The following is a 57,671-nucleotide window of genomic DNA, read 5'->3' on the forward strand; positions in this document are numbered from 1 at the left end:
AATGTACTGTCAATGCTAGTTCGTCGTCAATAACTGCTACCGCTAATGAGTTTGCCTGCGCAAACAAATGATGTCCACGTGCGATGCCATTGCGCTGAAAAACATGTTCTTCTTTTACATCAAAAATAGATAATGCACGATTATCCAATTCAATATCAATTATTTCTCCGATCACTTCATCAATCGGTAGAGATTTCACTTCATTTTCATAGGTTTTCGAAGCAACATCTTTAATTCGTTCTCGTAATTCTGGAATCGCTAATTCCATACGATCTAAACGAATTGTTTGGACACTAACCTGAAACTGTGTTGCTAGCTGTTCATCTGTGACGAATGGATTATCAGCTATCGTTTCGGATAATAGTCGCTGTCGCTCTTTTTTCGTTCGTCTCAACATCATTCGCCACCTTTTTAGTTGTTATTAGCACTTGGTACTAATATCAGTATATAGAGTATAAAAAAAGAATGCAAGACTTGTTTTAAAAACAAGTGCTCACATTCCTAATTGAGCATCAAATATTCAGTTAATCGAAGCGTTCCCCTTGTAAAACACCTGAATTTTCAAGCATTTCACGTAAATATTTATACTCATCATCATGCCAAAAAGCATCAGTCTTAAGCATATCCGTCGCATCTTTTCTCGCAGTTTCAAGTATTCGATAATCATGCACTAAATCCGCTACTTTAAAATCAGGCAAACCACTTTGTTTGCGCCCAAAGAAATCACCCGGTCCACGTAGTTCCAAATCCTTTTCAGCAAGGCGGAAGCCATCATTCGTTTCCGTCATCGACTGCATTCGCTCTTTACCTTCATCCGATTTAGGATCGGCTAACAACACACAATATGACTGATGTTCACCCCGCCCAACACGCCCACGTAGCTGATGCAACTGAGCTAAGCCGAAGCGTTCAGCATCATAAATAATCATAAAAGTTGCATTCGGTACGTTAACCCCAACCTCGACAACTGTTGTAGACACGAGCACGTGAATAGTTCCCTCACTAAAAGCTCGCATGACAGCGTCTTTTTCATCCGCGGATAGGCGACCATGCATTAATCCGACATTGTAACGTCCATTAAAATATGCTGCCAGCTGCTCATAGATTTCTACAGCATTTTGTACATCCAGCTTGTCGGATTCCTCGATCAGTGGACAAATAGCATAAGCCTGTCTACCAGCAGCAAGCTCTAATTCTAGCTTTGACATAACAGAGCCAAATTGCTCTTTTTTCATCCAATGTGTTTCAATTTGCTTACGCCCTGCTGGCATTTCATCAATCATTGAAACATCCATTTCTCCAAATGCTGTAATTGCCAGTGTACGTGGTATTGGTGTAGCCGTCATAAAGAGAACATCTGGATTTTCTCCTTTATCACGCAATATTCTACGCTGCTCTACACCAAAACGATGCTGTTCATCTGTTATAACAAAACCAAGCTTGTAAAAAACGACATCAGGCTGAATGAGCGCATGTGTACCAATTAAAATATCTATGTTTCCGTTTGCCAGTTCTTCTAACAGTAAACGACGCTCCTTTGCTTTTGTCGAGCCAGATAGTAAAGCAACACGTACGCCAAATGGCTCAAACCATTCCATCAAATTTTCAGCATGCTGCTCAGCTAAAATTTCCGTCGGCGCCATTAAGGCCCCCTGAAAACCAGCAGTTACAGCTGCGTATAAACATATTGCCGCAACAACGGTTTTCCCCGACCCTACATCACCTTGAAGTAAGCGATTCATACGATGCGGCTCTTTCAAATCTTTGCAAATTTCATTAACGACGCGTTTTTGTGCACCTGTTAATTCATAGGGTAACGATGTAATAAAGGCACGTAACTTTTGCAAATCAAACTGTATAACTGTACCGTGCTCACTGTCCTTTCGGATTTTACGTAACGCTTGAATACGTAGTTGAAAGTTTAGTAACTCTTCATAGGCAAAGCGTCTTCTAGCCTGTTTAGCATGTCCTGCATCAACAGGGAAATGAATTCCCTCAAGCCCATCTCGCATTGAAGCAAGCTTATAATCCGCCTGTAAATGCTGCGGAACAGCATCTGGTATCTCTGTACCTAACTCATCTAACACCTGGCGCATATATTTACGAAAACGCTTTTGCGGAATCAAACCTTTTAAACTGTAAACCGGTTCAAAGTCGACCTGATCTGTCTTAGGACCAAACGTTACAGACGTTCCATTGATTACTTGTCTACCCCTGTCCCATTTCCCTGTAACGGTAATAATAGCTCCTGGTACAAGCTTCTGCTTCAAATAGCCTTGGTTAAAAAAAACAACCTTAACTAAATGACGACCCGCTAGCACCGTGACTTGTAATCGTGATTTATTGCGACCTAAAAACAAAACTGTCGGCTCACGTTCAACTTTACACTCAACAGTGACACGTTCATTATGTGGTGTTTGTGTCAAATCCTTTAAACGAAAATCCTCATGTCGATGCGGAAACGTCCATAACAAATCCGCGATTGTCTCGATGCCTAATGCCTCTAAATGTCCTGCTGTTTCTTTCCCGATTCCCTTTAATTTAGTAACGGGGCTCGTTAAATCAGTCACCTTGCACGACAGCTCCTCCAAATTTTTTCACCACAAGTACTTTACCTACAATCATTCGTTTAACCATACTATTTTTCAGCATTTGAGTTTTCCCCTTTCTTACGATTACTCTTAGCTTTCATAATATTGTTGTTTGCGTTTAACATTTTTGAACAATAGATGCTACGCATTTATATAGATTCAATTATCATTATATAACTTTTCATTTATATTGCCTCAAAAAAAACACGCCTTCCACTTAGGAAAAGCGTGTTAAATATTTTTATTTTTGCAGTGATTTGATACTTTCTAAATTGCCATTATCAAAGATGGCTTTGCTAATAGCTTTACCTGTTGGCGTTGCAGCAAGGCCTCCACGTGCAGTTTCTTTTAAATTCGGACTCATAGATTGTCCAATTCGATACATCGCACCAATCACTTCGTCACATGGGATGCGACTTGTGACCCCTGCAAGTGCCATATCCGCTGCCACAAGGGAATTTGCCGCTCCCATAGCATTTCGCTTAACACAAGGAACCTCCACTAATCCCGCTACTGGGTCACAAACAAGCCCCAGCATATTTTTCAGTGTAATGGCAAATGCTTCTGAACATTGCTGTGGCGTACCACCAGCCATCTCTACAATCGCTGCCGCCGCCATACCAGCAGCTGAGCCAACCTCTGCTTGACAGCCACCAGCAGCACCTGAAATCGAAGCATTATTGGCAACAACGAAGCCGAAAGCACCCGATGTAAATAAATAACGAATCATTTGCTCACGTGTCGGATTTAGTTTGTTCTTCACTGCAAACAGTGTCCCTGGTACAACACCAGCCGAGCCTGCAGTTGGTGTAGCACAAATTGTACCCATAGCCGCGTTAACTTCATTTGTTGCAACCGCTTTACTTACTGCGTCTAATAATAAATCCCCCGACAGCGACTTGCCTTGCGCAATGTAATTTTGAAGTAATACTGCGTCACCGCCTGTTAAGCCCGTTACAGATTTTACACCCTTCAAGCCTCTTTCAACAGCTTCTTCCATCACCGTTAAATTATTGTCCATTTGCTGTATAATTTCTTCTCTTGTGCGTCCAGTTATTAACATTTCTTGCTCAATCATAATTTCAGAAATTAGCTTTCCTTCTTGCTCCGCTCGTTCAACTAGTTCACGAACATTATGAAACAATACGTCCATATTCGTGCACCTCCTTAGTTATTAATTTTAGAAACCTTCGAAATATGTGGTATTAAAGAAATTTGTTGTAATACTTTATCCTCAATGTTTTGATCGATTTCTATCACCATAAGGGCCGTTAAACCACGTTCTATACGTGAAACCTCCATATGGCCAATGTTGACTGCATGCATCGCTAAGCAATTTGCCACATTGGCAATACAGCCAGCACGATCATCATGAACAACAAGGATTGCTGGCATGCCACCTGTTAGACGTAGCTTGAAGCCATTAACTTCACTCACTTCAATTTTACCGCCACCGATAGAAATACCAACGACAGACATCTCTCCTTCATCATCGCCAATCACAAGGCGAGCTGTATTCGGATGCTCCATATTTGCTGTTTCTGGGATAAACTCATAATCTAAGCCTGCTTTTTCCGCATCGGCAAAAGCTGTTTTGATCCGTTCATCAAATGTATCGTAATTTAATAGGCCCCCTACCAAAGCTACATCTGTTCCATGTCCTTTATACGTTTCAGCAAACGAACCATATAAGTGGATTTTCGCCCACTTTGGTTGTCTTCCAAATAAATCTCTAGCAACGCGTCCAATTCGTGCCGCACCTGCCGTATGAGAAGAAGAAGGCCCAATCATCACTGGTCCAATAATATCAAATACTGAAGTAAACTTCATAATAACACCCCTCTATTCTATCCATATAATAATATCGATTTTTTATTTATATCATGCTTGATAGTTACTATAAAAGTAAAGCACTTCTTTATCAACTTTCAGAAAATTTACACGACTATAATTTACACAGTGTAAATATTGATTTACTTTTGTCTACTCCGTATAAACAGCGATTTAAAAATGCTGATATTCCATTATTTCCAAGTTCGTTGTCCTCTGGAAACATACATCGAATCATTTATTCTTAGCTGATTTTATAGTTTTTCATTCCCTATTCTCCTTGTACCATAAACAAAAGCAGTACACGTCTTGTGCACTGCTTTGTCTACTTATGCGCAAAGTAGATTGAATTATTCTACTGAAATAATATACGGATATAATCCTTGTTTACCATTAAATAACTCTACTTCAACCTCTGGATAATTCTCTTCAATAAATTTCACTAATTCTGAGGCGTTTTCTTTCGTTGTATCCTCACCATAGATGACTGTTACAATTTCTGCATCTTCATCCACTAAATCAGTAATTACCTTCTCAGCAGCATCTTTTAAAGCTGGAGTAGATAATACAATTTTCCCTTCCGCAAGAGCCATGAAATCATCCTTATGAATTTCTACACCATCTATAGATGTATCTCGAACTGCATAAGTTACTTGGCCTGTTTTAACATTTGCAAAGGCTTCTGTCATTGTTGCTTGGTTCATTTCAACTGCCGCCTCTGGATTAAACGATAAAATCGCTGCCATACCTTGAGGGATTGTTTTCGTTGGCACTACAGCAGCTTCTATATCTAAAAGCTCTACTGCTTGTTCTGCTGCCATCACGATATTTTTGTTATTTGGTAAAATCAATACTTTTTCAGCACCAATTTCTTGTACTGCCTTCACAATGTCTTCAGTTGAAGGGTTCATTGTTTGACCGCCTTCAATAACATAAGAGGCACCGATTGAACGAAGTAATTCTGCAACTCCCTCGCCCATTGCAATCGTTACAATTGCATATGGATGCTTTTCTGCTTTTTTAGCTGAAGAAGGTGCTTTATGATCCTCACCAACAATGGCAGAATGTTGTTCACGCATATTGTCGACTTTAATTTTAATGAGACTACCATATTTTTGACCCATTGCTAAAACAGCGCCTGGTTGTTCAGAATGAATATGCACTTTTGCAATTTCTTCATCTGAAATAACGAGTAAAGAATCACCCAGAGGGTTTAATTCATTGCGGAATTGTTCTTCGCTGAATGGCTCTTTTCCTTCTTCAAAACGTACCATGATTTCTGTACAATAACCAAATTCAATATCCACAGTATTCATGAAATCTTGTGCTCTATGATGTTCTGCATTAATTAAATCATCTAAAGTTGCTTCATTTTTCACCGGTAATGGCTCGCCCTTTAAGGATGCTAAAAATCCTTCATACACAAATAAAAGACCCTGACCGCCACTATCTACAACACCTACTTCTTTTAGAACAGGTAGAAGTTCAGGTGTACGTTGCAACGAAGCTTGTGCTTCAGCAGTAAATGCTTCCATCACCGCAATGATATCGGTTTCAGTTTCTGCCACTTCTACACCTTTTTTCGCCGCTTCACGTGCAACTGTTAAAATCGTTCCTTCAACTGGTTTCATTACTGCTTTATAAGCAGTTTCTACGCCTGCTTGGAAGGCACCGGCAAAGCCTTTGGCATCAATTGTCGCTTCTTTTTCGATAGATTTACCAAAGCCACGGAATAACTGCGATAAAATAACGCCTGAATTTCCGCGTGCTCCCATAAGTAAACCTTTTGATAAAGCTTGAGCTGTTTTGCCGATATGTTCTGACGCATACTGCTCTGTTTCCTTTGCCCCAGATGTCATCGATAAGTTCATATTCGTTCCTGTATCACCATCTGGTACTGGAAATACATTTAATGAATCAACATAATTTGCATTTTGGAATAGGTGATGGGCACCCATTTGCACCATTTCTGCAAACTTTATTCCGTCTAAAGACTGCATTAGAATTAGTTCCTCCTCTTAATCATTCGCTACACGAACGCCCTGCACAAAGATATTGACAGATTTCACGCTCATACCCAATGTTTTATCCACTGTATATTTCACTTTCGATTGTACTTGATAAGCAACTTCCGAAATTTTTGTCCCGTAACTAACAATAATGTACATATCAATATGTAAATCGTCGTCCTGTTTTCGAATAACAACACCTTTTGCAAAATTTTCTTTACGTAAAATATCAGTTAGACCATCACGAATTTGATGTTTAGATGCCATGCCAACAATACCGTAGCATTCTACAGCAGCGCCACCAGCTATTTGTGCAAGTACATCTGTTGAAATATCAATTTGGCCGAATTCATTGTTTAATTCAATTGACATAGAAATGCCCCCTTGGCTCTTTTTGACTAAATGATATTGTAACACTTTCGTTATGCATTAAGCAACCTTAGAAGGCATGAAAGCGCATTGTATCAACGTTTTACTGACATTAAAGAGGTAAACATACATCTTCATCGAAATTTCCACTTTTACTGTAAAAGTTGTTACGACCGTTTTGTTTTGCTGTGTATAGTGCTTGATCAGCTAATTCACAGCATGTTTTCAATTGCTCGTTATTGGAGATTTTGGCATGACACATCCCGATGCTGACTGTTACAATATCAGCTACTTTTGAATGCTCATGACGTATATTTAAGTGGCGTACATCCTCTAAAATTTCCTCACACACATGCTCTGAAAATTTAGCAGCATGCTGACTAACGATTACGAACTCTTCGCCTCCCCAACGTGCTGCGAATGCATTATACTTTTCTGCAATTTCATCTAATAGAGCTGCCACTTTTATTAAAGCTTCGTCACCTTGTAAATGACCATAATAATCATTTAAGTTTTTAAAGAAATCAATATCAATCATCATGACAGATAAAGATTTTGGTTTACTAAGTTGTTGCCCTATTTGTATCAATTTATTATTAAAAGCTCTTCGATTAGGCAAATTAGTCAATGTGTCCCGAAATGCTTGCTCCGATAGTTCATTATTTTTCTCAGCTAATAATTTTTACAAATTCTTGGATTTTTTCATTTCTTCTTGCAATAAAATATGTTGTTTCATAAATTGTCTTTGCACTTTATAAATATATCGCTGAATAATTAGTCCTATGGGAATAATAAGGGCCATCGGTAAAAATATTTTAATACTTTCACCTGATATCCCAACACTCAAATATGTACTTATTATAATTGGTGGTACTGTTATGAACGTAATCCAAAAAAATTTCAGGAAAGGGATAGAAAAAACAGTACAAATCAATAAAAACAACACCTCATAAAGAGCCGCATGTTTAAAGAAATAAACGTCCATTAACGTTATTACAGTAATTAATACCAATATAGTATAAATATATGCAAGTAAGATATATTCGTATTTTCGTAAATTAAGAGATGTAACCTTAATTTTCTTTTCTCTTACAAATAATAACACCGCTAAATCTAGATAAAACAGTATAATGTGGATGACAATATAAGCTGGCACCATCGCTCTTTCTGTTTTTGAAAAAAAGACCTCACCGTAATGAATAATTGTAATGATGGCTGATATATACATCATTGCCCACGCCACTGTTCGCATACGTTTTAAATTAAATTGAATCATTTCTTTTTGTATAGAGAGAGCTAGCTTTTCTTGATTTTCCATAACGTCCGCTCCTAATGACAATCTTTCAAATAATATGTCCTATTTGTATCCCTAAATAAGGGAAAATACAAGTAGTCTTTGCAAAATTGTTGAAAAATGACGAATTAACTCCACCTTCTAATAAAAGCTCAAAAAACAGATTTTCGTATTATGCAATAGCAAGCATTCTGCTTTCACTGTAAAAGCATTTTCGAAAAAAATAAAAAAGCTGATGCTTTATCATAACACCAACTTTTTTAATAACAGTGATTCGATTGTACTTACTGCAGCTTTGTTTTAGTAAATAAAAGCATCTGTTGCTGTCGCTTCGCTTTCGCACAAAAAACATCTGTTGCTGTCGCTTCGCTTTCGCACAAAAAACATCTGTTGCCCCGACGCCCCCAATAGTTTTTCAAAACATGAAAGCCGATACTTTTTTCATAGTATCAGCTTTTACATTTTTTTCTTTATAGAACAACAATAAGACGGGTTTCTTTATTCATTTGAATCACTTTATCCATGAAATTAATATAGGCTTTTTATAAGCGTGTCAAGCATCACTGGCATTTCCTTAAAAGCGCTATCTACATGTAATCTTTCCGTCTTTTGATGGGCATCCTTGCCAAAAGGTCCTACGTTTAAAACTGGACCCTGTAATGCAGACATTGCTTCAAATGGAATACTGTACGTGTCTCCCCAAACAGGTGTGTTGCGCTCGAATGCTGTCCATTCATTTGAGTCATCGGAATAATTGACATAGCTCAAATCACAAATACCATTAAAATAATGAATTTGCTCTACTTCAATATCAAATGTTTTGGCTGTCTTCTTCATTAATTCTATCGATTGAACGACTAAGGGATGATCGGATGAATTAATCGCAGGATAGTAAGGTGGCGCATATAACAACACTGTCGCTGGTGCTAGTTCCTGGCAACGAATCATTAACTGATCCACGATGCGAATAGACTTCTCTCGATCATCCCATGCACTATTTTCAAGAACCTGTTTTTTTATTAAACTTACTTCCTCAGTTCCTAATTTCTTGACCGCATACTCTAAAAGTGCCTCAAAACGAAGTACCTTTACTTCACCTACGCCATGTACCTTTTCCCGCTCACAAATTCGTTTATATTGTTCATTACAAGCTGACATTGCTTCTAATGCAACTTGTTCAAAAATATCCATTACTTCCGATGCCGTGCGCTTTAATAAAAACACATTATAAAGGGCTGCTGCACGATAAGGTGTTTGTGTAGAATACTCCCTTTTCAAATCTTTTAATTGTAAGGATACAGGTAATGGTGTACTTTCACCTAGATCTGATTCACGGAAAATTGGATTCCACTCCATATGCTGCGTCATGTATGAGGCAATAAAATTTGCTGTCATTCCTTTTAATGGCTCCCCCACATGAGTCTCTTTTCCATAAAATAAGGCAGCAGGCATAATTTTACCGATAGTTCCTGAATAAATATATTCATTGATATCAGCTGGGCCTTGTGAAAAAGAAGGCTCACTATTTAAAAATAGTTTATAAGAGAGTCCATGCTGTTCACGAAGCCTGACAAGTTCTACAACTGCTGCACGCATCCCAGCAGAATTCACTTCTTCATCTGGCACAGCCGTTAAAATAAGATTAATTGGCCATTTTTCGATGCTTGCCTTTTCAATCAACTGCATATGCAAAGCAAGCCCCATTTTCATATCCATCGTCCCACGACCGAATAAGTAGTTGCCTGATTCCAAATCAATTCTTGCGGCTTCCGGTAAATCTTTTTTGTATTTAGGTTCCATTAGCTTTTTTGTAAGCTCTTCAGGGTAGAAGGCTAATGGTTCCAGCTCACCATATTCTTCGGTATGGACAGTATCAAAATGACTTATTAACACAACCGTTTCTGTTGCATATGGATGCTTATACAAGGCAGTCACAGCATTACGTTCAAGACCCGCATCATGTAATTCAATAAATTCCGGGTTTTTCTGAAAATAAGAAAGCGTTTGCAATTTATTTTTTAATTTATAGGCAAATTCATGTTCACCTTTTGTTAATGTCCTACTTTCCCAACTGACAATTTCACATAATAACGCGCGTAGCTTTTCAGGTGTATTCCAAAGATAAACATTCATAAAAATTCTCCTTTATCCGATCTTCTCAACACTGAATACATATCAATGTATATCAAGTGATTCCTCATTTTTTATTTCTAACTCAGAAGAAACTGTATTTGTTTTACTCAATTTTAATTTATAGAAAATCATGCAAGCGATAAAGAATCCAATCCCATATAGTAAACCAACTCTTTGTGTAGGATCGAATGCTAAAAAGACAAGAATTAGCGTACAAAAAATAATACAAAACACTGGAATCAATGGATAAAATGGAGTTTTAAATTTTAATTCAGATACATCTCCTCCTGCTTTCACATAACGATATCGGAACATCAATTGAGATGCGCATATTCCCATCCATGAAATTGTTACAGAAATCCCTGCAATAGACATGAGTAAAACAAATACTGCATCTGCTTCCATTACGCTCGTTAATAAAGAAAGCAGCGAGAAAAGCATCGTGAAAATAAGTGCATTTAATGGCACTTTATTTTTCGTTAGTCGTCCAAATAATTTAGGAGCCATTCCCTCTTTTGACATCGACCATAATAAACGTGTTGAAGCATATAAACATGAGTTACCTACTGATAATATCGCTGTTAGAATAACAAAGTTCATAATGCCAGCAGCATATGGAACGCCAGCTAAATTCATCAATGTGACAAAAGGACTTTCCAGTAGTCCAAGCTCCGATGAAGGGAATATGGCAGATAAAACAATAATCGAAGCAATATAGAAAACTACAATTCTAAAAAGTATTGTTTTTATTGCCCGAGGAATATTTTTTTCTGGATTTTCAGTTTCTCCTGCTGCAATACCGACAAGTTCAGAACCTTGATAAGAAAAGATAACATTCATCATCGTGACAAATATGATTGTAATACCTGCTGGGAATAAACCAGACGGTGCTAAATTCGTAAAATTTGGTGTTGGACGATCAGCTAGTGGAATCAATCCAAAGATTGCAGCAACTCCTATAATGATAAATGCAATCACCGCAATGACTTTAATGCTTGCAAACCAAAACTCTGCCTCTGCAAAGCCTCTAGTTGTTAATGCATTTAAAGTAAATAACAGTACCATAAATACCGCGCACCATAGCCAAACTGGGACATTCGGGAACCAATGTTGCATCAAAATTCCCGCTGCAGTAAATTCTACCCCTGCTGTGGCAGCTGACCCGACAAAATACATCCATCCTAAAGAAAATCCTGCTGAAGGACTGATAAAGCGTGTTGCATAGGTTTGGAAAGAACCAGTTACAGGCATGTAAACAGCTAATTCTCCAAGACAATTCATTACCATGTACAATATTAAGCCACCAAATAAATAACCAATTAATGCTCCTCCTGGACCTGCCTGATTAATTGTGTAGCCAACATTTAAAAATAGTCCTGTTCCAATAACTCCACCGAGCGAAAGCATTAATAAATGACGACTTTTCATTGAACGATTTAATTGAATATCTTGCCGTTGTTCCCCTTTATTCAACATCCATCCCTACTCTCTAGTTGCTATTAATATATCGAATATTCTGATATCAATTCTACTAAAGTACCCAATCAATTTATATCCTAAATTGATTGGGTATTGAATTAAAAACGTAATGACAAGCAGCTTAGCCCACCATCATGTTTTCTAAATTCAGACATTTCAAGCTCAATTGTTTGGTAGCCTAAATCATTTAATTTACGATTTGTTTCTGGATAGCCTGCTGGAATAATGACATAATCATTTACTTGAATACAGTTCGCTGAATACTCATCCTCTTTTGGAATAATTATTTTTTCATAGGATTCGAATGCAGGATGGTCGATGAACTCTCCTGCTAGTACCATACGATTTTCACCAACATATGCGATGCCCGTTTTTAAATGGAAAAATTCCTTTAACGGAATAATCGTTGCCTCATAGCCTTCTTTTTCAACGATTTCTTTAAATTGTCGAGCTCCTTCTTCATTCGTACGATCAGAGATGCCAACATAAAATTTCTTTTCTGCCTGCAATACATCTCCGCCATCAAGTGTTCCTGAGCCTTCGATATAATATAAATTTTCATAGAACTTTTTAACAGCTGGTTCGATTTCTTCAATCTCCCGATTACGAGCTTCTGCCCCTGGATTTGAAATAATGGCAAATTCATGTGTTAAAACAGCTGTATCCTCTACGAATGTTGAATCTGGGAAGGCTTCATTTGCTGGAAGCTGTGTAACCTCAACGCCACATTTCTTTAAAGCTTCAACATATTTTTCATGCTGCTTAAATAATTCTTCTAAAATCGGTTTTCCTAAGTCACTAGTCGTTAAACCTTTTACATAGCTATTTCCTGGATTTTTTACAATAACATTTTTAAACATTTCACTTCATCTCCTTTTATCCTCTTACTACTGGGCAAGTTAGACATGTTGGTCCACCTGTTCCTTTTAGTGAAATTTCATTTCCTTTATATTCATAAACTGTTGCGCCTGCATTAAGTAATTGTTGCTTTGTAATTGGATTTCCATTCGGAACCATACATACTCTAGGTGCAAGTGCTAAAACGTTACAGCCTAGCGCATCATACTCTTCTTTCGGAACTTCAATTAATTGAATACCTCGTTCGATTAAAAGCTGACGGAAAAAAACTGGCATTAATCGAGAATGCACAACCGCTAAATCCTTGTCCACCATACTAATAAAGGACATTAGGTGTAAACATTCCGCTTCACCTAAATCATGCGGTAGCTGCACAACAATGAATTCGTCGACAATATCCTCCGTCATGTCCTTTAGCTGACGAATAGCTTCATCATTCGTTCGATAGCCTCGACCTACAACAAGCGTGCGATCATCAAGCCAAACGATATCACCACCATCCGATACAGCCTCTCCAGTCAATTCTCCGATAACTGGAATGCCCTTTTCCTGTAAAAATGCTTTATAAACAGCTGCCTCTGGCTGTCTTAATGTTTTGCCAGATTTCAAGATAATGGCGCCATTTGGTGTGAACTTTACAGGATCATGCGCATACAGCGAGTCCAACCCCACTTCATCTGATTCTGATAAAAAATCAATTTTTTTAACATACTTTTCTAGAATACTCATAAATTCAGCATATTCTTTTTGAGCCTCATCATAGTTAGGCTCTGATAAGTAGTTAAATGTTTTCCATTCATCACTAAGATGCTCTTGGCTTCGGAAAGCATCTTTTGGATGTTTTACTATTACGTGTTTCAAAGGTGCATACATTGACGAACAATAATGCATTCCCTTCACCCCTTTTCCGTGTAGTGGAAAACGTTTCCGTCAAGAGGAAAGTTTATATGAAAAATATATGTGTTTTAAGGTATACTGTCAATATATTTAGAAAAATTTCTATATTCATTCTTTTTAGACCAGAAGCATAACGAAATAGATATTAACGATTATGTAGCTAGACGTAGACAAGGATTAAAAATAAAATAAATGAAGGAGAGGTGGATCTTGAATGCAATTATTAGAACGAGCTATGACAATCGCTAAAGTTTTGGCTTCTGAAGCAAGTGAAAACAGCTTGTCCATTTCAGAGCTTTCGACAAAATGCAATTTACCACTTAGTACACTACATAGAATTTTAAAATCGATGATCAAGGAAGGAATGATTGAACAAGACGATCAAACTAAACAATATCGACTTGGTACAATATGGATGGAACTTGGCTTACAAGTGTATGATACGATGGACTATATTAGTAAAATTAGGCCTGAATTAGAGCGTTTAGCAAGAGAAGTCGAGGAAAGTGTCTATTTAAGTAAGCCCGCTGGTTTAGATACAATTATTATCGAAAGAATAGACAGTGCAGCTAATCCCATTCGTATTTACGATCAGCTAGGTATTCGTATTCCGATGCATATTGGAGCTGCAAATAAAGCAATTTTAGCCACAATGCCCGTTTCTCAAGCAAGGGCAATTATTGAACAGCTTATTCCTCATGAAGAAATCACTGAATTAGAGGCACAGCTTGAACGAATAAGACTACAAGGATTTGCCATTAGTCATGGGGAAAGAACTGCAGGAACATCCTCCATTGCAGTATCTATTTTAAATGGTTTCAATGAAGTAATCGGTGCAGTGAGTATAGGTTTTGTTAGCTTTAACGTTTCAGCAGAACATATTAATATCCTTACAGAGCGTTTAATGGAAACTGGTAAACGAGTTTCTATGAAGCTTGGCTACCGTGGAAAATAAAGTGAAACTTTAATCAATAGGGTTTTCTTCAGAGTTATTTGGACAGCCAATGTAAAGGAACCATATCTGAATTCATCTCACCACCTTTAGAGGTAGGAGCCTTCTACTGAATAAAGATAAACGGCATACGTTTTAGCAAATGTCATATCCATAACTTTTGATGATGAGCCAATTAATACCACTTTTTTAACAAGTATTTTTTGTCTGTAAAGGTTTTTTTCTTGAAAGGTTATGTGAAAACTATTGCACTGAACGTCATGGTATGTTAAATTATTATGGTATGTGAAATACCGAACTGAAATAATAATCTTTCAGCATTAACAGTAAGGAGGGAATACAACATGCCAAAACAATGTGTAATCACTGGGCGTAAAGCTCGTACTGGTAACAACCGTTCCCACGCTATGAACGCTAGCAAACGTTCTTGGGGTGCTAACCTTCAAAAAGTTCGTATCTTAGTAGACGGTAAACCAAAACGTGTATGGGTTTCTACTCGTGCATTAAAATCAGGTAAAATCGAGCGCGTTTAATCGTCGCTTCCAAAAAATCGATTTCGCATTTGGCGCAAATCGATTTTTTTCTGTCTCAATAACTAGGCAAACTAACCGCCTTTGTGAGTAATTATAGAAAATGACTAAGCCGCTAGGAATTACATCTCATAGTAATTCCTAGCGGCTTTCATTACATATAGCAGCACAACAAAACGCCTATGCAGAATGGCAGTTACGTATAATTCTTTAGCAAAGCTAGGGGTTGATTTCCGTTCCGACTGAGCGCTTTCCTGGGGGCGTCCGATGAGCCGCTTCACTCGCGTTGCTCGCTCCAGGGTCTCATCTGTGACGCTGATCCCCAAGGAGTCGCCCAGTCTCCACTCCAATCAACCACTTCTCATAGTATGTACCCTCTCGCGAAAGCGTAGTGTTAACGTAGCGTCAGCAAGATCAGGTGTACAATAGCATTATTGTTATAAGTTTCTTCTGTTTGATTATGTTGAGTAGCCATAGCGTTCTTTAACAAAAGTTCTACGCTATCGCTGATTGGAGTGGAAGGCTACTCGACTCCCGTGGGAAAGCGAGACAGGCGAGACCCTGCACGGAGAGCAGCGGCTCGACGCTCGCCCACAGGAAGCTCTGCTCTGCGCGAAAGCGAAGCGTCAGCGACAAAGCGAGTAGCCTGGAACGGAAATCACCCACCACAATATTTACAAAGAATTCCTTGACCATTTTGTTTTTCAACACCATAAAAAAATCCGACTAGTGTTAGTCGGATTTTTTTACTTTCTTTTCTTTTTTAAAAATGTTGATACATGTACGCGTAATACTACTTACAAATTTCGGTAGTTGAAATGTATATACTTTCAGGACTCTCTCCCCCTTACGCTAATCTATGCTTCTTATCATTAAACATATGCCTTGCGAAAAAGATATAGACCCTGAATCACCTATTATTTCATTACTTGTAAAGCGAGATGTACCAAGAGAGATTTCTTCATTTGTTGTTTCATACTTTACATGCCTTAATGTCACATCTTTAATTGGCTCTTCGTGTGCAAAGAAAGACAAATAACGGTATTGCTCGTTTGCTTCAATGGTGTGTGTGCCTGGCATTAAAAATTGCAACATATTTGCATGATTAATAATCTTCAATACTACCTGCGGATGCTCTTTATGCAAACGATAAATCGAACGAACTGCTGCCTCATAATGATCTAAACGACCACCTGTAACACCTGTAAGTACAATTTCTAGCGGTGTATAGGTCAAGGCTTTTAATAACGCTAAGTCCGTATCTGTTTCATCTTTTTCTTCCTGAAATCGTTGTCTATCATTTGTATGTGCCATCACCAGCTCGTATTCCTCTTGCGATAGTGAGTCAAAATCTCCTACTATGGCATGTGGTGTGATTCCTTGCTCGATTAAATATAGCGCCCCTCGGTCTGCTCCGATAAATAACACATCACTTTGTTCTTTATACGGACTAAATGAACAGAGTTCCGCTCTTGGCCCACCTGCACAAACAACGACTACTGTCATCCTTGAATCGCTGCCTCACCAGCAGCTAAAATTTCCTGTAGGGCCGCAGAACGATCTTCTTTACTATAAATAGCGGAACCAGCTACAAAAATTGTTGCTCCTGCTTTGGCACACGGAATAATAGTCTCTGCATTAATACCACCATCAATCTCTATAGCAATATCGAGATTACGTTCTTTTATAATAGCTGCTAATGCTTCAATTTTTGGGACAACAGAATGAATGAATTTTTGCCCACCAAACCCTGGATTCACTGTCATGAACAACACCATATCAATATCTTCTAAAACGTGTTGAATAGATTCTATTGGTGTATGTGGATTTAATACAACACCAGGTTTAACTCCAAATGAGCGAATTAATTGAATTGTACGGTGTAAATGGCGGCAAGCTTCTACATGCACCGTTATATAGTCTGCTCCTGCTTTGGCGAATTGTTCAATATATTGATCCGGATTTTCGATCATTAAATGAACGTCTAGCGGTAAATCAGTTAAAGGACGAATGGCGTCTAATACAATAGATCCAAAAGAAATATTTGGCACAAAATGACCATCCATAACATCGATATGAATAAGCTGTGCCCCAGCCTTTTCTACTTCTTTTACTTCTTCTCCTAATTTAGCAAAGTTAGCTGCTAAAATTGATGGTGCTATTTGTATCATCATTAATACCTCGGCTTTCGATCCATAATTTCTTGCATAAATTGTTCGTAGTGTTTATAACGATAGTCACGAATTTCTCCCGCTTCTACCGCTGCCTTTACTGCACATTTAGGTTCCTTTAAGTGTAAACAGCCTCTAAATTTACAATTCTCTGCAATACGGGCCATTTCAGGGAAGCATGCGCCTAATTCTTCTTTTTCTATCTCATCAAAATCAAATGAACTAAATCCTGGAGTATCTGCTAATAATCCGTCACATACCTCGATTAATTCGACATGGCGAGTCGTATGTTTTCCACGCCCTAAGCTTTGTGAAATAATTCCAGTTTTTAAATTTAAATCTGGAATCAATGTATTTAGTAGTGTGGATTTCCCAACTCCAGATTGCCCTGCTAATACAGAAGTTTTTTCCTTTAAAATAGGCTGTAGACGATCAACTAATTCATCCTCATCCTTATAGGTTTGTAGCACGGTATAACCCATGTTTTCATAATCTGCTATATAGCCTTGCAATTCCTCACGTTCATGATCTTCTAGCAAATCCATCTTTGTTAAACAAATAATCGGATAAACATGAAATGACTCTAAAACAACTAGGAATCGATCCAGTAAAATTGTATTAAAATTAGGTTCTTTTACAGAAAACACAAGAATACCTTGATCAATATTAGCAATCGGAGGACGCACTAACTCATTTTGACGTTCCATAATTTTTTGAATAGTACCATCTGAACCTTTTGTTTCTAGTGTATATTCTACAATGTCGCCAACGAGTGGGGATTCCCCGCGATTACGAAATACCCCACGTCCTCGACATTGTATTAGTTGTTCTCCATCATATACATAGTAATAACCGCTTAATGCTTTACGTATTTGGCCTTGCGCCATCCAATTCCCCCTTATTTAATATCATCATAACCGAAACTATCTTCAGCTATGATTTGCGAATCACGTAAAATTTTATAGGCTACTTGTTGACCTTCTTCAACGACAAATTGTATTTTGTATTCCTTCTCACTCGTAATAGGAAACTCATCATATGGTTTTGCCATTGTATGGATTTTATCTTGAACTTCAATTCGAATTTGTTGTTCAATACCTTCCTCTGTTGGTTCATATGGAATCACAACAGTTTTCACATAAGTTTTCACAGGTTTTTCAGCAGGTCCCTTACTTATGACAACAGCTATTGTAGACCCTGCTTCAACTTCAGCCCCAGCTTTTGTCAATTGGGAAATAACACTCCCAGCAGCTACTGTATCATTATAGTCTTCACGAGCAATACGCCATTTTAAGCCTTTTCTACTTACATACTCATTCATTTGATCCTTCGTGTAATTCACAACATTATCTACGGTAACCATTTGTATACCTGCGCTCACCGTAAATTTCATCGATGTATCTTTAGCGATTACCTCTTCTTGTGGTTGCGGCTCTTGTTCAATAATTGTTCCTTCTGGCTCTGTTGAATGAGCATAGTTAATTTGAGGATCTAAAAATTTACCCTTTATCATTGATTCGACTTGGCTAATTTGCCGTCCTCTATAATCTTCCACTTTCGTCGTCTCTATTCCAAGACTGACGATTAAGTCTATTTCCGCACCTTTGACACGCTCCGTCCCCTCCGCAGGGTCTGTTTCAATGACCTTATCTTTTTCAACGTTCTCATCATAACGCTCCTGATGTTCACCACTAACAGTAAAGCCTTCAGCCTCTAATTTCTTAGTAGCTTCCTCAATTGTCAAATTAGCCACATTAGGTACAGATATTTTTTTCGGGCTAAATAAATCTGTGGCGAAAAAGACAAATAGGAAAATGGCGATAGCTGCTATTACTAGTCCAGCAACATATATTGGCCATTTTTTCTTTTTCTTTTTCTTTACAGGTGCTATCTTTTCAACAGGCTTCGTAACTTCGGGTTTCGGCTTTGATACTGCAATTGGTTCGATTGCTCTTGTCTTCGTTAAATCTTCATCGTTACGTATAGTTGACTCTTTTATAATCGGAATAGCCTTTGTCACGTCATTATCTACCGGTATGACAAACTTCGGTTCATTAATACGATTTGGCGATAGAACTGTCTCTAATTCTGCTTGCATTTCTTCTACAGTTGAATAACGATGAGAAGCATCTTTTGCTGTAGCTTTTAGCACAACATTTTCTAAGCTTTGTGGAATTGTAGCATCGAATGCACGAACTGACGGTGTTTCAGATTGTAAATGTTTGAGCGCGATAGAAACAGCTGACTCGCCTGAAAATGGCAATTCCCCTGTTAATAATTCATATAAAACAATGCCAAGTGCATAAATATCAGATTTGTTTGTTGCCGTACCACCACGAGCCTGTTCTGGTGATAAATAATGCACCGTTCCAAGTACAGAGTTCGTTTGTGTAAATGACGTTGCACTAAGCGTCATTGCAATGCCAAAATCAGTTATTTTCACATTGCCTTCAGCATCCATTAAAATATTTTGAGGTTTAATGTCACGATGGATAATATGATTTTCATGAGCAATAGCAATTGCCGATGTTAACTGCTTCATAATATGCACACTTCTGGCAGGAGAAATCGGTGCAAATTCCTGTATGTACTGCTTTAATGTTTTTCCTTGGACATACTCCATCACAATATAATGTAGATCACCATCATCACCTACATCATAAACACTAACGATATTTGGATGTGTAAGGCTTGTAGCAGAAAGTGCTTCACGTTGAAAACGGCGATGCAATTCATCCTCATTGGTAAAATCATAGCGTAATATTTTGATCGCTACATCACGGTTTAAAATCATGTCATGTGCTAAATAAACATTGGACATACCACCGCCACCAATAAGCCCTATAATTTTATAGCGGTCACTAATTCGTTTACCTACAAGCATACTTACACCTCCTCATCTTGCCTTGTGAGTAGCACGAGGGAGATATTGTCTTCTCCCCCGCTTGCATTTGCTAATTCCACAAGTTTCCTTCCTTTTTCTTCTATTAAATCTGGATACGTAATAATTGACGCCATTTCATACACTGTAAGTTTATTGCTTAAACCGTCAGAGCAAATGAGTAAATACGATTCTGATGCTAAATCAACTTCATAAAAGTCTGGTTCAATCGTTTCTTCTGTACCAACAGCTTTTAAGATGAAATTTTTCTTTGGATGTGTCAACGCTTCCTCTTCACTAATTTCACCATTTTCAACCAGAACATTTACATAGGAATGATCTCTTGTTATTTGTTGTGCACCATCATCAAAGAAATAATACACACGACTATCACCAACATGTGCGATAAAGCAATGATGTTCTTCAATTAACACTGCAATAAACGTCGTGCCCATTCCTTTACAGTCTTCATGTGATAAAGAATAGTCATATATACTTGTATTCAATTGCTTGACTGCCTGTAATAACCACTCTTTTTTTGTTGTCGTTGATGCAAAATGATGTGCTTCTGCCTGTAAAAAAACGGATTCCATCTGTTTCATTGCCATATCACTCGCTACATCGCCAGCATTATGACCACCCATGCCGTCTGCTACAAGTGCTATCGCAAGCCCATCCGGACGTTTAAAAAATGCCGCACGGTCTTCATTAATTGCTCGTTTTAACCCAATATCACTTTCGACTGTGTATTCCAACACTGGTCACCTCGTTTCTTCAGATCTCTCTTGCGCACGTAATTGACCACACGCAGCAGCAATATCAGAACCTTGCTCTCGGCGGATCGTTACGTTAATGCCATTCTTCTTTAATGTTTTTTCAAAGGCAAAAATTTGACTACGGGATGTGCGAACATAATCACGTTCTGGTACGTAGTTTACAGGAATTAAGTTCACGTGGCATTTAAGTCCTTTTATTAATGCAGATAATTCTTCTGCAATTTCAACTGAATCATTTTCACCAGACATTAAACCATACTCAAAAGTAACACGTCGGCCAGTTTTTTCAGTATAGTAACGGACTGCTTCCATTAATTCATCCAATTTGTAAGCACGTGCAATTGGCATCAGTTTTTGACGATCCTCTTGGTTTGGTGCGTGTAATGATACTGCAAAGTTGATTTGTAGCTGTTCATTAGCGAATTCGTAAATTTTAGGAACAATTCCTGATGTTGAGACAGTGATGTGACGCGCACCAATATTTAACCCTTTTTCATGGTTGATAACTTTTAAGAAGTTCATCATCGCATCATAATTATCGAAAGGTTCTCCAATACCCATAATGACGATATGTGACACACGTTCGCCCAATTCATCTAAAGTTTGTTGTACTTTGACAACTTGCTCCACGATTTCCCCTGCTAATAAGTGACGTTTTAATCCACCTAAAGTTGACGCACAAAACGTACAGCCAATTCGGCAGCCTACTTGTGTCGTCACACAAACAGAGTTCCCATATTCATGACGCATTAATACAGTTTCAATAGAATAGCCATCTTGTAATTGGAATAAAAACTTGATAGTACCATCTTTTGATTCCTGTTGAATAATTGTTGACAATGTCGTCAATGCAAAACTTGCTTCAAGCTTTTCACGTAATCCCTTTGAAAGGTTAGACATTTCTTCAAATGTTTTCACACGTTTATTATAAAGCCAATCAAAAATTTGTGCTGCACGGAACGGTTTTTCACCATTTTCCTTTAACCATTCTTCTAACTGTTTTGGCTGTAATGAGTATACCGATTCCTTTAAATTTGGTTTTTCTTTTTTCGCGCGTCGAACAGGCTTGTCTGCTGCTTCTTCAACTAAGTCGTTAATGCGCTCATTAAATTTTTCTTGATCCACCATTAGTTGGATTCTCCTTTTTTACGAAAGGCGGCAACGAAGAAACCGTCACTGCCAAAGTCTTGTGGAAAGACTTGAAGCATGCCATTTGCTTGCTTTTCCGCTAATTTTGTTGGTAAAGATTCTAGTTGTATAGCTTCCATTTCTGGATGCGTTGTTAAAAAGGCTTCTACAGTACCTTCGTTTTCCCTTTTATCTACTGTACATGTACTGTACACAAGTTTGCCATCTATTTTCAATACTTTTGTTGCAGCATCTAATAGTGCCAATTGTATTTTTTGGAGGCTTTCTAAATCTTCTTCTCGCTTTGTATATTTAATATCAGGCTTGCGGCGCATAACACCTAAACCACTACAAGGTGCATCGACTAAAATAGCGTCGAATGATTCTGGTTGTAGAAAATCCGGTGCCTTACGTCCGTCAATAGGAGCAGTCTCCACTATATCAATCCCTAGACGATCCGTATTATGGTCAATTAAATCTAATTTATGAGGGTGAAGGTCAGTCGCTAAAATCGAACCTTCATTTTTCATAATCTCAGCTAAATGTGTTGTCTTTCCACCTGGAGCTGCACACATATCTAAGACGCGCATGCCAGGAGATGGATGCAAAACATTTGCTGGGATCATGGAGCTTTCATCTTGTATAGTAATAAGCCCTTCTTGGAATGCCTTTGTTCGAGCTGGCTGACCATTTGTTACATGTAAACATTCAGGCATTAGCTCGCTTTTTTTCGCTGATAAACCTTCAGCTTCTATGCTGGCAATCGCTTGCTCAACGCTTGCTTTCGTCGTATTTACACGTACAGTCTGCACTGGAGGTACATTATTTTCATGTAACATTTCTGCTGCTACTTCAATACCGTAGTTATCGACAAAGCGCTGCACTAACCATTCTGGATGACTCGTTTCAATAGCAAGGCGCTCAATTGGATCTTTTATTTCATCAGTTGAAGCTACACCCTGACGTAAAATAGATCGTAAAATACCGTTGACCATTGAAGCTATCCCTTTGTGACCTCGACGCTTAGCAATTTCTACAGCCTCATTTACCGCTGCATGTGGTGGGATACGTGTTAAATAATGCATTTGATATAAAGATAAACGTAAAAGCCAGCGCACCCAATGATCCACTGAGCCACGAATAAATGGCTCTAAATAGTAATCAAGTGTCATTTTATATTGTAAAGTACCATACGTAATTTCTGTTAAAAGCGCACGATCCTTCGCTTCAATTTTATGTCGCTTGATCGTTTCATTTAAAAGCAAATTACTATAGGCTTGATTTTTATCTACTGCTAACAGAATAGAAAGTGCAGCATCACGCACATTTCCATCCCAAATTACTACGCTTTTTTTACTCATTTAAATTGGTCCCCGATCTGTAATTTAGAACCTGTACCACGTAAATATTCCTCTGCTGTCATGCGTTTTTTACCAGCTGGTTGTACATCATACAGGGCAAGTGTTGTCCCATTTCCTGCTGCAACTTCAAAATGATCCTTCGAAATCTCAACAACCTCACCAGGTATAGCATCATGCTTTGTGCTACCCACCTGTGCCCACCAAATTTTAAAGTTTCCATCTTCAAATGTTGTATAGGCAACTGGCCACGGATGAAGACCACGCACTTGATTGTATAAAGTTGTAGCATCCTTTGTCCAATCGATACGTTCTTGTTCACGTGAAATATTGCTTGCAAAGGTTACTTGCGCTTCATCCTGCACTGTACGGTTATTTGTTCCATTTATAATAGAAGGAAGTGTAGCTTTTAATAAATCAGAGCCTACAGCACTTAGCTTATCAAATAGTCCACCTGTATGATCTTCCTCTTCAATTGGGATAGCCTTTTGAGATATGATATCACCGGCATCTAGCTTTTGCTCCATATACATGATAGTTACACCAGTCTCTTTTTCACCATCAATAATTGCTTGGTGAATAGGTGCTCCACCACGATACTTCGGTAAAAGTGACGCATGGACGTTAATGCAACCAAGCGGTGGTGCATCTAGTAATTCTTTCGGCAAAATTTGTCCAAAAGCGGCTGTTATAACTAAGTCAGGCTGTAAATCAATAATTTGCTGTAATTCCTCAGAACCGCGTAGCTTTTCCGGCTGAATAACATGTAAACCTAACTCCATAGCTGCTGCTTTAACAGGTGGTGGTGTTAGCACACGCTTACGACCAACTGGACGATCTGGTTGTGTAACTACAGCTTTAATATCATAACCTTCATGATGTAGCATACGCAAAATTGGCGCGGAGAAATCAGGTGTACCCATAAAAATTATTGAAGTCATGTTATTCCTCCTCTTCAGCGTACATTGCTTCAAGCTCTTCTTCAGTTACAACACGTTTGATTTTTGAATCAAATAGCACGCCATCTAAATGATCGATTTCATGTAAAATTGCTCGTGCATCAAAGCCTCCCGCTTCTAGCTCATATACACGTCCTTCACGGTCACATGCTTCAATTTTTACATAGTCAGGTCGTTCAACCTCACCGTATAATCCCGGGAAGCTTAAGCATCCTTCAATATCTACTTCGACGCCATCTGTTTCAATGACAGTCGGATTAATCATTTCTAAAATATCTCGTTCCTCGCCAAGCTCGACAATTGCAACACGTAATCCTACATTTATTTGTGGTGCTGCAATACCAACGCCATCGTATTCAACCATTGTGTCATATAAATCATCTAGTAATGTAATAATTTCTTCATTAATTTCTTTTACTTCCGCGCACGGCGTTGATAGTACCTTTGCTGGATGTTCAACAACTTTTTTAATTGCCATCTTATTTCCTCATTTCTATATTTAAGGCTTATTACCTTGTCTAATTGTAACGCCATATCATTATGTGGGGTTGATTTCCGTTACGGCTGGGCGCTTTGTTGCTGTCGCTTCGCTTTCGCACAGATAAAACAATTGTAGCTGCCGCTTTGCTTTCGCTACAGAAAACATTTGTTGTTGCTGTCGCTACGCTTTCGCACAGTTAAAACATTTGTTGCTGTCGCTACGCTTTCGCACAGTTAAAACATTTGTTGCTGTCGCTTCGCTTTCGCACAGATAAAACAATTGTAGCTGCCGCTTCGCTTTCGCTACAGATAAAACATTTGTTGTTGCTGTTGCTTCGCTTTCGCACAGATTAAACAATTGTTGCTGTCGCTTCGCTTTCGCACAGATTAAACAATTGTTGCTGTCGCTTAGCTTTCGCACAGATTAAACAATTGTTGCTGTCGCTTAGCTTTCGCACAGAGCAAAGCTTCCTGGGGGCGTTCGATGAGCCGCTTCACTCGCTTTGCTCGCTCCAGGGTCTCATCTGTAACGCTGATCCCCGAGGAGTCGCCCAGTCTCCACTCCAATCAACTTATATACATTGCATACGTTTTAACAAAATGTCATCCCAAACTTTGAGTGATAAACCATTTTATATAGTAGACGGATCTAAATCTACCGTCATTAATATTCCCTGTTTAATCCATTCCGCTCGATACATCGCTAGAAGGCGCTGTAATACAGGAATGAGATTTGGTTCAATTTTATATTTTATCAAACATTGATAGCGATATCTATTTTGGAGACGACTAATGCTTGCAGTTGTTGGTCCTATAATTGCTACCTGGTTTGATAAGTTTTCCTTTAGCCAATCCGCTGCACGTCCAGCATATTCTGCCGCCATCATGACATCCTCATGAGATATTTGAACAAGTGATACATAATAATACGGAGGATAGCTAGAGCGGCGGCGTAAAAACATTTCACGTTCGTAAAATGGCTCGTAATCTTGTATTTTTGCCAATTCAATTGCATAATGCTCTGGCGTATACGATTGAATAATAACCTCACCATGCTTTTCATGACGTCCAGCCCTACCACTAACCTGCGTTAATAATTGAAATGTACGCTCCGCTGCACGGTAGTCGGGTAGATGTAGAGATGTATCAGCACTAAGTACACCAACAAGCGTAATATTAGGAAAATCAAGACCTTTAGCAATCATTTGCGTCCCAAGCAAAATATCTGCCTGTCCTTCCCCAAATGCCTGCAAAATTTCTTCATGTGCACCTTTTTGCTTTGTTGTATCAACATCCATTCGGAGAACCCTTGCCTCAGGAAATAGCTTATAAATTTCTTCCTCAACTTTTTGTGTTCCCGTACCAAAATAACGAATATGCTCACTTTGGCATTGTGGACATATTTGAGGGACACGTTCCTCATAACCGCAATAATGACATTTCAATTTCTCTGTTGTTCGATGATACGTTAACGAGATGTCACAGTTCGGACATTGTACAACCGTTCCACAATCACGACAAAGCACAAAAGAAGAATAGCCACGACGATTTAAAAACAGCACCATTTGTTCTCTTTTCTCAAGCCTTACACGTATTGCATCAATAAGTTGCTCCGAAAACATAGAACGATTCCCTTTTTGAAGTTCCTCTCGCATATCGGCAATAAAAACAGTTGGTAACGGTTGATGCAAAGCACGTTGCTTTAATGATAGCAAACTATATACGCCCTTCTTTGCTCTCGCAAATGATTCAAGTGCAGGCGTTGCACTACCTAATATAACAGGACATTTGTAAAATTCACTTCGCCAAATCGCTACATCTCTAGCGTGATAACGTGGTGAATCTTCTTGCTTGTATGTTGATTCATGCTCTTCATCCAGAATAATGAGACCTAAATTTGTAAAAGGTGCGAAAATTGCTGAACGAGCTCCAACAACAACGCTTACTTTTCCTTGTTGAATTTTACGCCATTCATCATACTTTTCACCGACAGATAAGCCACTATGCATGACAGCAACCATCTCACCAAAACGACTACGAAAACGCTCTGTCATTTGTGGTGTTAATGATATTTCAGGTACTAGCATAATGGCTTCCTTACCTTCATCTAACACCTTTTGTATCGCTTGCAAATATATTTCAGTTTTACCACTTCCGGTAACGCCGTGTAGTAAAAAAGTTTGCGCTGTCTGTTCTTCCATCGACCCGTTAATAGCCTTTAGAGCTACGTGCTGCTCATCCGTCAACTGTAAAGATTGCGTACGGGAAACCTCTCTCGTAAAGGGATCTCGATACACCTCTTCTTGTATAAAATGGGCGGCCCCTTTTTCAATAACTGACTGTAATACTGCGGAAGATGCACCTGTTTCCTCATAGATTTTCTGTGGCAAAAGGACCTCTCCAAGATGTCTGCTCATCCATTCAATCAGCTGGCGTTGTTTAACTGCTCTCGCTGCACCTTCCATTGCTTTATCGATATCTTGCTGATTATCTGAAATTTTGACCATCCGTATTTCTTTCACATTGCCTTGCTGCTTCACAACATTTTCAATCTTCACGATTTTATTAGTGATAAGCTGTTTTAATAAAGGAAGTAATTCTGCACGCTCGAATTCTTTGAAATTAGCCTGTTGTCGCTTACCAAAAATAGCCTGAGCCTCATCTGGCAAAGCGTCTTTCTCCTCTAATAGCGTTATGATCTTTTCATACTTCGCTCGAAGCGCTGATGGGAGCATGACCTGTAAGGCATCAATTTCATAGCAAATCGTTTCGTTTTTCAGCCACTTTGCCATTAACAGCATTTCTTCGGTTAATACAGGCTCTATATCTAAAATTTGCGCAATAGACTTTAATTTATTAGATGGTACATCTGTTTCATTTTTTAATCCGACCACAAAGCCTAGTACATTTCTTGGCCCAAACGGTACTTTTACACGACAGCCCATCTCTATAATATGTGCCCATTCTGTAGGCACTTCATAGTCAAATGGACGATCTACATGGTAAGTTGAAACATCCACTATAACCTCTGCAATCAACAAACTCATTGCTTCTCACCCTGTAATATATATGTCCATAATGATTGCGCAAACTGCGTGGCATTTGTCGTATTCCACAATTGACCATTTACTTCTGCCGTGTCACTAAAATCAATCCACGTGTCAGACATAATTGTTAACATTGGCTCACCAATAACTTTTTGCCCAAAAGTTATTGCGGTCATTCCTTCTACGGATAGTATCGGTGCCCCTTCAATTGTAGGCGTATTTGCTGCATGGATAAAAAATGCAGATGGATATTGCTTTTTATAATCTTCAAGCTGCTCAAAGAGCTTATGCACGCTTGTTTCGTTCTCATCTATGAGGATTACATTTGCCCCAAGTGTTTTTGCTTCTTTTGCTATTGCCTGACCAATTTTACTATTCGACTGTGTACTAATAATATGGTGCTCGTCCAATGGAACATAAAACGCTCCAGCTGTAACCACTACCGTTTTACCAGCTAATGGCTTAAGCTTCTCTGAAAAAAATTCTTGCACAATCGCGGTAATTTTTTCTGGCTCTTCTAAACGACCTTTGCCAACATAGCCACATGCCAAAAATCCTTCCGAAGGCTCAATAAATTGATAGCCATCAGATTGTAACTGAGCCAAATTTCGTTTTACCGCTGGATGGTCATACATATGTACATTCATCGCTGGTGCTAGCCATACAGGGGCAGTAGTTGCAAGCAAGGTCGTCGTTACCATATCGTCTGCAATTCCATTCGCCAGTTTTCCTATGACATTGGCAGTAGCTGGAGCAACTAAAATTAAATCTGCCCAATCCGCCAAATCAATATGGGCAATAACACTCGAATCCTTTTCATCAAAAGTATCGAAAAAAACATCATTTTTGGACATAACTTGAAAGCTCAGCGGATTCACAAATTGTCTTGCTGATGCTGTCATGATAACCTTTACATTTGCTCCTGCCTGAGATAGCTTGCTAACTAGAGCGACAGCCTTATAAACCGCTATACCACCTGAAACACAAAGTAAAATATTTTTATTCATGCACAATCGTCCTTTCAAATGATAAGCTCCCAAAGGAACATTCCTCGGGAGCTCTCGACATTCTGTATAATCAAAAATCCACTGCAAACAATCAATTATGCCTCGGCATAATTGCGTCCGGAATCAGCTTTCATCTCACCACCTATATAGGTGGGAGACTTCTGTACCTGTCGCTATGCTTTCGGTACAAAAAATAATTGCTGAAAGAAGTTAACATTAATTTGGCAAAAGCTTATTTATCAATGTTAGATTTCGTCTTCGTACACAGTTGACTCATCCTGTGATACTTTCGTAAGTACACCTGCAGCTACTTCTTCAAGTGCTTTCCCTACATATTTATGGGAAACATACTTGTGTAAGCGTTCCGTGTCTTGTTCCTCTTGCATTTGACGAGCACGTTTAGATGCTAGACTTACTAAAGAGTATTTTGAATCGATTTCTTTTTTTAATGTATCTACTGATGGGTATAACATAGGTTTATTCTCCTCTCAACATTGACAAATATCTTTTTTCAACACGTTCTCTACGACAATGCTCAGCTTTAATAATCGCGTTTATACGATCACAAGCATTTGTCACTTCATCATTTTCAACTACATAATCATAAAGGCTCATCATTTCAAGCTCTTCACTTGCAGTTGCAATACGCTTCGCAATAACGTCTGCTGTTTCCGTCCCTCGACCAACTAAACGGTCTTTTAATTCCGTTAAGCTTGGTGGGGCTAAGAAAATAAATAATGCATCTGGTGCCTTTTTGCGGATTTGTGCAGCACCTTGCACTTCGATTTCTAAAAACACATCACGTCCTGCATCAAGTGTTTCATTTACGTAGGCTAACGGTGTTCCGTAATAATTCCCTACAAATTCAGCATGCTCTAATAAGCCACCCTGTTCAATCAACGTTTCAAATTCTTCACGTGTCTTGAAAAAATAGTCTACACCATCTACTTCACCTTCGCGAGGATTTCGTGTTGTCATCGAGATGGAATACTCATAATTCGTATTCGGCTGAGAAAATAATTCTTTTCGCACTGTCCCTTTACCTACACCAGATGGGCCAGACAGAACAATTAATAATCCACGTTCTTTTATCATTTATTCTCTATATCTCCCTTAATTTATAACAGATACAAAGCAAGCTATTCGATATTTTGAACTTGCTCGCGCATCTTTTCTAAAATTGTTTTCGCCTGAACTACTGCAACAGCCGCCTCTGTTGATTGATTTTTTGAACCAATCGTATTAATTTCGCGGTGTATTTCCTGCATTAAAAAGTCTAATTTACGGCCAACTGAAATTGTTTCTTGTAATGTTTCTTCCAATTGATTAAAGTGACTATCTAATCGGTCCAATTCTTCAGTGATATCCACACGTTCTGCAAATATCGCTACTTCGGCAAGTAGGCGATCTTCTAACAACGCTCCATCCGCCACTTGAGTAATTCTTTCCGATAATCGTGTACGATATTTTTCTACAGCAAGAGGGGCACATGAACGAATCTGGTTCACTTGTTCCATTAACTGTTCTTTATATTGTACAACAACATCATGCAATTCTTGCCCTTCACGCTCACGCATTTGAATGAGCTGTTCAAGTGCTTGTGAAATAGCCTTTTCAACAGCACAGAGTAAATCCTCAGGTGTAAGCTGTGGCTTTTCCTGTACAAGCGCTTGTTCAAGCGATAGTAGCTCTTGCATTGTCCATTTTTCTTCTAGTGGTACTTTACTTGCTAATTGCTCTTTTGCCTTACGATACGCTTCGATTAATGACCAATTAATTTCAATAGATTGCTCGACGTTCTCTAAATCCTTAACATTAACCATCACATCAATTTTGCCACGTGACAAAGCTTGCGAAATTAATTTCTTTGCAAAAATTTCTGCTTCAAGCCATTCTTTCGGGAATTTTGCATTAATTTCTAAAAATCGATGGTTGACCGAGCGCATTTCTACAGTTAATTGAAAGTCTCTTGTTGTTGTGACACCTCTGCCAAAACCAGTCATACTACGCACCAAGGTTCGTCACACCTTTCTTTGCATACTGGGATTATTATAACATAAGCTCTGTCATTTATGACGTGTCACTCCAGAAAAAATTACATAGAGCAAAAGCTAATTCTACCACATATGAAGCTATATTTTAATATTCACCTAAAAAATGCTATGATAAACATAAGAAAAAACTCATCACCAAAAGAAAGAGATGACATTTGTTAAAATGTACGCTATGTCTAGAAGTTGATTAGAATGGAGAATGGACGACTTCTTGGAATTAGCGGCTCATTATTTTCAAATGCGTACTTTGAAGATTTATCGGAACAATATCTCATTTTATCGGAACAATTTTAGCTTTTATCGGAATATTATCTCGTTTTATCGGAACAATTTCAGTTTTTATCAGCGCCCAGCCGGAACGGAAATCACCCCTCTGTTATGGTTATGTGCCATACAAGTGATTTCTAACAAAATTGATTCATCATCGGAATTTAGGGATGACATTTTGCTAAAACGTATGTCATGCATATAAGTTGATTGGAGTGGAGGCTGGGCGACTCCTCGGGGATCAGCGTCACAGATGAGACCCTGGAGCGAGCATCGCGAGTGAAGCGGCTCATCGGACGCCCCCAGGAAGCTTTGCTCTGTGCGAAAGCGAAGCGACAGCTACAAAGCGCCCAGCCGGAATGGAAATCAACCACACACTCTGGCGGAAAAGCTTGCTAGACTATTAAAATAATAAATACGAAAGTACCAAGGATGCTTATATCGTTGGGAAGAGGAATTCATATGGCATTTGATGGCTTATTTACTTATTCAATGACAGCCGACCTACAACAATTAGTAACAGGTCGGATCACTAAAATACATCAACCAAACGCTCAGGAAGTTGTTTTACATATCCGTGCGAACGGAAGCAATCATAAATTACTTTATTCGATTCATCCTTCTTACGCACGTGTTCACCTTACTGAGCAATCTATAGAAAATCCAGCAGAACCCCCTATGTTTTGTATGCTGTTGAGAAAACATATAGAGGGTGGTTTTATTTCTTCTATTAAACAGCACGATTTTGATCGAATTATAATAGTAGAAATTGAAAGTAAAAATGAAATTGGCGACCCTATTGTAAGGGAGTTACACGCTGAAATTATGGGCCGTCACAGTAACCTGTTATTAATAGATAAAGAGCAGGGAAAAATAGTCGACAGTTTAAAACATTTGCCACCTTCAGTGAATAGTTTCCGTACAGTTTTACCTGGTCAGCCTTATATCGCACCGCCCGCACAGAATAAATGGCACCCACTAGCAGTAACCGATGAACAGCTTACAATGTTTTTCTCTGAACCAAAAACGGCTAAGGAAGTTGTTTCACAATTTATTGGTTTTTCTCCTATACATGCCGAGGAATTGTTATTCCGATTAACAGACACAGTTGATCGTGTAAGCTGCTTTAAAAATTTTATAGCTTCCTTTAATAATGGTGGAACAAAACCGATGTATGTCATCGCAAACAATAAAACTTACTTCTCTCCAATCGATCTAACGCATTTACAAGGAGATGTAACGATTTACCCAAATGTCCATGAGCTACTTGACCGCGTATTCTTTGCTCGAGCTGAGCGTGATCGTGTCAAACAGCAGGCAGGTGATTTGGAACGATGGCTGCAAAATGAAATTGACAAGCTTATATTAAAAACTAAAAAGTTAAATAAAGACTTCGAACGCGCATCTAAACTAGATCAGTTTCAATTATTTGGGGAATTACTGATGGCGAATATTTACACGTTTGAAAAAGGTGTAAAGGAAGTAACTGTCACTAACTATTATAGTGAGACTGGAGATGAAGAGATTACCATTCCAGTAAGCGAACGTAAAACACCTATTGAAAATGCTCAAAGCTATTACACAAAATACACAAAAGCTAAAAATGCCCTTATTATGGTTCAAGAACAGTTAGAAAAAACGAAGGAAGAAATTACCTATTTCGAAATGCTTGCTCAGCAGGTCCAACAAGCGGCTCCTGGAGATATAGAAGAAATCCGCGAAGAATTAGCAGAACAGGGTTATTTGAAATTACGTCATGCACGAAAAAAGAAAAAACAAATGAAACCTGAGCCTGAACGTTATGTCTCTTCTACAGGTGTAGCGATCTCTGTTGGGAAAAATAACAAACAAAATGACATGCTTACATTTAAAATAGCTAAACGTACAGATATCTGGTTGCATACAAAGGATATTCCTGGCTCACATGTTGTCATCCATACAAGTGAACCTGACGAAACAACATTACGAGAAGCCGCAACACTTGCTGCCTATTTTTCAAAAGCAAGAGACTCGTCCTCTGTTCCAGTAGATTACACAGAAATACGTCAGGTAAAAAAACCAAATGGCGCGAAACCTGGTTTTGTTATTTACTTTGAACAAAAGACTGTATACATCGATCCAGATGAAGCCGTCATTTTACAATTAAAAAAACAGTCTTAAAAATTGAGGCTGTAACATAACTGATCAAAAACAAAAGCGCGAGAAATCAATTTTAGTAATGTTGATTTTTCGCGCTTTTCTGATGTGATTCTTTGAATTGTTAAAGTTATACAGAGATTTAATCGTAAAACTACGACATTCAGTATTTTGTGGGGAGCAGATACGTCTCGTCATCTGCATGGTGAGCTTACCTTGATGATGAAATGTATCGTAATCAATTTTTAATGACAATAATCACGAAATCTGTACTATACATCTATTATATTTCCCTTTAACTTGATTGATTTTTGTATCTATTGTTCCTAATTATAATAACGCCAATAAACCCGTGAATAATCCGAACTGTTTATTTCGAGGTTATTGACTTCCTCCCTTCTAAATGGCTAAATTTAAATAAAAAGTAAATGGCATTTCAGAAAGGGCGTATCTCTATGTCTGTAGGCAAAAAATTAAGCTTTGGTTTTTTAACCATCATTCTGACCTTAATTATTTCATTAGTGATTATGTTTATTCAATTCTCAAACATTGACAAGAAAGTAGAAAATGCGCTAGAAAATCGTGTAACGCTAGTAGAATTAGCTGATAATATTCAAATTGAACGAGCAATGCAAGGTCTTTACATTCGGGCAATACTCCTCGAAGACAAAGCAACTAATAAAGATAACTTTACAAAGTATGCAAGAATGCTAGATGAGCATGTAATAGAGATCATGGATAAATCTGATTCATCCGAAATGGAGACTTATGCAAAAGATTTAAATACATATAATGAAGCTTTTAACAAAGCGGCTGAAGAAGCACTAGCACTTCATGATGCTGGAAAATTAGAAGAAGCGATACAAAAAGTTAATGGCGATGTTCAAAAAGCAAATACAGATTTATTGGCAGTATCAGAGAAAATTGTAAGTTACCAAAAAAATCAACTTGATATTGTCACGAAAGAATCTAAACAAGCGGTATCATATTCTCAAACAATCTCAATCATTGCTATCATTATTGGTGTAATACTTGGGATATCTCTGATGTATTATGTACAACGTACAATTTCACGACCTTTAAAATCCGTAGTTATCGCTGCCAATAATATTGCTAATGGTGAATTATATCATCAAGATATCTCTTATCAATCTAAAGATGAAATCGGTCAGCTTTCTACAGCCTTTAACGTAATGAAAAGTAGCTTGAGAAGTTTATTAACACATATACAAGGCAATGCGGAACATTTATCTGCTTCTGCTGAAGAGCTATCTGCCTCTATCGAAGAGATTGCTGCTTCTGCTGATGAGATTACTGTACGTATTAACGAGACAGCGAATGCGGCATCTACCGCTACGATTGCTGCCAATGAAAGTGCACATGCGATGGATGAAACAGCAATAGGTGTACAGCGTATAGCCGAAGCAACTCAACAACTTCACCAAAGCGCAGTGACAACAACTGAATTGGCGAATAACGGTAATAGTACTGTCGATGAGGCTCAACAACAAATGAACGTGATTTATGATTCTACTCAAACGATTAACAAGCTCGTTCAAAAATTAAGTAAGCAATCGGAAGAAATAGGTAATATAACTACAGTAATTACAGCCATTACAGATCAAACAAATTTATTAGCGCTCAACGCTGCAATCGAAGCTGCACGTGCAGGTGAACACGGCAAAGGCTTTGCTGTCGTAGCTGACGAAGTTCGTAAACTAGCAGAAGAATCCAAGCAATCAGCCAATCAAATCGTTACGTTAACACAAGAAATCCAAGAAGATACGCAAAATGTAGAGAAGGCTGTCGAAGATGGGCTACAATCTGTCACAGATGGTGTGAAAATTATTGGCGATGCTGGCAACTCTTTCGAAGCAATCGTAAAAGCGATCAATACAATGACAGATCAAATAGAAGACATTTCGTCTACTTCTGAAGAGATCTCCGCAAGCGCTGAACAAGTAGCAGCCTCTGTTGCAGAAATTGCTCATGGTTCTTCTTCTAGTGCTGCCAATACACAGATTATTGCCGAAGCTAGTAATGAACAAGCCGCGACAATGCAACAAGTAAATCATGTTGCTACAGATTTAAGCGAAAAATCCTCGGACTTACAAACCCAAATTAATCAATTTAAACTTTAAACATTTAAGCAGAGCATTTCTTTAATCGAAATGCTCTGCTTTATTTTTGTTTTCAGCATTTTTGATAGCGAAAGCATGAGTTTAGTAAAGCTCAGCAGTCGAGACTACTCATGATGCCCTATGATAAGTCGTCACTCACCCGTGAGAAACGTTCACCTATAACTACCGCTAGCTGCTATTCGCTGTTTATTTTTAGGTAGACTATCACTTAACTAACCTTATATGGTAAAATAAACCACATAAAGAGTTTAAGTAATTTTCTACTCATTAAGTTCTACTTACACAAAGTTTTAGTAATTTTATGTAGGAGCTTTCCTCCTAAGCGAGACAAATGGATTTCTCCAAAAAACAATATTAAAAAGCACATGTTTTTTCTCATTTACTATATGCCAAATCCTACATTCATATAATTGATTCAAAGCACCGTTTTTTATACATCGTTGTATATTCAAGTAATGTGTAAATTATTTCAAAAAAACATATTTTACTAAATTTCTGTGCATTTATTCTTTAAGAAGGGCATATATTACTCTAATTCTTCTTTCTTCTGTTTAATACTGGTTAATCTTAGATAAATACAAAACAAGTTTCTTATATATCAATAATAGATAAAAATATTCATTCTTTGAGATTATAAATTTCAAAAAATTACCTGACCAAGAATCTAAATCACTCAGTTTTACTATGATTTTCTACAAATCTATACAAACTTCTTATATTATCGCCCCATGACTTTTGACTCATTTTTCAAACACCGATAATATTATCTAAAGAATATGAATTTTCGGTATAGTAAGTCATTTTTTTATTTTTGTTTTATTTTTGATATTCAGAACAAATAAACATCATTTTTTTACTACGAAAACGCTTTCATTCTTTAACGTGATGAATCGAAAAAAATTATTATCTTCCCAAATGTCAGATAATACTATATAAATTTGAATCTTTTTTATTTTGTACACAATGATTTTTTTGGTATATTAAATAAGAGCTTCATAGAAGGCTTAAAATTGTATAAGGGGGATTCACATGAATAAAAACAAAAAGTTTCTATTACTAACAGTGCTTGCAGTATTCTCATTAGTTCTTGCTGCATGTGGCTTCGGTGGAGATTCGTCTGAAAAGTCAAAAGACGATAAAAAAGATTCTGGCTCAACAGCTTCTTCTAAAGAGTTGAATGTAGTTGTAACTTCTGAGCCACCATCTTTACATCCAGCACTTGCAACAGATACAACTTCTGGTGCAGTACTTCAAAACGTATTTGAAGGTTTAATGGTTTTAGATCAAGATGGAAAACCATCAGCAGGTATGGCTGAAAAATGGGAAGTAAGTGATGATCAATTAACTTACACATTCAAATTACGTGATGCAAAATGGACAAACGGTGACCCAGTAGTAGCTGGTGATTTCGAATATGCTTGGAAATGGGCATTAAATGCTGAAAATTTATCTGAGTATGCTTCTTTACTTTACCCTATTAAAGGTGCTGAAGCTTACCACACAGGTAAAGGTTCTGCTGATGATGTAGCAGTTAAAGCTGAAGATGACAAAACTTTAGTAGTAACTTTAGAACAACCAACAGCTTACTTCTTAGAGTTAGTTGCATTTAAAACATATGCACCACTAAATCAAAAGGTTGTTGAAGCTAATAAAGAATGGTACACAGATGCAGGTGAAAACTTTGTAACAAATGGTCCATTCACTTTAGATACTTGGAAACATAGTGATTCGATCGTATTAAAGAAAAATCCAGAGTATTGGGATGCTTCAAATGTAGCTCTAGATACTGTAAACATTGGTATGGTTGAAAATGAAGCAACAGCTGCAACAATGTTCAAAAAAGGTGAAATCGATTATTTAGGTTCTCCTTACCAAACAGTAGCACTTGATGAAATCGATGGCTTTAAAGCCGATGGTTCATTAAAAATCGCTGACTATGCTGGTGTATACTGGTACAAATTCAACACTACTGACAAAATTACTGGAAACGCTAACATTCGTAAAGCGTTAACTTTAGCAATTAATCGTCAAGGTTTAATTGACAATGTTACTAAAGGTGAACAAAAACCTGCTTTAGGTATGGTTCCAGTTGCAATTAATGGTTTTGAAAAAGACCGTGGTTACTTTAAAGATAACGATATCGAGGGTGCTAAAGCAGCACTTGAAGCTGGTATGAAAGAACTTGGTATTAAAGATCCAAAAGATATTAAACTTAACCTTTCTTACAATACAAGTGAAGGTCATGCTTCAATTGCTCAGTATATCCAAGAAGGCTGGAGCAAAAACCTTGGTATTACTGTAGGTCTTGATAACTCTGAATGGCAAGTATATCTTGAAAAACTTAACCAATTAGATTACCAAATTGGGCGTATGGGCTGGATTGGTGACTACAACGATGCTTACACATTCTTAGAAATGTTTGACACAGCTGCTAATGGTAACAACGATACTGGCTGGGAAAACCCAGAGTACACAAAACTTTTAAAACAATCTATTGTTGAAGCAGATCCTGCGAAACGTTTAGATTTATTAAAACAAGCTGAAGGAATCGCAGTTTCTGAATTACCAGTTGCACCAATTTACTACTACACTAACCTTTCAGTAGTAAATCCGAAAGTTAAAAATATGTCTCCAGATATTCTAGGAAACATTAAACTTAAATATGTTGATGTGGAATAATTTTCACAGCTAAATTTTTTATCTATTAAGCTCTATAGCGGAGAGCTGTCTCGTAGCCACTTCAGCGCGAGTCAGCTCTTTTTAAAATACGAAGGCATTCATTTGTCTGAAAATTGACAAATAGAAGGAGGAGTTTTATGTGATTAAATATATTCTGAAAAGGCTGATGTATATACTTCTCGCGCTTTTCGTCATCGTAACGGCTACGTTTTTCTTAATGCGTCTTGCTCCAGGTAGTCCATTTGCAAGTGAACGTAATTTCCCTCCTCAAATTGAGGAAAAGTTAAACGAAACGTATGGATTAAATAACCCTTGGTATATTCAATATAAAGATTATTTAATCGATACGGCCTCTTTTAATTTCGGTGAGTCAATGAAGTATAAAGCGCGTTCTACAAATGATATGATTTCTGAAAGTTTCCCAGTTTCTTTAACATTAGGTATCGAAGCTATGCTATTAGCAATTGGTTTCGGTGTATTAATAGGCGTAATTGCCGCGCTTTATCATAATAAGTTCCCGGATTATTTGGCAACGTCCTTTGCGGTGATATTTATTTCAGTACCTTCATTTATCTTAGCTGGTTTAATGCAGTATTTCTTAGCCTATAAGCTAGAGTTGTTCCCAGTTGGTGGTTGGAAAGGCTTTTCCTACAGTATACTACCAGCCTTTGCAATCGCATTCTCACACATGGGCTTTATTGCAAAGTTAACACGTTCAAGTATGATTGAACAAAACCATAGTGATTATGTAAAAATGGCTCGTGCCAAAGGGATTGGGAAATGGACAATCGTTTTCCGTCATACATTACGTAATGCCCTACTGCCAGTTGTGACTTACCTTGGGCCACTAACTGCAGCTGTTGTAACAGGTAGTTTCATCGTTGAAAATATTTTCGCAATCCCTGGATTGGGTAAATACTTCGTACAAAGTATTACGAACCGCGATTACACTGTAATCATGGGAACAACAGTGTTCTATTCAATTATCCTATTATTTGCGGTATTAATTGTTGATATTCTATATAGCTTTATTGATCCGCGAATTAAATTGAAGGGAGCGAAAAAACAATGACTCAGCAACAAATTGACAAAGAAATGTTTAAAGTTGTCGGTGGAAATGGTGAAGCAACTGATAAATTAGCTAATAAATCCGTTTCCTTCTGGAAGGAAGTATTTCTCCGTTTTTCTCATAATAAAATGGCAATCTTTGGATTGATCATGTTGATAATAATTGTTTCAATGGCACTATTCGTACCAATGCTTTCACAATATAAAGACAGCGATCAACTTGGTGTCTTTAATAGCCCACCATCTGCTGATTTCTGGTTTGGGACAGATGATTTAGGTCGTGATATGTTCGTTCGTATTTGGGCAGGCGCTCGTATCTCTCTATTTATCGGGATTGCAGCAGCTGTTATTGACTTAGTTATAGGTGTTCTTTGGGGAAGTATTTCAGGTTTAGCTGGCGGTCGTGTGGATAATATTATGATGCGTATTGCCGATGTTTTAACAGCTGTTCCTTACCTATTAGTTGTAATTGTTTTATTAGTTGTTTTACAACCAGGTTTATTTCCTATGATTATTGCCCTTTCGATTACAGGCTGGATTAATATGGCTCGTATCGTCCGTGGTGAAGTATTATCCATTAAAAATCAAGAGTATGTACTAGCTGCTCGAACTTTAGGTGCAAGCACTGGACATTTAATTTTAAAACATTTAATTCCAAATGCATTAGGTGCTATTTTAGTAACAATGACTTTAACAATTCCATCAGCAATTTTCACAGAGGCATTCTTAAGCTTTTTAGGTCTTGGAGTTCCTGCTCCACATGCATCTTGGGGAACGATGGCAACTGAAGGAATGAGAGCCATCAATAGTGCTCCATGGCGTATGATTTTCCCAGCAATATTTATCTCACTAACAATCTTTGCGTTTAACGCAGTTGGTGATGGTTTACGTGATGCACTAGATCCAAAACTACGTAAATAAGGAGGTGGCCGTAAAATGAATAAAACAATTCTAGAAGTAAAAGATTTAAAAATAAACTTTAAAACTTATGCTGGACTTGTTCACGCGGTTCGTGGAGTAAACTTTGATTTAAAGGAAGGTGAAACACTAGCAATCGTTGGTGAATCCGGTTCTGGTAAAAGTGTTACGAGTAATGCATTAATGAAACTAATCCCACAGCCACCTGGTATTTATGAGTCAGGACAAATTTTATTTAATGGCCGTGATTTAGTTCCATTATCTGATAAAGAAATGTCGAAAGTACGCGGAAATGAAATTGCAATGATTTTCCAAGATCCGATGACAAGCTTAAATCCAACTATGAAGGTCGGACGTCAAATAACTGAAGTTATTTTACAACATAAAAAAGTACCAAAGGCTGATGCTAAAAAACGTGCAATCGAGCTTTTAACGCAGGTAGGTATCCCCTTCCCTGAAAAACGTTACAATCAATACCCACATGAATTTTCAGGTGGTATGCGCCAACGTGTTGTTATTGCCATCGCACTTGCAGCTGATCCTAAGCTTCTAATTGCCGATGAACCAACAACAGCATTAGACGTTACAATTCAAGCGCAAATTTTAGAGCTAATGAAAGAAATCCAAAAAAATTCGAAAACATCTATCATTTTCATTACCCACGATTTAGGTGTCGTTGCAAACATTGCCGACCGTGTTGCAGTTATGTACGCAGGTCAAATCGTTGAATATGGTACTGTTAATGATATTTTCTATAATCCTAAGCATCCTTATACATGGGGTCTGCTTGGTTCAATGCCAGACCTAGATAACGATACGGATGAGCTATTACGCACGATTCCTGGTTCACCACCAGATCTAACGAACCCTCCAAAGGGCGATGCGTTTGCCGCTCGTAATGAATTTGCAATGGCTATTGACTATGAACAAGAGCCTCCGATGTTCCAAGTAAGTGAAACACACTTTGCAAAAACTTGGTTGATGCATCCTGATGCACCTAAAATTCCGCTTCCAGATGCGGTTGCTAAACGTATTGAAGGATATTTAGCAAAGGAGGCACATCTAAATGACTAAATTGGGCGCAAAAAAGGTTCTTGAAATTAAAAATTTAAAGCAGCATTTCGGTTCAGCAAGTAACCCTATTAAAGCTGTCGACGGTATTAGCTTCGATGTATACGAAGGTGAAACACTCGGTCTTGTAGGAGAATCAGGCTGTGGTAAATCAACAACTGGTCGTTCCATTATTCGCCTGTACGACATTACAGATGGAGAAATTATTTTCGATGGAGAAAACGTCCATGGGAAAAAATCTAATAATGATTTAAAGAAATTTAATCGTCAAATGCAAATGATTTTCCAAGATCCATATGCTTCATTAAACCCGCGTATGACAGCTGGAGAAATCATTAGTGAAGGCTTTACGATTCACGGTCTTTATAAAGATAAAAAAGAGCGTCGCGAAAAAGTTAACCAACTGTTAGAGGCTGTTGGCTTAAATAAAGAGCACGCAAACCGTTATGCACACGAATTCTCTGGCGGTCAACGTCAACGTATTGGAATTGCTCGTGCGCTAAGCTTAGATCCGAAGTTTATTATAGCCGATGAACCGATTTCTGCACTTGACGTTTCGATTCAAGCACAAGTTGTAAACTTATTAAAAGAACTGCAAAAAGAACGTGGCTTAACATATCTTTTCATTGCCCATGACTTATCAATGGTTAAGTATATCAGTGACCGTATCGCTGTTATGTACCGTGGTAAAATCGTGGAAATCGGTAAAGCAGATGATATTTACAATCACCCAGTTCATCCGTATACAAAATCATTATTATCGGCAATTCCACTCCCTGACCCAATGTCAGAAAAGCGCCGTCAACGTATTCCGTACAAGCATACAGAGGTTGATGAAAGCGCAACATACCATGAAGTTGGCGATCAGCATTACGTTTATAGTACTGCAGAGCTTATGAAAACTTGGATTGCTAACCGCTAATAACTTGTAAATCCATCCATTGGTATTTTCCAGTGGGTGGATTTTTTGTATGAATAAAGCTTATTACCATTGACGTATAGTTGACTTCGTTCCGACTGAGTATCTTTCCTAAGATTTCGATGAGAAACTTAGAGCATTGCTCAAGAAGGCATTATTACACGATATGATACCTTTCCTCTGCTCGCTATAAGGTAATCGTGATTAATCCTCAAGGAGTCTCTATTCAACCTATATACACCGCACACGCTTTAACTAATATCTCCCCTACCTCTGGCGAAGAGCGTATAACTAATCAGTTATAAAAAACAGTCTTTCCCATATATGAAGAAAGACTGTTTTTTTCTAAATAGCTTATTTTAATGGAGCATCTGCTGTTAATTCAATAGTTTGAAGATTTGATAGTGTTTCATTTGCATAATCAACATTGAAATTTTTCACACGTTTGTTTACTGGAATGATTTCCGTACGGAACATCGTTGGTATAGTCGTTGCTGTATTGCTCATATATTCTTGCCATGTACGGAATGCTTTTGAACGATATTCTGGATTCATTGCATCTTCCGAATCAATGTCTTCTAACATTTTTGTTAAATCAGCAGAAACGTAACGACTCATGTTAAATTCTGCACCCTCACTATATAAACCTACTGGAGATGGATTTGTACCTGTTCCCCATGCAGCCATAAACATATCGATCTCTGGGTCATCGGCTTTTACTTTATCGTAGAAGCTATTGAATTCAATTAAACGACCAGTAGTCAGTTCAACATTTAATCCAACGTCTTTCCAGTTTTGACGATAGTACTCAACAATCGCTTCATCTGTATCTGAACCAGCCATTGCTGCTAATCGAATAGAGAATTTCTTGCCGTCTTTATCTTCACGGATTCCATCACCATCTACATCTTTATAGCCAGCTTTATCTAGTAATTCTTTAGCCTTTTCAGGATCATAGTGATAACCCTCTAACGAACCATCATAGTAAGATGCAAAAACTGGTGGAATTAATGAGTTTGCTCTTACACGTAGACCTTGATAGAATCTTTCTCCAACAGATTCAATATCCATCGCGTAGCCAATCGCTTGACGTAAATCTACATCATTCATTTTTGATTTCTCATTAAAAATATTTTTACGATTTGCTTTATCGTATTTCCCTACTTTAAACCCTATATAAGAATATGCTAACTCAGGACGACCTAGAATCTCTATATTTGAAAGACCTTTCAAACTATCATATTGATTCGTTGGGAACGAAGTTGCGATATCATATTTTCCCGTTTTCATAGCTTCACCGATTGAACTTGAAGGAACAACTTCGATAACTACTTTATCTACCTTTGGTTTACCTTTATAGTAGTATTCATTTGCTACAAGCTGAACAGACTCTCCATTTTTAATCTTGTCAAATTTAAATGCACCAAGTGTTACAGGATTTTTACGAACTGCATCTGAAGCAATTAGGGCATCTTTAACAGGAATTGATTCTAGTTGATGCTTAGGTGCTGCATAACCCCATAGCCCATCACCCACTGAATAAATAGCTGGTGACACTTTCTTGAACGTAATTTCAATAGATTTTTCGTCAATTTTTTTAATACCAGAAATTGTCTTTGCTTTTCCATCATGATATTCTTGTGCACCAACAATATTTTGGAAGTCGTCATCATAGCGTACTCCCTCATAATCTGGATGACCAATAATTTCATATGGATAAATTAAGTCGTCAGCCGTTAATGGTTTACCATCAGACCATTTAACGTCCCCTTGAATGGTAATCTTTGCTTTCTTATTGTCCTTATCAACCTCTAATTTCGCAATACCTTCATCAGTTACTAGGAAATCTCCATCCGTTTCAAAAATAGTATTTGTTGTGTATTTCATTATTTCTGAATCGTAGGCATCTTCATATAATTCCCAAGAGAAAATCCCTTTGAAAGGCGAATCTGTTACAAGACCTACCCTTAAAGTACCGCCTTTAATAACATCCCCTTCGTTTGTAACCTCCATAGGAAGCGTAGTTGTATCCACTTTTTTATCGTCTGTTTGTGCCGGTTTGTCTTTGTTACCATCATCCGTTTTTGCTGCATCTTTACCATCGTTATTGCAGGCTGCCAATACAAACATCACTGCAAAAATAACTGATAGTAATAACCAATTTTTTTTCATAGTAAATCCTCCCCTTTATCCCATTCTTTGTTTTGCGTCAGCTGCACGACGAAGTGCTTGACCGACGTAATTTATACCAAGCATCAAGATTAAAATTAATATTGATGCGGGCAACCATACCCACCATTTTGTTGATAGTACTAACGGATTCGTTGCATAGTTTACAAGAGTTCCTAAGCTCGGAGTTGATGGCGGTAAACCAAAGCCTAAGAAAGACAACCCTGTCTCGATACCAACATTACCAGCAAAGTTCAAAGTTACTTCCACTATTAAAATAGAACTTAAATTTGGTAAAATTCCTTTAAACATAATAGCGAGATCACTAGTCCCCATTGTTTTAGATGCATTTACATAATCTCTTCGTCCCTCCGATAGGGCTTTACTTCGAACTAAACGCGCGGTGCTCATCCATTGAAACAAACTTATGATCAATATCAATTCAAGAACACCATATTTTGGTATTATAGTTACGAAAACAATAATAATCATTAGACTAGGTAATGTTATAAAGAAATCAATAATTCGCATAAACAAATTATCAATAAATCCTCCGTAATAACCCATGATAATGCCAAGAGCTATCCCAGCAACACTAGTAATGATCGTAATGGCAAATGCAATTAAAATCGAATTCTTTGCCCCTATCACTAGCTGCCCAAGCATATCACGACCTGCTTCATCTGCCCCAAGTCTATAACCATTTACACCGGGCTCAGTGAAACGCTCTAACAGTTTAATCTTTAAAATTTCCTCTTGATTTAAAAACATAGCAGCGACTAATATTACAACAATAAGTAACGTTATCCCGAAAAAGGACAGCATTGCTACTTTATCTTTTTTAAACTCTCGTAAAACGACTTGTATTCCCGTCGGTGGAGAGTTATCAAATTTGACTAGTTCATTATTGTGTTGTTCCATTTGAATTCACCTCTCCTTAAACATTATTTTAGTAGTTAGTCTATGCGGATACGTGGATCAACAATGCTCATAATAATATCAGACAGTAGACTACCTAATAATGTTAAGAAGCCATAAAGCATAACTAGTGCCGTAATAACACTATAATCTCGACTCATAATCGAATGGATAAACAACTGACCCATTCCTGGGAAACCGAAAATTGTTTCAATGAAAATAGAGCCACCTAATAAACCCGTTATTGTAAACCCTAAAAAAGCTGCGATTGGTAGTAAGGAATTACGGAATATATGTCTCGTGTAGATTTTTCGCATTGGGATACCTTTACTTCGAGCTGTTTTCACATAATCCTGTGTTTTTGCATCTATTATTTCTGAACGTAAATATTGAATAATAGCTGTTGTACCTAAAATACCATACGTAAAAGCAGGTAGTAGCAAATGATAGATTTTACTCCAATAATATGCCATTGTACCTGGATCAGCCCCTACATCAACTGTCCCGCTAGTTGGGAACCACATGAGTTTATAGCCAAAAATAAATACGAAAATTAGTGATAATACGAAAGTTGGTATGGCATAACTGATAAAACTATATAGGGTGATAGATTTATCTAATAATGAATCTTGATAGCGACCTGCCAACACCCCTAGTGGAATCGCGATCAAATATACAAAAATTGCACTGAGTAATGAAAGCCAGAGTGTATTTAATCCGCGCTCACCAATAAGTGTGGACACTGCAATTTTATATGTATAGCTTCGTCCAAAATCACCTTGAAAAGCGTTTGTAATCCAGTGGTAATACTGAACATACCAAGGGTCATAGAAACCTGCTTGTATACGAAGCTCCTCAAGCCTTGCAGGATCTGTCTCTGGTGTAATAAGCCCTGTAAATGGATCTCCTGGCATTAGTTTTGCCAATATAAAGATTAAAAGACTTAATACAAAAAGCTGAGGAATCATCACTAATACACGTCTAACAATTGTTTTCCACATTTTATATACCCTCCCGTTCAATGTCAGACATCGCTACTTTATGCGTATCCGAGATGGATTTTAATGGGTATACTTTACCATGCTCGTCATAATATTTATGCTGTTCTTTTTGATAATTGGCTTCGACATCTTGACGTGTTATTTTACGCTCCAAACGTGTTTCTGGCTCAATATTTGGAATAGCTGATAATAGGCGCTTTGTATAAATATGTTGTGGATTCCTGTATATATCATTTCGAGTACCCGTTTCAACAAAGCGTCCTTTGTACATAATAGCTATGTGATCACACATATGCTTCACGACACCAAGGTCATGCGAAATAAATAAATAACTAAGTCCAAACTCATTCTGAATGTCTTTCATAAAATTTAGCACTTGAGCTTGTACAGATAAATCTAGTGCAGATACAGGTTCATCAGCAATAATCATTTTTGGATTACAAGCAACAGCACGAGCGATTCCAAGACGTTGCTTTTGACCACCTGAAAATTCATGTGGATACTTTAACAATACATCTTCAGACATACCTACAATTGCTAGTAACTCTTTAATGCGCTTACGTTCCTCTTGATCACTAAGCTTCATAAAATTTCGAAGAGGCTCTGCTAAAATGTCTAATACACGTTTTCTAGGGTTCATACTTGAATGGGAATCTTGAAAAATCATTTGAATATCTTTGTTATATGCTGAATCACGTTTTCTGCGCTGGTTTGTAACATTCTCACCTTCATAGAAAATTTGACCCGAAGTAATCTTTTCTAGACCTATAATGGCCTTCCCTGTTGTCGATTTTCCAGAACCTGATTCTCCTACTAAACCGTATGTTTTCCCTTTTTCAAACTCCATTGTGACACCATCAACCGCATATACCTTATCGATTACTGTATTAAAAAAGCCTCCTCGAATTGGATAATGAACGTTTAAATCGCTAATTTGCATAAAGCTCATACAGTCCCGCCTCCTTCTTCACCTTCAAAATGAAAGTGTTTCCAGCAGGTACATCTAACAAAATGTCCTGGTGCAATTTCATGTAATTGTGGTTTTCTCTCATGTGCAGATGCATCAATCCACGGTATACGCGCTGAAAATCGGCAGCCTTCCCGAGGTAAATTCATCAGCGATGGCACCATACCTTGAATAACTTCAAGTCTTTCATTTTCACTATGTGTTTGCGGAATAGAATGCAATAAAGAACGAGTGTAAGGATGTCGAGCATTAGTAAATAATTCCTGGACAGGTGCTTCTTCTACTACTTCACCTGCATACATCACTGCAACTCGGTCAGCTATTTCTGCTACAACGCCTAAATCATGGGTAATTAAGATAATACCTGTTTCTGTTTCCGACTGTAGTTCTTTTAGTAGGTCAAGTATTTGAGCTTGGATCGTTACATCTAAAGCTGTTGTCGGTTCATCTGCAATTAAAATAGATGGTTTACACGACAATGCTATAGCAATCACAACACGCTGTCTCATCCCTCCGGACAATTGATGTGGGAATTGTCTTGCCACACGCTCTGGTTTAGCGATGCCTACCTGATTCAATAATTCTAGTACCCTCTTCTCGCGCTGTTGCTTTGAGAGCTTTGTATGATACATTAACCCCTCTGCAATTTGTTCTCCAATCCGCATTAAAGGATTAAGAGCTGAAAGTGGATCTTGAAAAATAAAACCAATATGATTCCCACGTAAACTATTAAATTGTTCCTCATTTAATTGCGTTAAATTTTGATTATTGTAAAAGATTTCACCTGTAACTTTTGTATTTACAGTGTTGTACAAGCCTACAATACTAGTTGCTAACGTACTTTTACCACAACCCGATTCGCCAACGATTGCTAATACTTCATTCTTTTTAAGCGAAAGTGAGACATCCTCTACAGCAGCGTGGTAAGTTTCTTTAATGCGGAAACTTGTAGTTAGATTTCTAATTGTTAATAGGTCATTTGCTGTATTCAAACAATCTCCCCCTTCCTATATTCAATATTCTGAAAAATCAATATATTTATCTTTTGAATTTATTTCAGAATTATATTTTTTTGAAAAGTTTATTTACACCTCCATATATACAGTTATAAATAAATTAATATTTTTTTACTTTTCCAGAAAACCAAAATACTGATTGAATTGTCTGAAAATTAATATGTGATATTATTTTATCTGGAAATAATACATTAAATCAAGTGCATTTTTCTAAATATTACAAAGTTGCAAACAAATTTCTCCATACATCTTTACAAAATAATTCTCAAATCTTAATTTTTTCTTTACTTAATTGTTTGTCCTTTTTTCAACCTTCTATCTAAACTCTGCTATTTTTATTATTTAAATATAAAAATCATTCATACTTACTTTTATTACTAAAATAACATTTAAACCCCTTGATTATCTCTATTTAACAGGTCATAACTTTAAATCTTTATTCTTATAAATATATTGAATTTCTATATATTTGTTTTAAGTAAATAGTTTTCTAGTTTAAAGTGTTAAATACTTAATAACAATTTTGTTATATTAAAAAAGTAACTTTTTTATTTTTATTTACCAAATCATCTACGTACTTCTTGATTATATTCTTCCGAAAAAAATATTTAGCTTTTTAAATAATATATGCAAAAATACAGGTAATATATTCCTAAAATTTCAAATAAAAGACTATTAACATAGAATAATAGTTAATTTATTGGGAAGTATTTAATGGTTAATATTAAAGAACCTTGAATTGCTCATTTCTAACAGTATACGTTAGCGTGGAAATGTCTATATTGTAAAAAAAAAGAAAACAATTTATCATAAAACTATTAAAGGTACAACTTCCTCTTATAAAAATAAAAAAAAGAATAGGTGAAAATGTATACATATGAAGAATCGCATAGTCCAATTACTATTTGTATTTACAGTTGCAGCAATTATGCTCATAGTCTTGAATAAGTCCATCATTTCCTTATATACCTTAATCGGCATACTATGGCCTATCACAATTATAGGGATTTGCTTCGTTATTTTTATTGAAAATCGTTCTCCACAAAGTACATTAGCTTGGTTTTTAGTATTAGCCATTCTCCCTGTTATCGGTTTATTTCTGTACTTACTGTTCGGAAGAAGTCGCTGGAGAAGAAAGAAACATTTACATCGTTCAGAAGAAAAAAGAAAGTTATTCCGTGAAATTTTAGCAGGAAGAAGTTTTAATTTAGAATCCCCTTCCTCTTTAAATGAACGATCCACCTATTTGACACAAGTTATCCAAAAATTTGGCGGTGGTCCTGTTGCAAATGAAACAGCAACAAAACTCTTAACAAATGGTGATGAAACATTTACTGAGATTCTACAAGCGATTGAAAATGCTACACATCATATTCATATTCAATACTATATTTATCGATCAGATGAAATCGGTACAACAATTCGAGATGCCTTAATAAGAAAAGCAAAATCTGGAGTGATTGTACGCTTCCTTTATGATGGGCTTGGAAGTAGTAAATTACGTAACAGTTTCTTACAACCAATGAAAGATGCAGGAATTGAAGTAGTCGAATTTGATTCTATTCTTTCACCTTGGCTATTAGAAACCGTTAATTATCGTAACCATCGTAAAATTGTGATTGTAGATGGGACAACTGGATTTACAGGTGGACTCAATGTCGGGGATGAATATCTTGGTCGCTCGAAGAAGTTTCCTATTTGGCGTGATAGCCATTTAAAAATAGAAGGAAAAGCATTATATAAACTGCAGGCCATTTTCCTAGAAGATTTTCTCTATGCCACTAGCAATTTAAATACTGAGTCTTGGAATCAATTCATGGATAGCACATACTTTCCAAGTCAAAGAACTCATCAGGCAGAAGGTGCCGTACAAATCGTTGCAAGTGGACCTAGCTCAGATGATACAAATATTCGAAATGCTTTATTGAAAGTTATGGGCTCTGCCAAAAAGTCAATTTGGATTGCTACACCATATTTCATTCCTGATCAGGAAACATTAACATTATTACGTTTGAGTGCACTTTCTGGAATAGATGTCCGCATTTTATATCCAGGAAAAGGCGATAGTATCATTAGTGATCAAGCATCTCAATCATACTTTACACCGCTTCTAAAAGCGGGTGTCTCCATTTACCGCGTTAAAGATGCTTTTATACACGCTAAGATTGTACTTGTTGATGATGAAGTTGCATCAATTGGTACAGCAAATATGGATATTCGTAGCTTTGAGCTTAATTATGAAATCATTGCGATCCTATATGAATCTAAAACGGTTCTAGATATAAAAAATGATTTTAAACAAGATTTTAAAGAATCCATAGAAATTACATGGGCGTCATTTCAAAAGCGAAGTATTCAAAAACGCATGCTTGAATCACTTATGCGACTCATTTCTCCTTTACTGTAGGCTGTTTTCGTAAAGAATGTTGCTCTTCAACTAACGGAGCAGGTTTATTCAATAAACAGAATTGGATTTTAGTTATTCATTAGCAACTCCAGCTCCTCCTTCAAAAGACATTCCGTTATCACCTGAAAGCCTGGTCGAGCTAATTGATCAGCTGAAGCTAAGCATTCGATCTGTCGCTGGAGAAATGAACATGTCACATAGTACACTGCTCCGCTATATCAATAAAGAAGGCAAGCGTTATAACAAGGGTAGTATGGATAGGATTCAGGAATGGTACGAAAAAAATAAAAATAGATAAAGGGATTATTAGAAAATTATATTTTTATTATTCTAATGCCATCATTCATGCCATTTGTAATTTAAAAAATGATGAAAACAGGGAAAACGCAATTGAATTAGTTAAAAAATCGGAAGAAATGAGACTTAATACAATAGAGCCTATTTGTATCACAAAAGAACGTGCTGAAATGTTAATTTTAGATGCAAATTGGTGTTTAAAAGAGAGAGCATATGTTAGAAATAGATAGTAAAGGTCAAATGCCATTCTACAATTGGCTTGAAGAAAAATAGAATATAGGCGTCAATTAAAGCACCCTCAAACAAATCGGTATGAAGAAGTACCTGTGCACCAAATTTTCACTTTGTCTGAGTGTGCTTTTTTTATTTTGGGGTACCGCCCACATTTTAACGGAAATATACGCTAATGAACCCTCCAATTAATAACCTATAAACTTGCAGAAAGTTTATTTTGGAAACATAACATTGCAGGAGATTTTATAACGATGTCTAGTAAAACAAAACTAGATGATGGAATAACACAAACTTAAAACAAAACAATATCTAGGAGATTCCTTTTCGTATAAATCTATCCCCAAAGTCTATATACTCCTGTAGCTTACTGATTTGTGTCATATATCCATCACATTGTAAATTTATTTATTAAACTCACTCCTCCTAAACAAGGGAAATAAAATAACAGGTGTTTTCCTTTAAAGAAAACACCTGTTAAACAAAATGACCTATTCTGTTCTAATATCCTTTCGCGTTTCTTCGTCATTAATTACTTCAAGTACATCTAATAAAAAGATGAAGATTGGAATCCCAATAATAAGACCCCATATACCGAGAAAGTGCTCTGAGAAAATAAGAATCATAAATGTATAAAAGATTGGCAAATTTGTTTTTGCGGACATAAATTTTGGATTTAAAAAATAGCTTTCGAATGCGTGGATTACTGTAATGAAAATTAAAATGTATATGACATAGGCAATTCCACCAACGTTATAAGCAATAATACAAAGTGGGAATAATGAAATGATCACACCAGCAACAGGTATTAAACTGAGTAGAAATATCATCAATGCCAATACAAGGAGCTGCGGAAATCCTAAAAATACGAGCCCAATAACTGTGAGAACACAATTTACAACTGCAATTAAAAACTGTGCTTCAATTACTTTTCCGAACGACCTTGCAAACCTTTCACCAAAATATGCAATTTCCTCATAAAAAATCTTCAATTTGCTCTCTTTAAATTTAGCGGTAAACGAAATAATCCGTTCTTTTTCTAATAATAAAAAGAAACTTAAAATAAGAGAAAATAAAATTTGCATACTTCCCTTTCCGATATTAGTCACAGATTGATAAATCACATCTATACCTTGTTCAATATATTTTGATACTTCCATTTGACTAATTGTAGAAAGCGCATATCTTACCATTTCATTATCTGGTGGATTTTGAAAAAATAATTTAAACTGATGAATCAACTGTGAAATTTGTATCGTTAATACAGGCAAATATTTATATAATGTGGTTACAATAAAAGCTACTAATACAATATATAAACATGCGATAACCAATTTCCTATTTATCTTTAGCTTTTTCGAAATAAACTGTTGAAATCGATCCATTAAAAACGTCAGAATAAAAGTGATTAATATTAAATTAATCATGCTTTTTAATCCATATAATACAAGTGCTAATATTATTAAAACGAGAAATCGTTGAAATCCTCTACTTCGAAAGAAATTTTTCACTTCAATCATTAAGAATTACTCTCCCCCTTCATTAAATGGAAATTCAATATATTTTAGAACAAATTGATGAGCTCTTATAGGGATATCGTCAGCATTTTGGAAAAACCCCATGTTAAGTAAATTTAGATATGAATGTCCCGTTAAGGATACTTTTAATACAACACAATTTAAAGTGGGGCTAAATCAATTCAAAAACCCTTAGCAAGGGTTTTTCCGTTTCGCTGGCGTACCTTTTATAGACAATCTTCTTTTCAATTGAAAAGAATCCTCTTTTTCTTTTTGATGCTCTAATGAAATCAATCTACAGCTCATACAAAATTTAGGATCTTCTAATTTTCATTGTGTAAGAGCTGAGTGGTTTCTGCTTTCTTTTTCTGTCCTTTTAAGAAAAACGATACAACGAGGGCAACAACTACGAGGATAAATCCAAGCGTAAATGCCCCTTGGAAGCCTGAGGTTAAACCGTTTAATTTTTCTGCTGGATCCATTGGATTTGTTGTGTTTTCCATATATTGAGTTGTGCCTGAAGACATTTTAGATATAAATACAGCTGTTCCAATCGCACCAGCTACCTGAGATAACGTATTAAAGAGCGCTGTACCGTGTGGATAAAGCTCGGGTGTCAATTGATTTAAACCATATGTTTGTGCTGTCATCACAAACATGAGTCCAATCATTAATAAGCTGTGCATCAAGATAATTTGTGTCAATGTTGTTTCTGGGTTAATGCCTTTGAATAGCCACATTGCGCCAGCTACTAACCCAATGCCAGGGATGATAATCGCCTTTGGACTAAGTTTATCAAATAACTTACCTGCAACCGGCCCCATTATACCGCTAACAATACTCCCTGGTAGCATGACCAGCCCTGATTTAAAGGCTGTAACAAGTAAAACAGTCTGTAAGAACATTGGTAATAATGTCATTGATGCGAACAGTGACATCATGACGATGAACATTAATACAACAGTTAAAGTGAACATTGGAAACTTAAATGCACGTAGTTCTAAAATTGGATTATCGATCTTTAATTGACGAACAACAAAAATGATTAACGATATAGCCCCGATAATTAAAGAATAATACACTTTAGAATCTGACCATCCTAAATCACCTGAAGCACTAAAGCTGTACACGATACCACCGAAACCTAATGTTGATAAAAGGATTGATAAATAATCAACTTTTGGTCGTGTTAACTCAGTGACATTTTGAATGTACTTCATTCCAATTAAAATAGAAATGATAACGATAGGAATAACAGAGTAGAATAACCATCTCCAATTTAGTGAATCAACGATCAATCCGGATAATGTAGGACCAACTGCTGGAGAAAACATCATAACAAGTCCGATTAAGCCCATTGTGGCACCACGCTTTTCAGGTGGACAAATAATTAAAATCGTATTCATTAGTAATGGTGAAATTAGTCCAGTAGCGATTGCTTGGACAATACGACCGATTAATAAAACGGAAAATGTTGGTGCGAAGCCAGCAATCAATGTACCGACTAAAAATGTTAACATGGCGGTTAAGAACATTTGTCTTGTTGTGAACCATTGCTGAAGTAAAGCTGTAATCGGTACCAAAACCCCAACTACTAACATGTAGGCTGTAGAAAGCCATTGAATTGTTGAAGCTGATACATCAAATTCTTTCATTAATACTGTTAATGCATTACCAAGTAAAGTTTCGTTTAAAAATGCAACCATTGCCCCTAAAATTAATGCAATTAAAATGGGTGTATGTTTAATATTAGAAATATCAACTTTGCTACTTGAAATACTCTTGGTTGTCATATTCATTTATTGATTTTCCTCCTACCTTTTGTCTCTTTTTTATACACTTGTATATAAAAGAACTTCCGAAATATAATATACACATGTATATTATAGAAAGGGAGAATCAATTTTTAGTATTTGTATACTTAATCTACAGAAAAGGAGAAGTGTAGATGAAAAATAATGAGGAGCAACTGGATTTACGTGTTAGACGTACACATAAATTATTATGGGAGTCTTTATTTGAATTAATGACGCAAGCTAAGCAAAAATATAGTTCCATTACCATCAATCAAATCTGTGATCGTGCGATGGTGCATCGAACAACATTTTATAAACATTTTGAAGATAAAGATGCATTATTGGTATTTGGATTTAAACCATATAAAGATGAAGCTTTAACAATACCACTATTAGATCGAATAACTAAGCCATTTCAAGTGATGGAACAATTCTTACATTATAAAGAGCTAGGCAAAATAATAGAGTCGCAAATGGATGATAAACAATTTATTACCTTTTTAAACTATCAAACTCGTGAAACGCAGAAAGAGGAGTATGAGGGATTACTTCGAATTTGTAAAAATCATACGATACCAAACAAGTTAATTATCGAATTTCATTCGGGAGTAATTACAACGTTAAGAGCATGGTGGGTTCAAAATAGAGAAAGTGTTTCAGCAGTAGAAATGGATAGATACTTCCATCAAATGATTAATCAAGATATTTTTCAATTTGAAAGGGAATGAATAGAGAAGTTTCTGGTGTGAGAAATTTATGAGATTTGAACATATTTGTATTATCGATGTTTTATATTCTCACCTTCAAAAGAGACAAGTTGACTGATGTCAGTGGAATTCTTACTAGCATAGTTTTATATCAATATATCCTATTCTTTTTCAAAATAACTACTATGAGTATGACTTGGCTATCATTTATATACTCATACGTTAGTTGAAAAAATAAACCTATCAATATTAAAAAGTGACCTTGTTTTGATCAAACTTTCAAAGCTCCTTATTTTGATAGGCGATTTCTGGTGTTCGGACCTTGCACACAACTTTTTTCATTTTGAAAAATAATGGATGTTTTTCTAAAGGAATCGTTACTATTGAACTAACGATGCAGTTTACTTTAAGAAGCATATTATTTAAAACCACGATATAATTCTCATCCACAAAGACATTCACCACCTAAAAATGTATAATATAGTTAATTGAACTTTTTGGCAATTTCCACTCGTATGTTCAGGTGGCACAGGAATAGTGCTCAATTAAGCTTCTCTCAACAATAAAAGATAAAGTGGCAGTTGTTATAAAGGAAATGTTTACGAGCCTTAAAGGATTTCAAATCGTACAACAAACATTGATTTTATGTGTAATTTTTCTAGTCTTTAGTTACGGGATCGTTGAAGGACCTAATAAAGAGAAATAAACAGAAATGAATATGCTTTACTGTATTATAAGGTGGTGTATCAATGAGGAATGTAAAGGACGCTGCGGCCATTGCTTTGACTATTATGATTATCAAGTTATTATTCAGACTGATTCCTCCTCATACGAGGTTCGATAGCCTCTTTGAAAAAGGCATCTGGGTTGGGCTCGGAATTATTTTAACTGCTTACTTAATTTTATTTGTGATTGTTTACCTAATACTTGTAGTAAAAAGAAGGCATAACAAGAAAGATGTAGAACTTTAACTTTTGCATATTTAACGCAATAATAGTAGGCAAATGATAATTTTATAGGTATTGAAGAAAAATAAGATGAAGAAGCCGTTTTGCAATAAACTGGGCGCTTTACTCGAAGAACATTGAGTTGCATGTGCAGCTCTTTTTTATTGAACTAACGGCGCAGGTTAGTTCAACAATGATGTTTAACTTGTGTTCAACAATCGGGTCAGATTGTTGAATAACAACTTTTTATGAAGGATTACCAAACGACGCTTTGGGAATGTTAAACTTTAATTACACGAGGGGGCGAAAAAATGGATTATACTAAAATCTATAATGAGGAACTGATTGCCTTAGTAAAAGAGAAAATAAAGTCAGTCGGTGAAATTAAAGCGGTGAAGTTTTTGAGAGAGCAAACAGGTATGTCCTTAATACAGGCAAAGAAATTTGTAGATTTTTGTAAAGAATAGACATAAAAATTAGAGTCAATAAATTAAATTAACCTGTGTTTTATTGCAACAATATTTATAAAGCATACAAAATAAATATAATAAACGTTCCTAAATGAAAGTTTGGTAGCACGGCAGTCGGGACGGAGAGGGCTCTCCAACTCAAGGGGTGTAAGGTATCTGCTTGGCTTCATAAACGGAGCCAGATTGTTTAGGAGGAGAACATTATGCGAGGAAAACAAGTACTTCGTTTTATTTTTATTTTATTTGGTTTGACACTTATATTCTTGAATTTTAGTAGTGGCTTTGATTCAACTCGTGACTGGTTGAATTTAGGTATTGGAGTATTTATTGTAGTGCTTGGCCTTATTGATCCAATCAATGTTTTTAAACACAATAAATCAAAGCAATCATAGTAGTATTTTACTTGAACCTCGCAATCGGACGTTTTAGTGAGAAAGAGGATCGTCAATGGACGGTCTTTTTTCTTTGTCTATACGTTCCATTAGAGTTTAGTCTATCGGTAACGTTTTGATCGAAATCAGAATTTAAGGAGTTGAAATAAGCGAGTGAGCAATGAAAAGGACATCCAAAAGCAGTTTTATAAAATTTATAAAGGGCTAATTAGCGTTTCAGAATTCGAAGAATGGCTTTATAATACACCAGAAATTGAAAAGGTTTATGATGATGACTTTAGACCAGTCTTGAAGGAGAAGTAATTTTAAATGAATAAACGAAAATTGTATTGGGTATTGCTTGTTCCAAGTGTTCTTATATTTATTGTAGCTTTAATTTTATTGCCTGAAAGTAAAAAGAATTATTCTGTATTTATAACTCTCATATTTTGGATTGTTTATTATGGTGTTATTAAAATAAATGATTTAAAAAATAAACAAAAAAACTGACTTTCTTGTGAAGGAGTGTACTTAAACTAACGGTGTGCTTTACTTGAAGAACATTGAGTTGCATTAGCAGCCCTTTTTTTCTTAGGCTGTTTTCGTAAAGTTTGTTGCTTCTGCAAACTAAATGGTTTTGCGGAAAGGCATTTTCATTTCCCCTTATATTAGTACACAAGATTTCTATTTTCTTTAAATGGAAGTGTTATAATTTGTAAAAGCAGAAGGGGATGATATCCAGGATGATATTTTTTCTAATTCTATTATCTATATTTTGTATAATAACGGCTTTTAGTCTTGCTTATAAACGTTCTTGGCAAGCTAAGATTATTATATGGGGACTGTTCTCTGTAC

At 36.8% G+C, this 57,671-nt stretch carries 55 protein-coding genes and 1 pseudogene (1 of these 56 cut by a window edge); 18 read left to right on the forward strand and 38 right to left on the reverse strand.

The window, feature by feature from the left end:
• From fapR to AC1DCY_RS02165, 12 genes and pseudogenes are all read right to left on the reverse strand, one after another.
• On the reverse strand, positions 1-394 hold the 5' portion of the coding sequence (fapR, locus tag AC1DCY_RS02110) for a transcription factor FapR (protein ID WP_477347016.1). The gene continues 185 nt to the left of window position 1, outside the view; 394 of the gene's 579 nt are visible here — the first part of the coding sequence; it begins with the start codon at positions 392-394; its stop codon lies beyond the left edge, outside the window.
• A gap of 130 nt (positions 395-524) precedes the next feature.
• Positions 525-2,570, reverse strand: a complete 2,046-nt coding sequence (recG, locus tag AC1DCY_RS02115) for an ATP-dependent DNA helicase RecG (RefSeq protein ID WP_477347018.1) — start codon at positions 2,568-2,570, stop codon at positions 525-527.
• Between the two features lie 262 nt (positions 2,571-2,832).
• Complete coding sequence (gene sdaAA / locus AC1DCY_RS02120) at positions 2,833-3,744, reverse strand: L-serine ammonia-lyase, iron-sulfur-dependent, subunit alpha (protein WP_376069041.1); 912 nt, start codon at positions 3,742-3,744, stop codon at positions 2,833-2,835.
• Between the two features lie 14 nt (positions 3,745-3,758).
• Positions 3,759-4,421 (reverse strand): L-serine ammonia-lyase, iron-sulfur-dependent subunit beta, encoded by a 663-nt coding sequence (gene sdaAB / locus AC1DCY_RS02125; RefSeq protein WP_477347021.1) that lies wholly within the window; start codon positions 4,419-4,421, stop codon positions 3,759-3,761.
• Positions 4,422-4,771: 350 nt separating this feature from the next.
• On the reverse strand, positions 4,772-6,421 hold the full coding sequence (locus tag AC1DCY_RS02130; protein WP_477347023.1) for a DAK2 domain-containing protein: 1,650 nt from the start codon (positions 6,419-6,421) through the stop codon (positions 4,772-4,774).
• An 18-nt stretch (positions 6,422-6,439) separates the two neighbouring features.
• Complete coding sequence (locus tag AC1DCY_RS02135; RefSeq protein ID WP_053594173.1) at positions 6,440-6,802, reverse strand: Asp23/Gls24 family envelope stress response protein; 363 nt, start codon at positions 6,800-6,802, stop codon at positions 6,440-6,442.
• Positions 6,803-6,911: 109 nt separating this feature from the next.
• Positions 6,912-7,439, reverse strand: a pseudogene (locus AC1DCY_RS02140) (diguanylate cyclase); the annotation flags it as partial.
• A 42-nt stretch (positions 7,440-7,481) separates the two neighbouring features.
• Positions 7,482-8,117 (reverse strand): hypothetical protein, encoded by a 636-nt coding sequence (locus AC1DCY_RS02145; RefSeq protein WP_477347025.1) that lies wholly within the window; start codon positions 8,115-8,117, stop codon positions 7,482-7,484.
• A gap of 504 nt (positions 8,118-8,621) precedes the next feature.
• Positions 8,622-10,226 (reverse strand): M20/M25/M40 family metallo-hydrolase, encoded by a 1,605-nt coding sequence (locus AC1DCY_RS02150; RefSeq protein ID WP_477347027.1) that lies wholly within the window; start codon positions 10,224-10,226, stop codon positions 8,622-8,624.
• A gap of 42 nt (positions 10,227-10,268) precedes the next feature.
• Positions 10,269-11,702: an amino acid permease gene (locus AC1DCY_RS02155; protein WP_477347029.1), complete on the reverse strand. Its 1,434-nt coding sequence runs from the start codon at positions 11,700-11,702 to the stop codon at positions 10,269-10,271.
• 101 nt (positions 11,703-11,803) lie between these two features.
• Complete coding sequence (locus tag AC1DCY_RS02160) at positions 11,804-12,565, reverse strand: dimethylarginine dimethylaminohydrolase family protein (protein WP_477347030.1); 762 nt, start codon at positions 12,563-12,565, stop codon at positions 11,804-11,806.
• Between the two features lie 16 nt (positions 12,566-12,581).
• Complete coding sequence (locus AC1DCY_RS02165) at positions 12,582-13,454, reverse strand: dimethylarginine dimethylaminohydrolase family protein (protein WP_477347032.1); 873 nt, start codon at positions 13,452-13,454, stop codon at positions 12,582-12,584.
• A gap of 220 nt (positions 13,455-13,674) precedes the next feature.
• On the opposite strand from AC1DCY_RS02165, the gene AC1DCY_RS02170 reads away from it, so the two are divergent.
• Positions 13,675-14,415 (forward strand): IclR family transcriptional regulator, encoded by a 741-nt coding sequence (locus AC1DCY_RS02170; protein WP_477347034.1) that lies wholly within the window; start codon positions 13,675-13,677, stop codon positions 14,413-14,415.
• Between the two features lie 341 nt (positions 14,416-14,756).
• Positions 14,757-14,945, forward strand: a complete 189-nt coding sequence (rpmB, locus tag AC1DCY_RS02175; RefSeq protein ID WP_370042904.1) for a 50S ribosomal protein L28 — start codon at positions 14,757-14,759, stop codon at positions 14,943-14,945.
• 119 nt (positions 14,946-15,064) lie between these two features.
• On the opposite strand, the gene AC1DCY_RS02180 is transcribed toward rpmB, so the two are convergent.
• Entirely contained in the window at positions 15,065-15,268 is a 204-nt protein-coding gene (locus tag AC1DCY_RS02180; RefSeq protein WP_477347036.1) for a hypothetical protein, read from the reverse strand.
• Positions 15,269-15,478: 210 nt separating this feature from the next.
• Between AC1DCY_RS02180 and AC1DCY_RS02185 the strand changes: the two genes are divergently transcribed.
• Complete coding sequence (locus AC1DCY_RS02185; RefSeq protein WP_477347038.1) at positions 15,479-15,634, forward strand: hypothetical protein; 156 nt, start codon at positions 15,479-15,481, stop codon at positions 15,632-15,634.
• A 40-nt stretch (positions 15,635-15,674) separates the two neighbouring features.
• On the opposite strand, the gene spoVM is transcribed toward AC1DCY_RS02185, so the two are convergent.
• The 17 genes from spoVM to AC1DCY_RS02270 all read right to left on the reverse strand — a co-directional run bounded on the left by spoVM (position 15,675) and on the right by AC1DCY_RS02270 (position 30,764).
• Complete coding sequence (spoVM, locus tag AC1DCY_RS02190; protein WP_100544041.1) at positions 15,675-15,776, reverse strand: stage V sporulation protein SpoVM; 102 nt, start codon at positions 15,774-15,776, stop codon at positions 15,675-15,677.
• Positions 15,777-15,794: 18 nt separating this feature from the next.
• Positions 15,795-16,448, reverse strand: coding sequence for a thiamine diphosphokinase (locus AC1DCY_RS02195; RefSeq protein ID WP_477347040.1), 654 nt, complete (start codon positions 16,446-16,448; stop codon positions 15,795-15,797).
• Positions 16,445-17,113, reverse strand: coding sequence for a ribulose-phosphate 3-epimerase (rpe, locus tag AC1DCY_RS02200; protein WP_477347042.1), 669 nt, complete (start codon positions 17,111-17,113; stop codon positions 16,445-16,447). The genes AC1DCY_RS02195 and rpe overlap by 4 nt, the downstream gene beginning before the upstream one ends.
• Positions 17,114-17,115: 2 nt before the next feature.
• Complete coding sequence (gene rsgA / locus AC1DCY_RS02205; RefSeq protein ID WP_477347044.1) at positions 17,116-18,000, reverse strand: ribosome small subunit-dependent GTPase A; 885 nt, start codon at positions 17,998-18,000, stop codon at positions 17,116-17,118.
• An 11-nt stretch (positions 18,001-18,011) separates the two neighbouring features.
• Complete coding sequence (pknB, locus tag AC1DCY_RS02210) at positions 18,012-19,997, reverse strand: Stk1 family PASTA domain-containing Ser/Thr kinase (RefSeq protein ID WP_477347046.1); 1,986 nt, start codon at positions 19,995-19,997, stop codon at positions 18,012-18,014.
• A 2-nt stretch (positions 19,998-19,999) separates the two neighbouring features.
• Complete coding sequence (locus tag AC1DCY_RS02215) at positions 20,000-20,749, reverse strand: Stp1/IreP family PP2C-type Ser/Thr phosphatase (RefSeq protein ID WP_477347113.1); 750 nt, start codon at positions 20,747-20,749, stop codon at positions 20,000-20,002.
• A gap of 6 nt (positions 20,750-20,755) precedes the next feature.
• Complete coding sequence (gene rlmN / locus AC1DCY_RS02220) at positions 20,756-21,898, reverse strand: dual-specificity RNA methyltransferase RlmN (protein WP_477347048.1); 1,143 nt, start codon at positions 21,896-21,898, stop codon at positions 20,756-20,758.
• Entirely contained in the window at positions 21,898-23,259 is a 1,362-nt protein-coding gene (gene rsmB, locus AC1DCY_RS02225; RefSeq protein ID WP_477347049.1) for a 16S rRNA (cytosine(967)-C(5))-methyltransferase RsmB, read from the reverse strand. The genes rlmN and rsmB overlap by 1 nt, the downstream gene beginning before the upstream one ends.
• Positions 23,256-24,197, reverse strand: a complete 942-nt coding sequence (gene fmt, locus AC1DCY_RS02230) for a methionyl-tRNA formyltransferase (RefSeq protein ID WP_477347050.1) — start codon at positions 24,195-24,197, stop codon at positions 23,256-23,258. Before fmt ends, rsmB begins: the two co-directional genes overlap by 4 nt.
• A gap of 1 nt (position 24,198) precedes the next feature.
• Complete coding sequence (gene def, locus AC1DCY_RS02235) at positions 24,199-24,693, reverse strand: peptide deformylase (RefSeq protein WP_477347052.1); 495 nt, start codon at positions 24,691-24,693, stop codon at positions 24,199-24,201.
• 183 nt (positions 24,694-24,876) lie between these two features.
• A complete protein-coding gene (locus AC1DCY_RS02240) occupies positions 24,877-25,116 on the reverse strand; it encodes a hypothetical protein (RefSeq protein WP_477347053.1) in 240 nt (79 codons plus the stop codon).
• Positions 25,104-25,262, reverse strand: coding sequence for a hypothetical protein (locus tag AC1DCY_RS02245; protein ID WP_477347055.1), 159 nt, complete (start codon positions 25,260-25,262; stop codon positions 25,104-25,106). Before AC1DCY_RS02245 ends, AC1DCY_RS02240 begins: the two co-directional genes overlap by 13 nt.
• Positions 25,263-25,327: 65 nt before the next feature.
• A complete protein-coding gene (gene priA, locus AC1DCY_RS02250; RefSeq protein WP_477347057.1) occupies positions 25,328-27,742 on the reverse strand; it encodes a primosomal protein N' in 2,415 nt (804 codons plus the stop codon).
• The gene (gene coaBC / locus AC1DCY_RS02255; protein ID WP_477347059.1) at positions 27,739-28,749 is read right to left on the reverse strand and encodes a bifunctional phosphopantothenoylcysteine decarboxylase/phosphopantothenate--cysteine ligase CoaBC; all 1,011 of its coding nucleotides are present in this window, start codon (positions 28,747-28,749) and stop codon (positions 27,739-27,741) included. The genes priA and coaBC overlap by 4 nt, the downstream gene beginning before the upstream one ends.
• A 245-nt stretch (positions 28,750-28,994) precedes the next feature.
• Complete coding sequence (gene rpoZ / locus AC1DCY_RS02260; protein WP_053483349.1) at positions 28,995-29,222, reverse strand: DNA-directed RNA polymerase subunit omega; 228 nt, start codon at positions 29,220-29,222, stop codon at positions 28,995-28,997.
• 4 nt (positions 29,223-29,226) lie between these two features.
• Positions 29,227-29,844, reverse strand: a complete 618-nt coding sequence (gmk, locus tag AC1DCY_RS02265) for a guanylate kinase (RefSeq protein ID WP_049668385.1) — start codon at positions 29,842-29,844, stop codon at positions 29,227-29,229.
• A 44-nt stretch (positions 29,845-29,888) separates the two neighbouring features.
• Positions 29,889-30,764, reverse strand: a complete 876-nt coding sequence (locus tag AC1DCY_RS02270) for a YicC/YloC family endoribonuclease (protein ID WP_477347062.1) — start codon at positions 30,762-30,764, stop codon at positions 29,889-29,891.
• Between the two features lie 516 nt (positions 30,765-31,280).
• Between AC1DCY_RS02270 and AC1DCY_RS02275 the strand changes: the two genes are divergently transcribed.
• The 8 genes from AC1DCY_RS02275 to AC1DCY_RS02310 all read left to right on the forward strand — a co-directional run bounded on the left by AC1DCY_RS02275 (position 31,281) and on the right by AC1DCY_RS02310 (position 42,005).
• The gene (locus tag AC1DCY_RS02275; protein ID WP_477347064.1) at positions 31,281-31,469 is read left to right on the forward strand and encodes a hypothetical protein; all 189 of its coding nucleotides are present in this window, start codon (positions 31,281-31,283) and stop codon (positions 31,467-31,469) included.
• Positions 31,470-31,532: 63 nt separating this feature from the next.
• A complete protein-coding gene (locus AC1DCY_RS02280) occupies positions 31,533-33,230 on the forward strand; it encodes an Rqc2 family fibronectin-binding protein (RefSeq protein ID WP_477347115.1) in 1,698 nt (565 codons plus the stop codon).
• A gap of 431 nt (positions 33,231-33,661) precedes the next feature.
• Complete coding sequence (locus AC1DCY_RS02285) at positions 33,662-35,347, forward strand: methyl-accepting chemotaxis protein (protein WP_477347066.1); 1,686 nt, start codon at positions 33,662-33,664, stop codon at positions 35,345-35,347.
• A gap of 1,029 nt (positions 35,348-36,376) precedes the next feature.
• Entirely contained in the window at positions 36,377-38,026 is a 1,650-nt protein-coding gene (locus tag AC1DCY_RS02290) for a peptide ABC transporter substrate-binding protein (RefSeq protein WP_477347068.1), read from the forward strand.
• Between the two features lie 139 nt (positions 38,027-38,165).
• Positions 38,166-39,098: an ABC transporter permease gene (locus AC1DCY_RS02295; RefSeq protein ID WP_477347070.1), complete on the forward strand. Its 933-nt coding sequence runs from the start codon at positions 38,166-38,168 to the stop codon at positions 39,096-39,098.
• Positions 39,095-40,015 (forward strand): ABC transporter permease, encoded by a 921-nt coding sequence (locus AC1DCY_RS02300; protein WP_477347072.1) that lies wholly within the window; start codon positions 39,095-39,097, stop codon positions 40,013-40,015. Before AC1DCY_RS02295 ends, AC1DCY_RS02300 begins: the two co-directional genes overlap by 4 nt.
• Positions 40,016-40,030: 15 nt before the next feature.
• On the forward strand, positions 40,031-41,086 hold the full coding sequence (locus AC1DCY_RS02305; protein ID WP_477347074.1) for an ABC transporter ATP-binding protein: 1,056 nt from the start codon (positions 40,031-40,033) through the stop codon (positions 41,084-41,086).
• Complete coding sequence (locus tag AC1DCY_RS02310; protein ID WP_477347076.1) at positions 41,079-42,005, forward strand: ABC transporter ATP-binding protein; 927 nt, start codon at positions 41,079-41,081, stop codon at positions 42,003-42,005. The genes AC1DCY_RS02305 and AC1DCY_RS02310 overlap by 8 nt, the downstream gene beginning before the upstream one ends.
• Before the next feature lie 351 nt (positions 42,006-42,356).
• Here AC1DCY_RS02310 and AC1DCY_RS02315 read toward each other — a convergent pair whose 3' ends face one another.
• From AC1DCY_RS02315 to AC1DCY_RS02335, 5 genes are read right to left on the reverse strand one after another with little or no spacing between them, the layout of a single operon-like run.
• A complete protein-coding gene (locus tag AC1DCY_RS02315) occupies positions 42,357-44,174 on the reverse strand; it encodes an oligopeptide ABC transporter substrate-binding protein (RefSeq protein ID WP_477347078.1) in 1,818 nt (605 codons plus the stop codon).
• Between the two features lie 15 nt (positions 44,175-44,189).
• Complete coding sequence (locus AC1DCY_RS02320; protein ID WP_477347080.1) at positions 44,190-45,092, reverse strand: ABC transporter permease; 903 nt, start codon at positions 45,090-45,092, stop codon at positions 44,190-44,192.
• Between the two features lie 35 nt (positions 45,093-45,127).
• Positions 45,128-46,090, reverse strand: coding sequence for an oligopeptide ABC transporter permease (gene opp4B / locus AC1DCY_RS02325; RefSeq protein WP_477347082.1), 963 nt, complete (start codon positions 46,088-46,090; stop codon positions 45,128-45,130).
• Between the two features lies 1 nt (position 46,091).
• Entirely contained in the window at positions 46,092-47,039 is a 948-nt protein-coding gene (locus AC1DCY_RS02330) for an ATP-binding cassette domain-containing protein (protein WP_477347084.1), read from the reverse strand.
• Positions 47,036-48,049, reverse strand: coding sequence for an ABC transporter ATP-binding protein (locus AC1DCY_RS02335; protein ID WP_477347086.1), 1,014 nt, complete (start codon positions 48,047-48,049; stop codon positions 47,036-47,038). Before AC1DCY_RS02335 ends, AC1DCY_RS02330 begins: the two co-directional genes overlap by 4 nt.
• 901 nt (positions 48,050-48,950) lie before the next feature.
• On the opposite strand from AC1DCY_RS02335, the gene AC1DCY_RS02340 reads away from it, so the two are divergent.
• Positions 48,951-50,480 carry a cardiolipin synthase gene (locus AC1DCY_RS02340; protein ID WP_477347088.1) on the forward strand — a complete coding sequence of 510 codons (1,530 nt, stop codon included), beginning with the start codon at positions 48,951-48,953 and terminating at the stop codon, positions 50,478-50,480.
• A 1,019-nt stretch (positions 50,481-51,499) separates the two neighbouring features.
• Here AC1DCY_RS02340 and AC1DCY_RS02345 read toward each other — a convergent pair.
• Positions 51,500-52,528, reverse strand: a complete 1,029-nt coding sequence (locus tag AC1DCY_RS02345) for an AI-2E family transporter (protein ID WP_477347089.1) — start codon at positions 52,526-52,528, stop codon at positions 51,500-51,502.
• Positions 52,529-52,848: 320 nt separating this feature from the next.
• On the reverse strand, positions 52,849-54,324 hold the full coding sequence (locus tag AC1DCY_RS02350) for an MDR family MFS transporter (protein ID WP_477347091.1): 1,476 nt from the start codon (positions 54,322-54,324) through the stop codon (positions 52,849-52,851).
• Positions 54,325-54,473: 149 nt separating this feature from the next.
• On the opposite strand from AC1DCY_RS02350, the gene AC1DCY_RS02355 reads away from it, so the two are divergent.
• Positions 54,474-55,049, forward strand: a complete 576-nt coding sequence (locus AC1DCY_RS02355) for a TetR/AcrR family transcriptional regulator (protein ID WP_477347093.1) — start codon at positions 54,474-54,476, stop codon at positions 55,047-55,049.
• Between the two features lie 258 nt (positions 55,050-55,307).
• On the opposite strand, the gene AC1DCY_RS02360 is transcribed toward AC1DCY_RS02355, so the two are convergent.
• On the reverse strand, positions 55,308-55,478 hold the full coding sequence (locus AC1DCY_RS02360) for a hypothetical protein (RefSeq protein ID WP_477347094.1): 171 nt from the start codon (positions 55,476-55,478) through the stop codon (positions 55,308-55,310).
• A 299-nt stretch (positions 55,479-55,777) separates the two neighbouring features.
• On the opposite strand from AC1DCY_RS02360, the gene AC1DCY_RS02365 reads away from it, so the two are divergent.
• From AC1DCY_RS02365 to AC1DCY_RS02385, 5 genes are all read left to right on the forward strand, one after another.
• Complete coding sequence (locus AC1DCY_RS02365) at positions 55,778-55,999, forward strand: hypothetical protein (RefSeq protein WP_477347096.1); 222 nt, start codon at positions 55,778-55,780, stop codon at positions 55,997-55,999.
• 287 nt (positions 56,000-56,286) lie between these two features.
• Entirely contained in the window at positions 56,287-56,442 is a 156-nt protein-coding gene (locus AC1DCY_RS02370; protein ID WP_169786300.1) for a hypothetical protein, read from the forward strand.
• 206 nt (positions 56,443-56,648) lie between these two features.
• Positions 56,649-56,837: a hypothetical protein gene (locus AC1DCY_RS02375; RefSeq protein WP_477347097.1), complete on the forward strand. Its 189-nt coding sequence runs from the start codon at positions 56,649-56,651 to the stop codon at positions 56,835-56,837.
• A 153-nt stretch (positions 56,838-56,990) separates the two neighbouring features.
• The gene (locus AC1DCY_RS02380) at positions 56,991-57,140 is read left to right on the forward strand and encodes a hypothetical protein (RefSeq protein ID WP_477347099.1); all 150 of its coding nucleotides are present in this window, start codon (positions 56,991-56,993) and stop codon (positions 57,138-57,140) included.
• Between the two features lie 6 nt (positions 57,141-57,146).
• Positions 57,147-57,326, forward strand: coding sequence for a hypothetical protein (locus AC1DCY_RS02385; protein ID WP_477347100.1), 180 nt, complete (start codon positions 57,147-57,149; stop codon positions 57,324-57,326).
• Positions 57,327-57,671: the final 345 nt, after the last annotated feature.

It is taken from the genome of Lysinibacillus sp. 10T31 (assembly GCF_056394365.1).

Excerpts from the sequence above, each read along its gene's own strand:
- sdaAA (WP_376069041.1), bottom strand. The coding sequence starts at position 3,744 with ATGGACGTATTGTTTCATAATGTTCGTGAACTAGTTGAACGAGCGGAG.
- sdaAB (WP_477347021.1), bottom strand. The coding sequence starts at position 4,421 with ATGAAGTTTACTTCAGTATTTGATATTATTGGACCAGTGATGATTGGG.
- AC1DCY_RS02130 (WP_477347023.1), bottom strand. The coding sequence starts at position 6,421 with ATGCAGTCTTTAGACGGAATAAAGTTTGCAGAAATGGTGCAAATGGGT.
- AC1DCY_RS02135 (WP_053594173.1), bottom strand. The coding sequence starts at position 6,802 with ATGTCAATTGAATTAAACAATGAATTCGGCCAAATTGATATTTCAACA.
- AC1DCY_RS02145 (WP_477347025.1), bottom strand. The coding sequence starts at position 8,117 with ATGGAAAATCAAGAAAAGCTAGCTCTCTCTATACAAAAAGAAATGATT.
- AC1DCY_RS02150 (WP_477347027.1), bottom strand. The coding sequence starts at position 10,226 with ATGAATGTTTATCTTTGGAATACACCTGAAAAGCTACGCGCGTTATTA.
- AC1DCY_RS02155 (WP_477347029.1), bottom strand. The coding sequence starts at position 11,702 with ATGTTGAATAAAGGGGAACAACGGCAAGATATTCAATTAAATCGTTCA.
- AC1DCY_RS02160 (WP_477347030.1), bottom strand. The coding sequence starts at position 12,565 with ATGTTTAAAAATGTTATTGTAAAAAATCCAGGAAATAGCTATGTAAAA.
- AC1DCY_RS02165 (WP_477347032.1), bottom strand. The coding sequence starts at position 13,454 with ATGCATTATTGTTCGTCAATGTATGCACCTTTGAAACACGTAATAGTA.
- AC1DCY_RS02170 (WP_477347034.1), top strand. The coding sequence starts at position 13,675 with ATGCAATTATTAGAACGAGCTATGACAATCGCTAAAGTTTTGGCTTCT.
- rpmB (WP_370042904.1), top strand. The coding sequence starts at position 14,757 with ATGCCAAAACAATGTGTAATCACTGGGCGTAAAGCTCGTACTGGTAAC.
- AC1DCY_RS02195 (WP_477347040.1), bottom strand. The coding sequence starts at position 16,448 with ATGACAGTAGTCGTTGTTTGTGCAGGTGGGCCAAGAGCGGAACTCTGT.
- rpe (WP_477347042.1), bottom strand. The coding sequence starts at position 17,113 with ATGATACAAATAGCACCATCAATTTTAGCAGCTAACTTTGCTAAATTA.
- rsgA (WP_477347044.1), bottom strand. The coding sequence starts at position 18,000 with ATGGCGCAAGGCCAAATACGTAAAGCATTAAGCGGTTATTACTATGTA.
- pknB (WP_477347046.1), bottom strand. The coding sequence starts at position 19,997 with ATGCTTGTAGGTAAACGAATTAGTGACCGCTATAAAATTATAGGGCTT.
- rlmN (WP_477347048.1), bottom strand. The coding sequence starts at position 21,898 with ATGGTGGATCAAGAAAAATTTAATGAGCGCATTAACGACTTAGTTGAA.
- rsmB (WP_477347049.1), bottom strand. The coding sequence starts at position 23,259 with ATGAGTAAAAAAAGCGTAGTAATTTGGGATGGAAATGTGCGTGATGCT.
- fmt (WP_477347050.1), bottom strand. The coding sequence starts at position 24,197 with ATGACTTCAATAATTTTTATGGGTACACCTGATTTCTCCGCGCCAATT.
- def (WP_477347052.1), bottom strand. The coding sequence starts at position 24,693 with ATGGCAATTAAAAAAGTTGTTGAACATCCAGCAAAGGTACTATCAACG.
- priA (WP_477347057.1), bottom strand. The coding sequence starts at position 27,742 with ATGAGTTTGTTGATTGCAGAGGTTATAGTGGATGTTTCAACTTACCAT.
- coaBC (WP_477347059.1), bottom strand. The coding sequence starts at position 28,749 with ATGAATAAAAATATTTTACTTTGTGTTTCAGGTGGTATAGCGGTTTAT.
- rpoZ (WP_053483349.1), bottom strand. The coding sequence starts at position 29,222 with ATGTTATACCCATCAGTAGATACATTAAAAAAAGAAATCGATTCAAAA.
- gmk (WP_049668385.1), bottom strand. The coding sequence starts at position 29,844 with ATGATAAAAGAACGTGGATTATTAATTGTTCTGTCTGGCCCATCTGGT.
- AC1DCY_RS02280 (WP_477347115.1), top strand. The coding sequence starts at position 31,533 with ATGGCATTTGATGGCTTATTTACTTATTCAATGACAGCCGACCTACAA.
- AC1DCY_RS02285 (WP_477347066.1), top strand. The coding sequence starts at position 33,662 with ATGTCTGTAGGCAAAAAATTAAGCTTTGGTTTTTTAACCATCATTCTG.
- AC1DCY_RS02290 (WP_477347068.1), top strand. The coding sequence starts at position 36,377 with ATGAATAAAAACAAAAAGTTTCTATTACTAACAGTGCTTGCAGTATTC.
- AC1DCY_RS02300 (WP_477347072.1), top strand. The coding sequence starts at position 39,095 with ATGACTCAGCAACAAATTGACAAAGAAATGTTTAAAGTTGTCGGTGGA.
- AC1DCY_RS02305 (WP_477347074.1), top strand. The coding sequence starts at position 40,031 with ATGAATAAAACAATTCTAGAAGTAAAAGATTTAAAAATAAACTTTAAA.
- AC1DCY_RS02310 (WP_477347076.1), top strand. The coding sequence starts at position 41,079 with ATGACTAAATTGGGCGCAAAAAAGGTTCTTGAAATTAAAAATTTAAAG.
- AC1DCY_RS02315 (WP_477347078.1), bottom strand. The coding sequence starts at position 44,174 with ATGAAAAAAAATTGGTTATTACTATCAGTTATTTTTGCAGTGATGTTT.
- AC1DCY_RS02320 (WP_477347080.1), bottom strand. The coding sequence starts at position 45,092 with ATGGAACAACACAATAATGAACTAGTCAAATTTGATAACTCTCCACCG.
- opp4B (WP_477347082.1), bottom strand. The coding sequence starts at position 46,090 with ATGTGGAAAACAATTGTTAGACGTGTATTAGTGATGATTCCTCAGCTT.
- AC1DCY_RS02330 (WP_477347084.1), bottom strand. The coding sequence starts at position 47,039 with ATGAGCTTTATGCAAATTAGCGATTTAAACGTTCATTATCCAATTCGA.
- AC1DCY_RS02340 (WP_477347088.1), top strand. The coding sequence starts at position 48,951 with ATGAAGAATCGCATAGTCCAATTACTATTTGTATTTACAGTTGCAGCA.
- AC1DCY_RS02345 (WP_477347089.1), bottom strand. The coding sequence starts at position 52,528 with ATGATTGAAGTGAAAAATTTCTTTCGAAGTAGAGGATTTCAACGATTT.
- AC1DCY_RS02350 (WP_477347091.1), bottom strand. The coding sequence starts at position 54,324 with ATGAATATGACAACCAAGAGTATTTCAAGTAGCAAAGTTGATATTTCT.
- AC1DCY_RS02355 (WP_477347093.1), top strand. The coding sequence starts at position 54,474 with ATGAAAAATAATGAGGAGCAACTGGATTTACGTGTTAGACGTACACAT.
- AC1DCY_RS02365 (WP_477347096.1), top strand. The coding sequence starts at position 55,778 with ATGAGGAATGTAAAGGACGCTGCGGCCATTGCTTTGACTATTATGATT.
- AC1DCY_RS02370 (WP_169786300.1), top strand. The coding sequence starts at position 56,287 with ATGGATTATACTAAAATCTATAATGAGGAACTGATTGCCTTAGTAAAA.
- AC1DCY_RS02375 (WP_477347097.1), top strand. The coding sequence starts at position 56,649 with ATGCGAGGAAAACAAGTACTTCGTTTTATTTTTATTTTATTTGGTTTG.
- AC1DCY_RS02385 (WP_477347100.1), top strand. The coding sequence starts at position 57,147 with ATGAATAAACGAAAATTGTATTGGGTATTGCTTGTTCCAAGTGTTCTT.